Source organism: Streptomyces odontomachi (assembly GCF_024435355.1).
GTDB classification, from domain to species: Bacteria; Actinomycetota; Actinomycetes; order Streptomycetales; family Streptomycetaceae; genus Streptomyces; species Streptomyces odontomachi.
On record NZ_JAMJWG010000002.1, the window covers coordinates 742143 to 786372 of the forward strand.

The following is a 44230-nucleotide window of genomic DNA, read 5'->3' on the forward strand; positions in this document are numbered from 1 at the left end:
GATCTGGGCGTGGTTGTCGGTGGGGTTGCGGTCGAGCGTCATCCGACCGACCGGGATGAGCGGGTAGTCCCCGTGCGGCCACACCTTGGTGAGGTCGAACGGGTTGAAGCGGTATCCGGCGGCCTCCTCGTACGGCATGACCTGCACGTACAGGGTCCAGCTCGGGTGGTCGCCGTCCCGGATGTGCTCGAAGAGGTCCCGGGTGTGGTAGTCCGTGTCGGCCGCGGCCATCTGGTCGGCCTCGTGCTGGCTGAAGAACTCGATGCCCTGGTCGGTCTTGAAGTGGTATTTCACCCAGAACCGCGCACCGTCGGCGTTGATCCACATATAGGTGTGGGACGTGTAGCCGTTCATGTGGCGCCAGGTACGCGGGATGCCCCGGTCTCCCATGAGCCAGGTGACCTGGTGGGCGGACTCCGGCGAGAGCGTCCAGAAGTCCCACTGCATGTCGTGGTCGCGCAGGTTGTTGTCGGCGCGGCGCTTCTGGGACCGGATGAAGTGCTGGAACTTCATCGGGTCCTTCACGAAGAACACCGGCGTGTTGTTGCCGACCATGTCGTAGTTGCCTTCGCTGGTGTAGAACTTCACCGCGAAGCCGCGCGGGTCACGCCAGGTGTCCGGGCTGCCGCGCTCGCCGGCCACGGTGGAGAAGCGGGTGACGAGGTCGGTGCGGGCGCCGGGCTGGAACACGGCCGCCTTCGTGTACGCACTGACATCGTGCGTCACCTCGAAGTAGCCGAAGGCCCCGCTTCCCTTGGCGTGCGGCTGGCGCTCCGGGATCCGCTCCCGGTTGAACTGCGCCATCTGCTCGATGAGATAGGCGTCCTGGAGCAGGATCGGCCCCCCGGGTCCCACGGTGAGCGAGTGCTCGTCGCTCTCCACCGGGGCGCCGGAATCGGTTGTGGTGGCGGGCCGGATCTCCGTCATGATGCTGCCTTCCCGTGGTACGTCCCGCAGTGACGTCGCGTCTCCCCGAGACACGACGTCCAGGTCGGTGCGGCGCGGCAGAGACCGCCACGGCCGACACCTCGTTTCCCATGGATCGCGTGACCCGGAGGAGGCGGGCTAAACACACGCGCGGCGACCGACCTGCACCAGGCGGGATGGGCCCCGTCGACAAACACCTCGACATCGGTCACGGTCATCGGGGACGCTTCGTGCGATGACCAGAATCGATGACACGCCTCCCGCATGGGACGAGCGCACCCAGCTCACCACGTTTCTCGACTACGCACGTGACACCGCCCGCACCAAGTGCGACGGCGTCTCCGCGGAGAACGCCCGCAAGGCGCTCCTGCCGGGTTCGCCGCTGATGACCATGAGCGGAGTGATCAACCACCTCCGCTGGGTCGAGTACTACTGGTTCCAGGTGGTCTTCCTCGGCGAGGAGGACAGGGGCCCCTGGACCGAGGAGGACCCCGACCGCGAGATGCGTATCGCCGTCGACTTCCCCCTCACCCGGTTGCTCGACGAGTACGCCGAGCAGAGCGCCCGCTACCGCGACCTGGTCGCCGGTAGCGGCCTGGACATCCGGGCCAAGCGACCTGTCCGCGAGGACTTGCACGTCGACCTGCGCTGGATCCTGCTGCACCTCACCGAGGAGACCGCCCGCCACAACGGTCACCTGGACATCCTGCGCGAGATGCTCGACGGCACGACCGGCTCCTGAGCGCCGCCCCCGGCCCTGCCCATCGGCAGGGCCGGGGGCGGCGTCCGCCTCCGTCGCCGGGCCCTGAGGCCCGAGCCTCATCGGCTCGGACGACCCTTGCGGCACCCACGAGTGCACCATCGCCCTGACGCGTGAGCGAGGGGTTGACCACCGCCGAGTGCTGCCCTACGTTCCACCTCGGCGACAGAAACTCGAACGATGTTCGATATTTCGAATAAGCTGATGTGAAGCCAACTCACGAGTGAGGTCAGTAGCGTGATGACGATTCTCCGTTGGCGTCATGGCCGACGACACATGCACGTGTTAACCCGGATGCTGCTCCCCTTGACCCTGGCCCTGGCCCTGGCCGGTGCGGTGACGATGACCGGACACACCCCCTCACCTGCGGGCGCCGCGGACGCGGGCACCACGACGCAGGTCGCGCCGTTCGAGGCGACCGCATCGGCGACCACGGCTCCGATGGGGTGGGCTTCGTGGAACACCTTCGCCGCCAAGATCAACTACAACGTGATCAAGGCGCAGGCGGACGCCATGGCTTCCTCGGGGCTGAAGGACGCCGGATACCAGTACGTCAACATCGACGAGGGCTGGTGGCAGGGCACCCGGGACTCCTCCGGAAACATCACGGTCGACACCGGTGAGTGGCCCGGCGGGATGCAAGCCATCGCCGACTACATCCACAGCAAGGGCCTCAAGGCCGGCATCTACACCGACGCCGGCCGCGACGGCTGCGGCTACTACTACCCGACCGGCCGCCCCGCCGCCCCCGGTTCCGGCAGCGAGGGCCACTACGACCAGGACTTCCTGAAGTTCTCCCAGTGGGGCTTCGACTTCGTCAAGGTGGACTGGTGCGGCGGCAACGCCGAAGGCCTCGACGCCCGCAGCTCCTACCAGGCGATCAGTGACGCGATCACCCGCGCGAGCGCCCAGACCGGCCGCCCGATGGCGCTGTCGGTGTGCAACTGGGGCAACCAGAGCCCGTGGGACTGGGCACCGGGCATGTCCACCATGTGGCGCACCAGCCAGGACATCATCTACTACGGCGAGAGCCCCTCCATGGACCGCGTCCTGACCAACTTCGACAGCGCCCAGCACCCCGGCGCCCAGAGCCCCGGGCACTACAACGACCCGGACATGCTCATCGTCGGCATGCCCGGCTTCTCCGCCGCCCAGAACCGCACCCACCTGAGCCTGTGGGCCATTTCCGGCGCCCCGCTGCTGGCCGGCAACGACCTCACCACGATGAGCGCGGAAACCCGCACCATCCTGACCAACCGCGAGGTCATCGCCATCGACCAGGACCCCCTGGGCAAGCAGGGCACCAAGGTCGCCGAGGACCACTCCGGCCTCCAGGTCTACAGCAAGGTCCTGGACGGCACCGGCCGCCGTGCCGTCGTCCTGCTCAACCGCACCGGTTCTGCCGGCAACATCACGGCCCGTTGGTCGGACCTGGGCCTCAGCGGAACGGCAGCGGTGCGCAACGTCTGGGCCGGCGCCGACGCCGGCAGCTTCACCAGCAGCTACACCACCAACGTGCCCGCGCACGAAGCCGTACTGCTCACCGTCACCGCGTCCAGCAGCACGCAGGCCGGCTGAGGAGGTCGGTAGCCAGGACGTCGCCAACAGCTCGGCGTGCCCCGCAGGGTGAGCACTCATCCTGCGGGGCGCGTATCGAAGGTGCTCCCAGGTGCCCGAGCCGTCTGCGCGACGAACGAGCGCAGCTCAACTCGATGGCGTCCGGAGATGGCGTCCGGAGTGGATATCAGGAAGGCTCGCGCGCATGGTCTCGGTATTGCAGAACGTGGCGATTGACTGCGCGGACGCCTACGGGCTGGCCCGGTTCTGGAGCAGGGTGACCGGCCGTCCGCTGCATCCGGAGGACAGGCCGGGTGATCCGGAGGTTCAGGTGCTGCTGGCGGAGGGCCCGGTGTTGCACTTCAACCAGGTGCCCGAGGCCAAGACGACCAGGAACCGGATCCACCTGTGTCTGCGCCCGGAGACCGGGCGCGAGCAGGAGGTGGAACGACTGACGAGCTTCCGCAGAGCGTCTACTACGAGTGGCAGGCCTATGTGACCGGCCCGGCGATGGGGAACCTGACCATCGACGGGGTGCACCGGCCCGCGCCGCACCACCAACTGCACTGGTTCACCACCGGCGAGCTCGGCCCGAACTGGTGGGAAGCCCTGTACCTGCACGAGAACGAAGGCCTTCAGTGCCTCGGTGGCGGCGTGTGCCCGCTCCGCTCGATCACCCGCTGAGCAACAGCACATGATCAGCGGTGCGGGCGGCCTCCCAACCCGCGGTGTTCCTGGCGACGGGGACCGGCATCCGGGATGCTGGTCGCCATGGATGAGGTCGAGCTCGTCGTCGCCCATTCCGAGCGCGCGACCTTGCGCGTCGGCGACATGTTCCTGAAAGTGGACGCCGATCAGGCGCGTATCGACGTCGAGGTCGAGGCGATGGCCCTGGCGCCGGTCCCGACCCCGGAGATCCTGTGGCGCAAGCCGCACGTGCTCGCGGTCGCCGCGCTCCCGGGCACGGCGCTCGGTCGCCTCGGCGAGCCGAGGACCGCGCCGCCGGCGGCGTGGGCCAACACGGGTGCCGCCATCCGGAAGATGCACGACGCGCCGCTGCCGGCCTGGCTCGGCCAGGCCGGCCGCGGCCGCGACGAGTTGGCGGCGGAGCTCGACGGCGAGTGTGAGTGGCTGGTGGCGAACGGCGTCCTGCCCGCCGACCTGGTCTCCCGTAACCGTCAGATCGCCGAGGCCGCGCTGGCGCCGTGGACTCCGGTGTTCACGCACGGCGACCTACAGATCGCTCACGTGTTCGTCGACGGCGACGAGGTCACCGGCATCATCGACTGGTCCGAGGCGGGCCAGGGTGCTGCCCTGTTCGACCTCGCCACCTTGACGCTCGGACACGAGGAGCGCCTCGTCGACGTCGTCGCCGGCTATGGCGCCGACGTCGACCTCGACGCGATCCGCGCATGGTGGTCGTTGCGAAGCCTGCTGATAGTCCGCTGGCTGACCGAGCACGGCTTCGACCCCTTCGCGCCGGGCTGCGAGGTGGATGTGCTGAAAGCCGGGATGTGAGGCTGCTCGGGCCCAGCTGCTGCGCGCATGCGTTCTGACGCATCGAGCCAACCATCGCTCTGCACCCGCCCGTGTACCGATCGACGGGAGGCCCGGTGCCGGTGGGCAGTGCCGGTGGGCACCGGGCCTCCCGTTCGATCGCTGCGAACCCGCGTGGCAGGGGCGATTGCGACGGTCAGTGCCGCAGGGTCATCGCGTAGATCTCCAGGTCGCTGTTGCGTTGCCAGTCGAGTCCTCCGGACCCGGGTGCGACCCATGCCGGCACGGACGGTGTTGCCAGGGAGAGGGACCGGACCTGCTTCCCGGGCTCCAGCGGAACGGTCGTTTCGTAGAGCGATGCCTTGGTCGTGGTCTTCCCGCTTCCGGCCTTGAGCTGGTAGTCGGTCGTCAGCGCGACGGTGTTGCCGAAGTCCGGGGCCTTGTTCGCCCAGCCGGTGAGTTCGAGCGGAACCGTCGCGGTGCTGCCGTCGGTGTAGGTGACGACGGCGGTGGCCGACGCGGCACCGGTACTGCCGTTGTCGGACGCGCCCACGATGTGGAGACTGCTGTAGTCACCGGAGGGGAGGGCGATGGCCTGCCCGGTGGACTTGACGAAGTTCTCGCTGGTGCCGGAGGTCGGGGGTGCCTGGTAGGTGACCCCACCGAGGGTGACAGGACCCGGCGCGGGCAGCTGGTCGGCGGCGTAGCTCAGGCCCGTGCCGTCGAAGTCGCCCTGGTCCGGTGCAGCGAGGGTGGCGACGCCGTCGTTGTTGTACGCGGCGTTCAGATCGACGGCGCACGAGGTGCTCGTCCGGATCGCACACTTCCCGGCTTGCTGGACCACGACGGTGACCGTCTTCTTGACCGGAGCGGTTCCGGGAAGCTCCGCGGTGACCGACACCGTATAGGCGCCTGCCGCGGTTCCGGCCGGCGCGGTGATCTGCAACCGGTCGTTCACCTGGGCGGGGAGCCCGTTCGAGTCGGCCGTCGCCGTCGGACCGGACAGGGACACCGACCACCCCTTCGGCGCCGTCGCGCGCACGGCGACCCGCGCGGTGTGCGGCGCCGTCGCCAGCAGCGTCAGATCGACCTGCTGCTGCGACGCGCGATCCGCCGTGGGCTCCAGGACGACCTGGTCGGGCGCAACGTCGGCGCTGAGCCGGCGCCGCGGATCCGGCGTCGTGTCGATCGACGGCGGGACGTTCTTCGCGCTGGTCGCCCACGCGGTGGGCTTGCTGCTCAGGGCGAAGTCGATGCGCCCGCCGTGGGCGATGTCCGCCTGGCCGACCCACGCCCTGTCCCAGGCCCTGCCGTTCACCGTCATGGCGGCGGTGTAACGGTTCTCCATGCTGGTGCCCGGCGCGGAAATCGTCAGGGTCCCGCCCTGCGTGTTTCCGTAGTCACCGATCCGCACCTGGGCGTTCGGGAACTGCGGAGTGGTGACGACGTCGAAGTTGCCGCCGCTGGTCGTGGGGTAGAGCCCCAGCGATGACATCACGTACCAGGAGGACATCTCACCCATGTCGTCGTTGCCGGGGATACCGCCGGGGCTGTTCGTGAACAGGGTCTCCTGCGCCTTGACGACGGTCGCGGTGCTGCCGGGCCGCCCGGTCCACGCGTACAGGTACGGCGCGATGAGGTTCGGTTCGTTGTTCGGGTTGAACTTCGTGGAGTCGTAGTAGTCGTACGGGCCACTGACCCAGGCCGTGCGCGCGGTCCCCGCCGGGTCGGCGAGGAGGTCGTCATAAGCGAAGAACTCGTTCAAACGGCTGGTCGTGGCGTCCCTGCCACCCAGCATGCCGACAAGACCCGCCGGATCCTGGGGCACCAGCCACTGGTACTGGCTCGCGTTCTGCTCGTGGAACGCATGGTCGCTCGTGACCGGGTCGTACGGGGTCAGCCAGGTGCCGTCGGTCGCGGTGCGCGGTCGGAACTGGCGGGTCTGCCTGTCGAAGACGTTCCTGTACGACGCGCCGCGCCGAGCGAACATCGCGGCATCGGCCGCGTGGCCCAGGCCCTTCGCCATCAGCGCCAGCGAGGCGTCGGCCGCCGCGTACTCCAACGTGGCCGACGTGCCGTAATAGCAGTCGTTGTCGTTCGTCTTGGTCGGGCAGCAGTTGCCGCTCGTTCCGCCGCTACAGTCGGCGGTCGACTGGATGTTGAGGCCGTAGGGGACGTAACCGCGTGCCGCGTAGTACGCGACACCGGCACGCCCGTTCTCACGGACATCGGCGGGCGGCACCTCGGTCGCGTTCGCCCGGAGGTACTGGTACGCCTCCCGGGCGTCCGCTCCGGTGAGCAGTCCCTTCGACCAGCCCTCCACCAGGAACGGCGTGACCGGGTCGCCGGTCATGATGTTGCCCTCCTGGTCTTCCAGGTACCAGCGAGGCAGCGCGCCGCCCTCCCGAGCCAGCGCGAGGATCGACATGTCGACATCGTGTGCGACGGTGGGGACGAGCATCTCAAGGAGCTGGTTCTGCGTCCGGAACGTGTCCCACAACGAGAGATTGCTGTAGGGGGTGTAATCGCTCGCGGTGTGGATCTTCTTGTCGGCTCCGACGTAGCGGCCGTCGACGTCACCGATGATGTTCGGATCGAGCATGGCGTGGTAGAGCGCCGTGTAGTACGCAACCTGCCGGTCGTGCGAGCCGCCACCGATCGCGGCCTTGTGCAGCATCGCGTTCCACTGGTCGTTCAGTGCCTTGTGCGCGGCGTCGAAGTCGAATCCGAGCTTCCCCGTCTCCGTCGAGAGGTTTCGCTGCGCACCGGCGAGCCCGGTGAAGGAGAGCCCCACCTTCGCGACCACGGGAGCATCGTTCCTCGTCGTGTCGAACGACACCCATGCCCCGTTGGAGCCCTTGGCGGCCGACTCACGGGAACCCGGGCTCCGATCGGTGCCCTTCCAGGTGCCGTAGGACGCGAACGGCCGGCTGAGCTGCGCGACGAAGTAGGTCTTCTTGGAATCCTCGACCCATCCCTCGATCGTCCGGTCGCCGACGACGCGGATCTCGGAATCGGCCACGCCGGCGCCGGCGTTGAACAGCACGTTCGCCTGGCTGGTCCGCGGGAACGTGTACTGCTGCCACCCGGTCCGAGCGGTCGACGTCAGACCGACGGTCACGCCGTACTTGTCGAGCCTCGTCTGGTAGTAGTCAGGGCCCGTCGTCTCGTTCGCATGGCTGAAGGTCGACGCGTACTGCGCCGGATCGGTCGAGCTGACCGCGCCGGTCGTGGGCATCATCGGCAGGTAGTTGAACCGGCACCCGTTGATCGTGGTCTGGCTGAATCCGGTGACCGTGTCGGCGGACTCCCTGTCACACCCCGTGCCGCCGGCCGTCTTCATCAACGGGCTCTCCTGCACCAGACCGAACGGTGCGCCCGCGGCGGGGAAGGTCAGCCCCTCGTTCTCGGTCCCGATGAACGGATTGACCAGCTTCGTCAGATCCGTCCCCGCTCCCTGCGTCGCGTCGGACGCCGCCGCCGACTGCGTGGCGGCGTTCGCGCTCACCGCGGTCCCGGCGGCAGATCCCGTGGCGGCCAGACCGATGCAGAGCGCAGCCGCCCCCCATCGGTCTCTTATGCGCCGTGCCCTCGATCTTTTCCGGGTTGCCGGGTACTGCATTGATCGCATATCAACCCCACGGTGTTCCCGCTCGTGGACACTGCGGCCACGAGCCGCAGGTGACGCTAGATCGCTTGTTCTACCCCTGCAAGGGTTACTGCTCCGTACACGTGGCTTGTCCGGGTCAGCTGTCGGTGCACGAAGGCCAGGTGTGCACCGCCCACTCCCGCCAGCTCGGCCAACCTGCCGGTGGGGTGGGAATCTCGCCGCCGTCGAGTTCGGCGGCGTCGGGCACCTGGAACTGCTCCCGCCAGGCGTCCAGGTCGGCCTCGCTCATCGGGAACGTCTGGTGCGGTGTGGTTTCCTGGCGGTGGGAGATACGGGCGAGCTGGACGTCCTTGTCCACGGGCAGGTAGACCACCTGGCATGACGCCCCGACCGACCGGGCCAGCCAGCGCAGTGCCGACCGTTCGTCGCGGCTCCAGAGCCCGTAGTCGAGTACGACGCTGATCCCCAGCCGCAGCGCCTGGAGGGCGACCGAGATGAGCCGCCCTTCGAGCACCCAGCGCTTGCCGTCGGCCATCGAATCGCCGAACAGCGGGATCATCCAGTGATCCGGGGTCAGCCGCAGCGCCCGGTGGGTTGCGGCGAGCTCCTTGGCACGGGTGGTCTTCCCGGCCCCGGGGAGCCCGACCATCAGGAGCAGGGTGGCGGCACGCGGGTGCTGCGTGGTGCCGGGCCCGGCTGCATGCGGGTGCTGTGCATCGAAACGCTGCGAATGAGACATGACTCCCCTGATCAGGCAGGATGACCCGGCATCACGGGAACACGAGTGACTGCCGGCAGGACACTGATCCGGCGGTACGTCCTGGCACTGCCCCGCGGAGGAGGCAGGCACTGGCCGCGGTTACAGCAACCGCGGTACCGCCGCTATGCGGCGGTTGTGGTCATGGGAGCGCAGCAGCACATGCCTCGATCGTAGCGGACGGGGCGGCGAGGTCGCCCCAACGCCGCACCCGGGGCGGGCGGCGGCGGAAGGTCCGCCGGGCCATGGCCGCGGTCCGTCGTGGCAGCTCCGACCGGCGACCCGGTTCGGATGACACGGCCTCCGCCGCCCGCAGGCGCGAGGCGCGAGGGAATCGTGAAGGGTTCGCTCATGATCCTCGTAATTCGGTCACAGGAGAGGGAAAATTCGGAGCGCTCACTTGGCACTTTCGAACAGATTTGGCTCCGCCCCCCACCGATGGGAGACCGATCAACGATGTTCACTCTGGTACGGCGCAGAATACGGACGGCCGCGCTCGCGCTCTCGGCCATCGCTGTCGTCGCTTTCGGTACGACCGCCACGAGCGGCGCGGCAGCGGCCCCCGCCCTTGCGAAACAGGGACCGACCTCGGTGGCGTATGTCGAGGTGAACAACAACAGCATGCTGAACGTCGGCAAGTACACCCTCGCCGACGGCGGCGGCAATGTCTTCGACGTCGCCGTGATCTTCGCGGCGAACATCAACTACGACACCAGCACGCAGTCGGCGTATCTGTACTTCAACGACAACGTGCAGCGCGTTCTCGACAACGCCGCCACGGAGATACGGCCGTTGCAGCAGAAGGGAATAAAGGTCGTCCTTTCGATACTCGGCAACCACCAGGGCGCGGGCTTCGCCAACTTCCCGTCCCAGCAGGCGGCCTCGGCGTTCGCGCAGCAACTGTCGGACACGGTGACCAAGTACGGCCTCGACGGCATCGACTTCGACGACGAGTACGCCGAGTACGGCAACAACGGCACCGGCCAGCCCAACGACAGTTCGTTCGTGCAGCTGGTGACGGCGCTGCGCACCACCATGCCGGACAAGATCATCAGCCTCTACTACATCGGCCCGGCTGCCTCGCGCCTCTCCTACGGCGGCGTCGACATCACGTCCAAGTTCGACTACGCCTGGAACCCGTACTACGGCAGCTGGCAGGTGCCCGGTGTCGCGCTGCCCAAGTCGAAGCTGTCGCCGGCCGCCGTCGAGATCGGCGCGACCTCGCAGAGCACGGCCGCCGACTTCGCCAGCCGCACCGTCAACGAGGGATACGGTGTCTATCTGACATACAACCTCGACGGCGCCGATCGCAGCGCCGATGTCTCCGCGTTCAGCCGGGAGCTGTACGGCAGCGACGCCGTCTACACGCCGTAGGACGACCGCACGCCCCGGCGCGCGGTGCACGCCGGGGCGTTGTGCGGGCCGGCAGGTCCATGCACGCAGGTGAGAGCCTTACCTGGCACGGGCGGGTGGCGCAGCACTCTTGATCGTCTTCTGAGCGGCGCCTAGGCTCTCATGCCCATGGAGACGGGGGAACCAGACCACGGGCGGCGGGCATGGCACGACGGGCTGGTCGGACGTCGTGTGGCCGCAGGTCTGCTGGCCGGGGCGGGGCTGGTCATGCTGGGCACGGTGTTCGTCGTGCTGCCGGGGGTGGTGGTCGACCACGATCTCGCCGGGGCGAGCGTCACTGCGCAGGATCGGCTGGCGGCGGTGAACGATGTCCGTACGACGCTTCTGCAAGTGGTCGGCGGCCTGGTCGTGCTGTTCGGCGCCTACGCCACCTGGCGGCAACTGCGGGTGAGCCAGGACGGATTGCGCGCCACCCAGGAGGGTTACGTCACCGATCGATTCAGCCGGGCCGTCGACCAACTCGGCAGCGACAAGCTGGATGTGCGCATCGGCGGGTTGCACGCGCTGTGGCGGATCGCGGAGCAGTCCGCCCGCGACCGGGAGGCCATCATCTCCATCCAGGCCGCGTACCTGCGTACGCACCTGCCCTGGCCACCCGCCGGGCCGGAATCACCGGCGGCGGACGTGCCCATCAACGACATCGCGCCCTTGGAGACCCGCGCCGCCGACGCCCAGGTGGCGCTGACCGCGCTCGGCGTGCTGTGCCAGCACCGGGAGCAGTCCTGGGTCAATCTCAGCATCACCGACCTGCGCCGTGCCGACTGCGACGGACTGTGGTTCCCCGAAGTCAACCTCGATCGCGCCTGCATGGAGGCGGCGGGTCTGTACCACGCAAATCTGACCCAGGCGTCCCTGGTGTCGGTCAACCTCCGGCACGCCGACCTCACGACTGCGATTCTCCGCCGGGCCCGCTGCGTCCTGGCCGACCTGCGGGCCGCGAAGCTGGTCCAAACCGACCTGCGTGAGGCGGACTTCACCGAGACCGACCTGCGCGAGGCGAACCTGCGTAAGGCCGACGCGCACGGCGCGATCTTCCACCGCGCCGACCTCCGCATGGCCGACCTGCGCGGCACCGACCTGAGCACCGCCAACCTCGTCGAAGCACACCTGACCGGCGCCCTGGCCAGCGAGCGCACCCGCTGGCCCGCCGACTTCGACCACACGGCCGCCGGAGTCGTCGACACCGATGACCCCGGACCCGAGCCCTCACCCCTGCTCCAGCCGCCCGGGATGACGTGGCAGGCGCCGCCGCTGCGGTCCACTCCCTGACCAGGACGCGTGCGTGCTGTGGTCGCGGTGGGGGCCGAAACTCCATCCATAGCCCGTGACCCGCGTACTCTCATGCATGGTCGACGCTTTCCGGGAGCGTGTCAGGCTGCTGGGATCTCGCGGCTCCAGGGTGAGGCGAAGGCCACGTCGCAACGGCCCTCAGACGACGTCGAACTCGTTGCCCTCGGGGTCCTGCATGGCGGCGGCGTAGCGCCCCATGCCCGGCTCATCCTTGATCCGCAGCACGGTGGCACCTGCTTTGACCAGCCGTTCGACCGTAGCCTTGACCCGCTGTGCGCGGACGTCCAAAGGGACGTCACGGCCCCCACCGACCTTCAGGTCGAAGTGCCACCGGTTCTTGGCCGCCTTCGGCTCCGGAACCTGCTGGAACCACACCCTCGGTCCGCATCCCGCGGGATCGATGATCGACTCCGGGATGTCCCCGGCACCGGCTGGCAACTCCGCCTCGGGCACCCCCACCGCCACCCAGTAAGCACGCCACGTGGCGTGCCCTTCCGGCGGAGGCTCGGGCACGTAGCCCAGGGCTTCGGTCCAGAACGTCACCATTGCCTGCGGATCGGAGCAGTCGATCGTCAGCTGCACTGTCATCTCCATGCTCGGAGCATCTCAGGCAGGTCTGACAGACGACCAACTCTCGCAGTAGCCCCCTGGTGCGGAGGCGATGGCAGCCGCACGGTCCGATCCGACCCCGCACACACACCCACCTTCATCTCCATCGGCGGCGGCACTCCGCACACCCCGGAAGCCGCGCTCACACCACTGGCGCATGACCCCAGGCTCTCCCGATCCGGCCGTTTCCTAGCTGAACTGGGGTGCGGTCTCCTAAGATAGGGCTGATATCCCGGTCAATGTTCGGTATCACGAACATCAGCGACGTAGGCGGCTTCCACCCCCACGGTCCGCACACCACGACAAGCAAGCGAACGGGTCGCCGTGCCGTTCTGGCGAACCCCCGTCATTCGGCGTTGTTGCCGTGGGTCGGGGCCCGTAGGCCGTCGTCCGGGAGCCAGCCAAGCTAAGGAGACGTCCCCCACATGCACAGCATCGATCCTCTTGCCCGGCGGACAGCCGCGGCCCTCACCGCCCTGGTGCTGGCCGCTGCACCCGCGGTCCTGATCGGTTCGCCGTCCACGGCCGCCGCCGCAACCCCCACCGTCCAGTCAGCGCCACAGGCGCAGGATCCCCCCATGGTGGACAACGACTTCCCGGTCACCGTGGAGGGCGCGTACGGCGACAAGCGCTTCACGGTGTTCCGCCCCACGGACCCACAGGCAGTCGGCCACCCCATGCCCGTGGTGGCATTCGGCAACGGTGCGTGCCAGCACACCAGCATCAGCGAGGTCACACCGCTGTTGAAGCTCATCGCGTCCAAGGGAATCGTCGTGGTGGACACCGGATCCGTCGACGGTTCCGACAACGGCGTGCCCAGCGGCCAGCCCATCCCGTCCCTGCTGACCGATGCGATCACCTGGGCCGATCACGAGCAGGACCGCGCCGACTCACCGCTCTCGCAGGAGCTCGACCTGACGAAGGTGGCCACCGCGGGACACTCCTGCGGTGGCCTGGAGGCGCTCATCGCCGCCCAGGACGACCGGGTGTCCGGCGTGGTCTCGCTCGACAGCGGGCTCTTCGAGGACGGCTCCTTCGGCTTCCCCCGCTCCGAACTCACCAAGCTCCACACCCCGGTGATGTTCATGGACGGCGGCCCCTCCGACATCGCCTACACCAACTCCGGGGACAACTACGCGCTGGTCACCGTCCCCGCCGTGCGGGCCACGCACCCGGACGCCGGGCACGTCGGGTTCATCACCGGCGCCCAGATGGCCGACGGTGTGACGACGGCCGTCTCGTTCCTCGACATGGTGCTCAACGACAACCAGACAGCCCGGGACTACATCCTCGACCCCTCGGGGCTGGCCTCCCATGCCCCCTGGACAACGGCCAACAAGAACTTCTGAACCAGTCCGTCACCCTTCGGCCCCGGGTGGGGCCGGGGTTGCCCCGCTCCCGCACATCGACGTGCCGGCCAGGAGCGCGGTCGGCCGCGTGCACACCAGTGTGTGACGGCCGGTTGCCGGTGTGTGTGTCATGAGGCATCACCACGACACACACACCGGCAAGATCCGACACCCCGTTGAACCGCACCAGGAACTGACTACCCATCAGCAGGCGACGGAGTTGTAGGTGTCTCCCAACGCCTATACCGTGCGTGGCGGTTGGGCACACACACGGTGCGAGGCCGAGACAGGCTCCTGGTGGACGGGTGGGTGTCGAACCCAGCCGTCCAACAGGAGCGGCAACGAGGCCTGAGCCGGAGTCACACCTACACTCCCCGGCCGTCGAAGGCTCAGCTGAGCACGGCCTCCCACTTGGTGCCGTTGGTGGATGCGTCGCCGGAGAGTCGGTCGCGGGCGGTGGTGTCGCCGTACAGGCTCCAGCGCATCCAGTCCACGAAGGTGGCACGGGTCTGCGGGTAGGTCACACCGTTGTCCCACACGTAGGAGTCGTGGTTCTGCCCGAGGTGGGTCAGGAACGCCTTCGGCGCGGCCAACTCCGCGTAGGCCTGGCGGGCGGAGGTGTACGGGCAGGTGGGGTCCTGGTCGCCATGGATGAACAGGACGTTGGCCTGCACTTCGCCGGTCGGGTTGCCCATGTCCACGCACGCGAACGGGACCGCCGCCTTGATCCGGGCGTCCGGCCAGGCCGTGAGCAGGCCGTGGGTGGTCATACCGCCCAGCGAGTGACCGGCCACCCCCACACCCACCGCGGTGTCCAGGTGCCCGGCGAACGGGTCGCCGGAGGTGGTGTTCAACGCGAGCGTATTGGTGATGACCTGCGAGACGTCCTTGGACTGGTTGCCGTTGTAGACGTCCTGGATGTTGCCTTCCGTGCCGGTGGACGTGGTCGGAAAGACGGGAGCGGCGACGACGAAGCCGGCCGCGGCCAGCGGAAGGATCTCGGCGAGGTAGACCTCGGGGTTGCCGCCGAGTCCGTGGCTCCACTCGGCCACCGGGAACACACCGTCGGCGATTGGTGCATCGCGGACCGGAGTGCCACCGGGTGTGCCCGTGGCCGACGGGTACCAGATGCGGGTGGTCAGCCTGCGGTCGCCACGGCTCCAGGCGAACTCGCGCACACCGAGGGCGAACGTCTGGGTCGGCGCCCCCTGCGAAGAGCTGCTCCCCGCGGTGGCTCCGAGGGCCGAACCGGCACCGAGCACCATGGCGGCCCCGGCCGCACCGGCCACGGTCGAACTCAGGAACGTGCGCCTGCGCAAAGACATGGGTGACTCCTTGTGTGAGGGGTGGAAGTGAGCTTCCTGACGCATCGGGGGCCGGTTTCCCGGGCTCCGGTACGGCGCGCCGAGTCGCCCGGGTCCCGTGCGCTTATGTCGGGCCGGGCCGTCCTCCCGAACGGCCCGGCCCGTGCCCCCGGAAGGTGGTCAGCAGGTGGGGTTGGTCTGGGGGAGCAGATCCGAGTTCGCCGTGGCCCATGCCCCGGTCCAGGCGCCGGACGGGAAGGTGACGTCGTTGCCGCGGGCGAGGGGGTTGGATTCGCCGGTCGCCCGCGGCTGCCGCTGGCCGTTGGTGCCGTCGCCGGTGAAGGAACGGTGGTAGCGGGCTCCGTCGCCGCAGATGGCCTGCGTCATCAGCCCCTGGGGCGCACTTGTGCAGGACATGCTCCGGCCACCCTCAGCCGCGGCCAGGATGGCTGACGCACCGGCGACCGAAACGGCAGAAGCCTCGGCGGAAGCCGCGAACAGCACCATGGTCAGGCCGAGCAGGAGGAGCGCGGCGGCGCGAGCGCGGCGCCGACGTGCTCGATGTGCTCGACGTGCTGAGGAAAACATGTCAACTCCCGAGGTCGGCCGGACGGCCCGTCACACGCTCTCCGCCGGTGTCCCTGGTATGCGGCGATGGCAACGTGCGATCAAGGCTTGCAAGCACGAACGATGCGGGTGCTTCGAACGGCGACCTGTAAGGCACCGCCCTTGCACCCAAGCGTCGTTCGTAACTTCGAACAGCAGCCGGATATTCGGACAGCAAGCGATGATATGGGGTCACCAGAGGGCGTCAAGACCCTCTGCACGCCCCACTCCTCCCCTGGACCTTCGAAATCTTTCGGAACCCCACGTCAGATCGGTTGACATCGATGTCGCACTACAGCAGATATTTTTGACGCCGCATCCATGGGCCGGTCAAGAATGTGACCGCCTCACCCCCTGCGCAACGAAATAAATCGGAGCAAGAGTCCGGAATGTTTCGACGGGAGTTGCGGCGACTGCATGAAGCCGACGCAAGGGCGTCACGCGGCAGGGCACGCCGCAGGGCTCGGCCCCTGCGTGGCTCCAGCGGAGTGCGACCGGCCTCGACGCCGGCGGGGTGCTCCGGCGGCGAGGCGGCTGGCAGGAAGAGCTCAGTAGCCGTAGATCATCTTGTAGGCGACCTCAGGCAGGAACTGCCCCGCCGAGGAGCCCGATCCGACGCCGCAGTCACCGTCGGACTCACCCGGAGTCTTGATCCACAGCAGCATCTCGGCACCGTCGCCCCCCTCCTGGGTGGGGGTGCCGATCTTGCGACCCGCAGGGTTGCACCACTCGCCGTTGGAGCCGTTGCCGTTGCGGCTGGTGTCCACGACGAACGGCTTGCTGTAGCCGTGACGCTGGCTCAGGACCTGGTTGACGCTGCCGGCGTAGGACGCGTTCTGGGAGGTGGGGAAGTAGTTCGAGACGTTGAGGGCGAAGCCTCTCGCATTGCTGAGGCCGGCGGCGTTGAGGTGCTCGGCCATGGTCGAGGCATCGATCCAGCCGGGGTTGCCCGCGTCGAGGTAGACCCAGGCGTTCGGCGACTTCGACTTGAACTGCGAGAGGGCGTTGATGAGCATGTTCTGACGCTCGTTGATCTTGTCCTGGCTCATACAGCTGTAGTCGCCCAGGGAGTCGGGTTCGAGGATGACGACGGCCGGGCGGCTGCCGATGCCGCTGGCGAAGGCCCCGATCCAACTGGCGTACTCGGACGGTGAAGCGGCTCCGCCCGAGGACTGCCCGCCACAGGCGTCGCGGCCGTACATGTTGTAGGCGACGAGGATCGGCAGCTTGTTGGCGGACGCGGCCGCGCCCGTGAAGGAGCCCGTGGCGGAGCCGATGTCGCCGCTCCAGGAACCGAACCAGCGGGCCGCGGGAACGTTGGCGATGGAGTCCCGGATCGCGGAGGCCCGTCCGTCACCCGGATTGGCGGCCACCCATGCCGCGGGGCTGGAATTCGGGTCGGCATAGAAGCCGCTGGTCGCGGCGAGCGGGTCGGGTGCCGCCTGCGCGGACGGCGCCGAGGCCAGGAACAGGGGCAGAGCGAGGCACGCTGCCACTGCCCCGCGTACGAGTTTGCGCATGAATGCACCTCATTCATGGGGATGGAGCGCCGCGGCTTTCGTCCATTGCCCGCGACGCGGGGATGCGACGGCGCCGGCTGCGGCACTCGGGTACGAGGTGCACGTCAGCGGCTGCCGGGAGGTGATTTTTGGGAGCGCTCCCAGACGCGGGCGAGAGCCTGGGAACGCACCCTCGGTATGGTGTGTGCCCTGTTGAAAGCTGTCAAGGGGCACCACGGCGGCGGTCTTCACCTGAGCACGAAGAGCGGCTAAGGTCAGGGAAAACTGGAAGCGCTCCCAAATGTTCGAAGAGATACGTCCCGGCGAACAGCGAGGAAGAAGGGCCCGCAGCCCATGACAGACGTGCCGCGTCGACAGCCCACGCTCGAGGAGGTGGCCGCGCGTGCCGGCGTCTCCCGTTCGGCCGCCTCCCGGGTACTGAACGACGCTCCCCACGTCAGCCGCGCCAAGCGTGAGGCTGTCCAACGGGCCATCAGGGAACTCGACTACGTGCCGAACACGACGGCGCGGGCTCTGGCGACCCGGCAGAAGGGTGTGGCCGCGCTCGTCATCTCCGGGGAAACGCCGTCGATCTTCGCAGACCCGTTCTTCGCCAAGGTGATCGTCGGTGTGTCCGCCGCGCTGGAGGAAGCCGACCTGAACCTCATGCTGTGCCTCGCGGCCGCCGACCGCGGCCGACGGCGCCTGGAGAAGCTGCTGCGCGCCGGGGATGTCGACGGCGTCATGCTCATGGCAGTCCGGGAGAACGACCCCGTGCTCCACATCGCCCAGGAGACGGAGCTACCCGTGGTGTTCGGTGGGCGCCCGGTGGATTTCGACCCACCGTGGTTCGTGGATGTCGACAACGTCGGCGGCGCCCGCCAAGCCACGGAGCACCTCCTCGCCCTCGGGCGCAGGCGGGTGGCGATGATCTGCGGGACGATGGACACCCAGGTCAGCCGTGCGCGCCACCGCGGCTACCGCGAGGCGATGATGCTGGCCGGGCTGGAGCCGCTCACCCCCGAGAGCGGGGACTTCAACGAGCCCAGCGGTGCCCTCGCCATGGCCGAACTCCTGAAACGGCACCCGGATGTGGACGCGGTGTTCGCCGCCAACGACAACATGGCAGCCGGTGCCCTGCGCACGCTGCGCGGGGCGGGCCGGGCGGTCCCCCGCGACGTCGCGATCGCGGGCTTCGACGACCTGGACATCGCGCAGATCGTCGAACCGTCACTGACCACGGTCCACCAGCCCATACAGGCCCTGGGCCACGAGATGGCGCGCATGCTCGTCGGCCTCGTCGCCGGCGAGAAACCCAGCCCACTGATCCTGCCCACCCGCCTGGTCACCCGCTCCAGCACCTGACGGCATGGGTCGGCCGGGAGAACGGACACCGTGTCGAGGACCGGTGACGTGGGGCCTTCACGCTTCGACGGCCTCGCCGTGATGCAGATGCTCGCGCAGCCACTCAGCCGTCGTACCCACGTGCAGCAGCGCGCACTTCTCGGCCAACGGGGCGTTCCTGGCCGCCAACGCGGCGTAGATCGCCTCGTGTTCGGCGATGGCGCGTTCGCCGGCATCGTCCTCGACGAGGCCGTGCCAGACACGGGCGGGCATGGTGCGGTTGGAGATGCCTTGCAGCAGAGTGGCGAGCGTGGCGTTACCGGTGGCCGTAACCACTGCTTGGTGGAAGGCGACATCGTGCTTGGTGAACAGCTCGACGTCGTCGCCGGCGCCGCGCATCGCATCCAGGTGGCGTCGTACACCGACGAGGTCCTGGTCGCGGATCCGGTGGGCGGCCAGCGCAGTGGCGGCCGGTTCGAGCCCTCGGCGCACTTCGGTCAGCTCCACCAGGGTGTCGTCGCGCAGCAGTTCTGCCGCGGAGTGCAGGCCTGCGCGGAGCAGGGCCGGTTCCAGGCTCCTCACACGGGTTCCGTCGCTCTGCCCGACCTCCAGCACCTGGGTGACCACGAGGACCCTGACCGCCTCGTGCATCGCTTTCTCCGAGACTCCGGATTCCAGGGCCAGTCGCCTCTCAGGCGGCAACCTGGCCCCACGCGGGAGCTCACCGGACTGGATCAGTTTTCCGATGTGTGTGATGGCTCTACGGGTCAGCGACATGGGTTGATGCCCACTCTCCGTTGTCGGCGCCACACCCTACCAAGACATCCCATGTGCCGGTCCGCTGGGCGTAGGGCTCCGAAGAACGCAACGCACAGAGCTCCCCAAGGGGCTCAATGTGACCTGCTAATTCAACGTATCGCCGGCCGTACCCTGGACAGCCACCCACGCAAGGCGTATAAATACATCCCATGTCATGCGGCGGCTCGTTGCGATAGGCGCACTCGATGAGGATGGCCCCGCGACCCCGAGCCGAGGGCACCCACCCGCGGCGGAGGCGATCGTGGCCACCCGAGCGGTCGACGGCCGCCCACGCCCGTGGAGATCCAACGAGTCGGAAGCGGCAGATCATGAGCGCTCCCCCTCACCTGGATGCACACGCGACGACCCGTCACGGCACCATGGTGGGCTACGGCTTCACCTGGGGCTCGGCGTGCGGCAACGAGGGCTCAGGTCGTCACCGCCGTCGGAGCGTTCGACCGGTGGTCGTTCCACCGAACCGACCGACTGGTTGTCATGATCAGGACACGGCGGGGAGGTGGCCCGAGTCCCCGCCCAGCAGGTGTCACCCCACTTCGCCACTGCCACCCGCACGGACAACGGAAGGTCCTCCATGGCGATCGACAGGCGCGTCTTCCTGACGGGAGTCGCTACCGCCGCCGCCGCTACGGCGGCAGACCTCTCGCTCACCCGTGGGACGGCGTATGCCGATCCCACTCACTACGACCCGAGCTGGGACTCGGTCGACCAGCACACCGCTGCCCCGGAGTGGTTCCAGGACGCGAAGTTCGGCATCTACTTCCACTGGGGTGCCTTCAGCGTTCCGGCCTTCGGCAACGAGTGGTACCCGCGCAACATGTACATCGACGGCAGCGCCGAGAACAACCACCACAAGGCCACGTTCGGAGACCCCTCCGCATGGCCGTACCACGACTTCATCAACGGAGCCCGCGACAAGGCCGGCAACTTCGTCCAGTTCGCGCCCAAGCTCGTCTCCGCCGGCGGCAGGTTCGACCCGGACGACTGGGCCCAGCTCTTCGCGGACGCGGGAGCCCGGTTCGCCGGCCCGGTCGCCGAGCACCACGACGGCTTCTCCATGTGGGACAGCCAGGTCAACGAGTGGAACTCGGCACAGCACGGTCCCAGGCTGAACCTGCTCCAGATCTTCCGCGACGCCATCCGCGCCAAGGGCATGAAGCTGCTGCTGTCGATGCATCACGCCTACAACTTCAACGGTTACTACGATCACGTACCCGGACAGTCCGACCCCAGCCTGCGGAAGCTGTACGGGCAGTTGGACACGGCTGCGGAGAACCAGCTCTGGTACGACAAGCTCAAGGAAGTCGTGGACCTGGCCCAGCCGGACGTCATCTGGGAGGACTTCGACCTCACCCGTGTCGACGAGGCCAAACGCCTCGAGTTCCTGTCCTACTACTACAACCAGGCCCTCACCTGGGGCAGGGAGGTGGTGGCCACCTACAAGGACGGTTACAACAACAAGGGCGAGGTCTTCGACTACGAGCGCGGCGGTCCGGGCGACCTCTCCTCCCCGTACTGGCTCACCGACGACAGCATCAGCAGCTCCAGCTGGTGCTACACCCAGGGCATCGGCTACTACTCGACCCCGCAGATGCTGCACGCGCTGATCGACCGGATCAGCAAGAACGGCAACATGCTCCTGAACATCGCCCCCATGGCAGACGGCACCATCCCGCAAGGCCAGCGTGACGTGCTGCTCGGCATCGGCGACCATCTCCAACGCTTCGGGGAGTCGCTCTACGGCACCCGTGCCTGGACGGTGTACGGCGAGGGCCCGACCAAGATGGGCGGCGGCTCCTTCACCGAGCCGGTGGCCGGCACCGCCAAGGACTTCAGGTTCACGCGCGACAAGGCCGACCGGGTGCTGTACGCCACCGTCCTGGGCTGGCCGGGCTCCTCGACCACCATCGGCACCCTGGCCGCCGGGCACATCGACATGCGCTCGCTGACGTCGTTGCAGTTGCTGGGCTCCAGTGCGGGCACATACGTGGACCTGCCCGCGCCCACCCAGAGCAGCGACGGGTTGCACATCACCCTTCCGTCCGCCTCGGCACCGCACAGCGCACTGGCCTACGTGCTCAAGTTCACCTTCTCCGGCGCCATCCCGGTGCATACCCCCTAGGCCCTGTCGCTCCCGTGGCCAGCTCCAGGACCACATCATCCCCCACCCTGCCAGGAGACCGTATGAACAGCAGAGCGACCCACCTGCTTCGACTGGAACGCTCGGGCGTCGGTCGACACCCGGCCGTTCCGAGTGGCCCCGGACACAGACCTGGACCGGTGACGTCCGCCAGTCGCGTTCGCCGGATGCCGCGCCTGGCCGCCTGTCTGGCGGTCTTCGCCCTGACGCTCCTGGGGGTGGGCACGGGCGGCGCCGCGCAGGCCGTTCAACCGCCGCTGACGGCGGGGACGAGCCAGTTCCACGGTGTCAACTGGGCCGACCCGAACGACAACTTCATCACCGGCCCGAATGTCCCGGTCGGCCTGTCGACGTCGGACGATCACACGACCGTGTACGCGAAGTCGACAGCGATCCTCAAGGGCTTTCAGAGCCTGGGCGCCAACACCGTCCGCCTGGGCTTCAACGCCGCCACCACCTCCGGTTCCTGGTGGAACAGCTACACCGCAGCCCTGGACGCCGCCACCGACCTCGGCATGAACGTCGTCGTCGCACCGTGGCTACAGAACGGGAAGGTCAGCGACACCGCGTCGTTCAACCAGATGTGGGACACCGTCATCGACAAGTACGGCGACCACAGCAACTTCTACTTCGACATCATGAACGAGCCGTACGGCTACAGCGCCACCGACCTGACCAACTTCGAGGCGAACTGGCTGGCACGCTACCCCAGCCTGCCCCGCGGCCACGTGATCGTGCCGGGGCTGTACAGCGACGGGAACCTGTGCGCCGTGGGCTCCGACTCGCGGCTGTCCGGGACGCTGCTGTCGATCCACATCTACGGGATGTTCGGTGACTCGCACGCCACGGAGGCGGCCTGGAAGGACGACTTCACCAGCAACCTCTGCGGCCACGCCGACCGCGCCGTGCTCACCGAGTTCGGGGTGCCGATGAACACCGGTGTCGACTACAACGGCCCCAAGGACGGCTTGAACGACCTCTCCTACCTCTACGCGATCACCGATACCGTGCGCAGTCTCGGCATGGGCTCCATCCTCTGGACCGGCGTCAAGGAGACCAACCAGACGCAGGGCCCGGGGCCCTGCGAGAACGCTTCCTGCGCCATCACCTCCCTCAGCGGCAGCGGTACCAACCTCTCCCTGTCCGTCACCAACCGGTCAGGACTCGACCGCCTCCAGTGGGGATGGGGCACCGGCACCAATCCCGGTGGCGGCTCCGGCGACGGCTCCAGCGGGGTGCTGCGCAACACTGCCTCCAACCGCTGTCTGGACGTGACGAGCGCCAGCACCGCCAACAACGCCCCCACCGAGATCTGGGACTGCAACGGTGGAGGCAACCAGTCCTGGACCCTGACCTCGTCGAAGGAACTGGTGGTGTACGGCGCCAAGTGCCTGGACGCCTCCGGAGGCGGGACCACCGCCGGCACCGCGGTGGTGATCTACGAGTGCAACGGCGGAACCAACCAGCAGTGGAACCTCAACGGCGACGGCACCGTCACCAGCGTGAAGTCGGGCCTCTGCCTGGACGTCACCGGAGCCGCCACCGCCAACGGAACCCCGATCGAGCTGTGGAACTGCACCGGCGGCAGCAACCAGAAGTGGGCACGCCAGTGACGTGCCGGTAGCTGCTCGGGCCCCGGAACCGCTCGGCTCCGGGGCCCGGCACCGGAATCGTCGCCGTCAGGTTCCGGCCGCGCCCTGGTCGTCGCGCGGACCGGCCTCGGTGGCCTTGCTGGAGCGCAGGTGCTGGCGCAGCCACTGCTCCGTGGTGCTGACATGGATCAGGGACGCGGCCTCGGCCAACGGCGAGTCACGCGCGAGCAGGGCCGCATAGATCGCCTCGTGTTCGGCGACCGTGCGGTCGCCCGCGTTGTCGTCGACCAGGCCGCGCCAGACCCGGGCGCGAACGGTTCGGCTGGAGATGCCGTCCAGCAGAGTGGCCAGGGTGGCGTTTCCGGCGGCCGCGATGACCGCCCTGTGGAAGGCGACGTCGTGCTCGTTCAGCAGCTCGACGTCATCGCGGGCTCGTCTCATGGCGTCGAGATGGCCTCTGACGTCGGCCAGAGCATCCTCGGAGATCCGGCTGGCGGCCAACCCGGTGGCGATGGGCTCGAACAGCCTGCGCACTTCGGTCAGTTCCAGCAGCGTGTCCCCCTGGAGCAGCTCCACCGCCGAACTCAGGCCTTCCAGCAGGAGCGCCGGCTCCAGACTCGTCACATAGGTCCCGTCGCCTCGCCTGATCTCCAGGACCCGTGCGACCACGAGGGCCTTGACCGCTTCACGCATCAGGTTGCGCGACAGACCGAGATCGGAGGCCAGTTGCTGTTCGGGCGGCAGCTTGGCGCCGGGTGGCAGCTCGCCGGACTGGATCATCTCCCGGATACGCGTGATCGCCTTGTCGGTCAATGACATCGCTGGGTTTCGCACCTTTCGCAGGTGCCTGCCAACCTAGCAGCACATCCCATGTCTGGAAAGAAATGCAGGGATCTGCTCGGCACCCGAACGATCACCGCGAATGGCTGCTCGCGCCGTCAGTCTGCGGAATCTCCGCCTCGTTTCGTACGGTTTCGCGATGCGCGTTCGGTTGTGGCTGGATGAGCACATCCCATGTCCTGGGGACAGGGCGGCATCCGGCGCGGCGCAGAGGTCATCCGACCTCCGTGACCCCCTCCGCAGGCGCACGGGTGGGCTCGTTCTCCGCTGCCTCGGTCAGGTCGTTCCGGCTGGTCTCGCCGAGTGCGCTGATGCAGACGACGGTCACCAGGCAGAACGCGGCGATGACGCAGGAGATGATCAGCGTGGCCCGGTCACCGGCGGCGGCCCGGATCGCGGTGAAGATCACCGGCGCGAACCCCGCTCCGAGCCCGGCGAGTTGGTAGCCGAGGGACGCACCGGTGTACCGGTGACGGGTGGCGAACAGTTCCGTGTACAGCGCGGCGAGCGGACCGTACATCAGCGGGTGCAGCAGCGACTGTCCGACCACCAGGGCGAGTACGAGCAGCGCGGTGCTGCCCGAGTCGAGCATCGGGAAGAGGGTGAAGGAGTACGCCGCCAGGGCCAGGGCTCCCGCGGTCACCAAGGGGCGGCGGCCGAGCCGGTCGGAGAGGGCCGACCAGCCCACGATGCCGGCGACCGCGAGGGTCGACGACAGGGTGAGCCCGTTGAGCACGGTCTGCCGCTCGAAGCCGCCCTGCACGGCGTAGGCGACGAGATAGGTGGTGAGCGTGCCCTGCACGACGAAGGCGGACAGGCCGACACCGACGCCCAGGAGAAGCACCCGCGGGCGGTGGCGCAGGACGTCCCAGAGCGGGAGGGGACGGCGCCCGTTCGCCCCCTGGTCCTGCTCGGCCGCGAACACCGGGCTCTCGGCCACCCTCAGCCGGACGAACAGGCCGATCGCGAGCAGCACCAGGCTCAGCAGGAAGGGGATGCGCCAACCCCAGCGGAGGAAGGCGTCCTCACCGACGGCCGCGGAGGTCCCGGTGAGGACGAGGGTGGAGACGGCCATGCCGCACGGTGCGCCGGCATTGGTGAAGCTGGCCCACAGCCCCCTCCTCACGGTGGCGTGTTCGGCGCTGATGAGCACCGCGCCGCCCCACTCGCCGCCTACCGCGACACCCTGGACGATCCGCAGGAAGAGGAGCGCCAGCGGGGCGAAGGCGCCGGCCTGGCCGTAGGTGGGCAGGACGCCGATGAGGAAGCTGGCGACGCCCATCAGGGACATCGACAGCACGAGCATCCGCTTGCGCCCGATCCGGTCCCCGAAGTGACCGAAGATGATCCCGCCCACCGGCCTGGCCAGGTAACCCGTGGCGAACGTGGTGAAGCTGGCGAGCGTGCCGACCAGCGGGCTGAGATCGGAGAAGAAGACCTGGGCGAACACCACGGCGGACGCGGTGGAGTACAGCAGGAAGTCGTAGTACTCGATGACGCTGCCCAGGAAGCTGGAGGTCACCGCCCGGCGCAGCAGCACGCGGTCGTGCCCTGCTCGGCGGGGAGGAACGGCCTGCATGTCGTGAGCTCCCTTGCTCTGGCGGAGGGGGATCGAAGCGAACGGGAGGGCGTCACCGGCGACGAGGTACGCCGGGGGTTCCACCAGGTGCGCCGGCCGGACTGGCACGGCGGGGTGGATGGCCGGAGGGCGGAACGCTTGCCCGACCCCGCCCGGCGTTCACCCGGACCGTCGCGGCGTCGGATCGACGAGCCTCGCAAAGTAAGGCACTTTTTAACCTTGCGTCGAGATTCTGACTAACATCGAGTTGCTCGTCTACCCTTCAGACGTGACATTCGAGAACGGGGACGAGGCGGTCGCGACGGCAGCAGCACGCCCGCAGTCGCTGATGTTCAGCTTTCTGGGCATCTACGTGCTGGGCCGTGGCGTTGCGGTGTACTCCGGCAGCATCATCGACGTCTTCGCCCGGCTCGGCGTATCGGAGGAGGCCGTACGCTCGACGCTGGCCCGCATGACCAAGCGCGACCTGCTGACCAGGCAGCGCCGGGGCCGCAAGGCGTACTTCGGGCTCACTCCCCGTGCGGCCCGGGTGCTGGAGGACGGGCGCCACCGGGTCCACGAGACGGGTGCCGTCAACCGGGACTGGGACGGAACCTGGACGGTGGTCGCCTTCTCGCTGCCCAACGACCACGGACGGACGCGTCACGATCTGCGTTCCCGGCTGGCCTGGGCCGGCTTCGCGCCCCTTCAGGGCGGGCTGTGGATCGCGCCCGGCACCAGAGACGTCTCCGAGGCGCTGGCGACGCTCGACCTCGGCGACGGCGTCACCACCCTGCAAGCGAGGCCGACCGGGCTGTCGGACTCCGCCGACCTCGTCCGCCGGGCCTTCGACATCGATGCCATCGCCGCCCGCTACCGGGCGTTCCTCGACCAGTGGGACAGCAGCTCGCCACCGGCTACGGCACGCGACGACCTGGCCTGCCAGGTCCAGTTGCACACGGACTGGCTACAGGTCATCCGGCAGGATCCCCATCTGCCGGCCGAGCACCTGCCCGAGGAGTGGCCGGCCATCCGGGCGGAGGAGGTCTTCCGGCTGCTCGACCGCAAGATCGCCCCGGGCGCGGCGAAGCTGGCGGCGACCCTGCTGGACGAGATCGAGCTGTGAGCCCCGCACCGCCGGCGCCCGGCGTGCGCCCGGAGCGGCCGGCCTCCGCCGTGAAGGCGGGTCCCGTCCTGCCGTCCGCCCTCGCGGCTGACCGGCGACGGGCCCGGCGGGCAGGCGTGTCGGTGCCGTGACACCGGCTGGCGGCGACCGGTGAAAGGCCGGACGACCTCTCGTTCTCCCTCGTCAACGCATACTTTGGGCACTGGCCTTGCATTCGGTTTCCAGACAGGGGTGGTGTGCATGCCGCGCGTGGCGGGGGTGCCGCAGGGGGGCGCCGGGCAGGCTCCGCGGCCCGAGACGTTCCTGCTCGTCCTCTTCGGCGATCAGGTCCTCGGCCGTGGTGTCGCCGTGTCTACGGGGAGCGTCATCGCGGTCCTGGACCGGCTCGGCGTCGGTGAACACGCGACGCGGGCCGCCGTCGCCCGCATGATCCGCCGTGGGTTCCTGCGCTCGCTGCGGCGGGGCAGGCAGGCGTTCCTGGGGCTGACCCCCCACGCGGTGAACGTGCTGAGCGACGGCCTGCACAAGCTCGAAGCCGATGTCGTCGACCGGAACTGGGACGGGCAGTGGACCCTGCTGACCTTCTCGGTGCCGGAGACCCGGCGTGCGGACCGGCACGCCCTGCGTACCCGGCTGGACTGGCAGGGATTCGCACCGCTGCGCAGCGGCCTGTGGGTGTCGACCCGGGCGACGGACGTCTCCCGCACGCTCTCCGAGCTGGACCTCCTGGACCGGGCCCAGGTGTTCCGCGCCCGGGCGAGCCAGTGGACCGATCCCGGCGCCATCGTGCGGGAGGCGTGGGACCTGCCGGCGATCGGGGACGCGTACCAGCGCTTCGACGACGACTGGACCGGCGAGCGGGGCACCGGGCTCGATGAGTTGTCGTTGCGCACCCGGCTTTCCGCGGCGTGGCTGCTGGCCATCCGCCGTGACCCCCGGCTGCCGTGGACCCTGCTGCCGCATGACTGGCCCGGTGTCCGAGCGCAGGAGCTCTACCGTGCCTCGCTGAACCGGCTGACCGAGCCCGCCGATGCGCTGGCCGCCGACGTGCTCCACACCGTCCCGGACGAAGAAGCCGCCCTCGCCACGCCGGACATGGGCCTGGAGCGCTGATCCGGCCCTGTCCGTGACCCGCCGCGGCCCAGGTGGAGCAGACGGACCAGTCGACCGATCTCCGAGGACGGCCCGCCCGGCGTCGCCACGGCCGCGTTTCTGACACTCAGTCATTTCTTGACGACCGTCATGCACATGCCTAATCTATCGACTGGGGCGGACAATCCGACAGGGAGCGTCTATGACCAGACTCAAGGCCCTATCAGCGGCCCTCATCAGCACCCTCCTGCTCCTCATCACCGGTCTCTTCACCGCGCCTGCGGCATCGGCCGCTTCGCTTCAGGAGGTGACCGACTTCGGGAGCAACCCAGGTGGTCTGCGCATGCACGTGTACGTGCCCGACTCCCGGCCGACCCAGCCGGCGATCGTGGTGGCGATGCACGGCTGCGGCGGTTCGGGCCCCGGCTTCTACCAGGGCAGCGAGTTCGCCTCGCTGGCCGATCAGAAGGGATTCATCCTCATCTACCCGACCGCCACGAAGCAGACCGCCATGAGCAACTGCTTCGACGTGTGGTCCGACGCCTCCAAGCACCACAACGGCGGCAGCGACCCGGACTCGATCGTCTCGATGGTCAACTACGTGGAGCAGCACTACAACGGCGACCCGCAGCGCGTCTTCGCCACCGGCACCTCGTCCGGCGGCATGGAGACCACCGCGCTCATGGCCGACTACCCGGACGTCTTCAAGGCCGGTGCCGCCTTCATGGGGGTGCCGTTCGGCTGCTTCGCCAACGAGGCCGACTTCCCGCCCCAGACCAGCCAGTGCGTGAGCGGGAACATGCACAAGAGCGCACAGGAGTGGGGCGACCTCGTCCGGCAGGCCTACCCGGGCTTCTCCGGCACCCGTCCGCGGGTGCAGCTGTGGCACGGCACCGCCGATCCGCTCGTGCCGTACCAGCTGATGGGGGAAGAGTCCACGCAGTGGGCGGACGTCTTCGGGCTCAGCCAGACCCCGACCTCGACTGACCAGCCGCAAGCCACCTGGACACGGCAACGCTACGCCGACTCGGGCGGCACCGTGCACCTGGAGGCCATCAGCGTCTCCGGAGCCGGTCACCAACTGCCGATGAGCGGCATGGCCGCCGCCGCGCTCCAGTTCTTCGGGCTGTAAAGAACAGTGCCCCGCGGCGCAACGCATGCCGCCCGGGCCAACGGAGTGTGCCGGCCCGTGTGGTCTCCTTGCCACCACACGGGCCGGTCCTCGGCGTGCTCCGTACGATTCTCGCCATGGCACCATCAACACCTGCAAGAGCGGCAAACGCTGGCATTCCGAAGGGATCACGCCCTGTGCGTACGTACGACAACCCGGTGATCAGTGGGTTCCACCCCGACCCCAGCGTGTGCCGGGTCGGCGACGACTACTACCTGGTGTGCTCCAGCTTCGAGTACTTCCCCGGACTGCCGATCTTCCACAGCAGGGACCTGGTGCACTGGGAGCAGATCGGCAACGTGCTCGACCGCCCCGCGCAGTTGCCGCTGCCCATCCCCGGCAGCATGGCCTCCCGAGGCCTCTACGCCCCCACGATCCGCCACCACGACGGCCGCTTCTGGGTGATCAACACCAACGTCAGCGGCGGCAGCCACTTCATCGTGACCGCAGACCGGCCCGAGGGCCCCTGGTCGGACCCGGTCTGGATCGACCTGCCGGGGATCGACCCGGACCTGGCGTGGGAGGAGGACGGCACCTGCTGGTGTGCCTTCACCGTTCCCGGCATCCACCTGGCCCGGATCGACCCGGTCAAGGGCGAGGTGCTGGAGGGACCCTTCCCCATCTGGTCCGGCACCGGCCTGAAGTACCCCGAGGCTCCGCACCTGTACCGCATCGGCGACTGGTGGTACCTCCTGATCGCCGAGGGCGGCACCGAGCGCGGCCACGCCGTGTCCGTCGCCCGCGCACGCTCGCCGCGCGGTCCCTGGGAGGGAGGACCCGGCAACCCCGTGCTGTCGCACAGCGGCACCGACCGTCCCATCCAGAGCACCGGCCACGCCGACCTGGTCACGGCGCCCGACGGCACCTGGTGGATGGTGCTGCTCGGCACCCGGCCGCGCGGCTACACCCCCAACTTCCAGGTACTCGGCCGGGAAACCTTCCTCACCCCCGTGGAATGGGACGAGCACGGTTGGCCCGTCGTCGCACCGGTGCCCGAGCAACACCCCGCGCCCAGCGGAGCCTGGCACCCGTTCCCCGCGCTGCCTGCTCGCGACGACTTCGACGCGCCCACGCTCGCGCCGCACTGGATCTCGCCCTACGCCCGCCCCGACGACTCCTGGTCACTGACCGAGCGCGCGGGCTGGCTCACCCTCACCGCCACCGGCACCACCCTCGACCGGCCTCCCTACACCTTCGTCGGCCGCCGTCAGCAGCACCACGACTGCCGTGTCACGGCCCTGCTCGACCCGGGGTACGGGCGGGGCGGCCTGAGCGTGCGCATGGACGACGCCCACCACTACGACCTGGCGGCCGGAGCGGGAGAGGTCAGTGTCAGCGCACGGATCGGCCCGCTGCGGCAGACCGTGGCCCGCCGTCCGGTGCCGCCCGGCCCGCTCACCCTCACCGTGACCGTCCGCACCACCGACATCGTCTCCCCCTCCCCCGAATTCGCCGGCATCGAGCCCACCGGCCCCGACACCCTCGCCTTCTGGCTCGGCGACCCCGACGCCCCCGGCGCGGAACCGCTCGCCGAACTGGAGGGACGTTACCTTTCCACCGAGGTCGCCACCGGCTTCACCGGACGCGTCATCGGGATGTACGCGACCGACGGCACCGTCGCGTTCGACTGGTTCCGCTACGAGCCGGCGCCCTCCGCCTGACCCACCCGAGCCGCCCGGCTCAGGCGACCGCCGCACAGCTCAGCGGGTCTCGCCGGCACAGGTGGTGACGCTCTCCAGCGCGTAGACCCGCGCCGCGTTGCGTCTGAGGACCGCGTCGGCGGCGGAGTCGCCGAACGGTACGAGGGCGGTGCGGACCAGGTCGAGCCAGGTGCCGTACCGGGTGGCCAGGGTCATCACCGGCCAGTCGCTTCCGTACAGGCACCGGTCGGGGCCGAAGGTCTCCAGCGCCTCGCGCAGCACGGTGACCATGGACTCGGGCGGGGCGCCGGGCTCCGTCTCGGTGGCCAGGCCGGAGAGCTTGCAGACGACGTTGCCGTGTTCCGCCAGCCTGCGCAGCGCCCTTCGCCAGGCCGCGGTGGGGTGGTCGGCGGACGGCTTGCCGAGGTGGTCCAGGACGATGACGGTCTCCGGGCAGGCCGCGGCCAGCTCGATCAGCTCCGGAAGTTGGTGCTCGCGCACGCAGGCGTCGAAGGGGAGCCCGGCCTCGCCGAGGAGCCCGACCCCGGCGCGGAACGCGGCGTGGCGGGTGAAGCCCGCCGGTTCGTCCTGGATGTTGCGCCGCACCCCGACGACGAAGGGGTCGCCGGCATGGCGGGCGATCGTGGCCTGCGCCGCGGAGGTGTCCTCCAACGGGACGTGGGCGACGACACCGCGGATCCACGACCGTTGCCTCGCCTCGCTCCGGACCCACGCGATCTCGTCGACGGCCTGACGCTCGGCACACCCCGCCTCGACGAAGATCACGTCGGTCGGCTCGGGCGCGGAGTCGGCCAGGTTCCGGGGGGTGAAGGGCCGGTTGAGCGGTGGAAGCTCCGCCAGCCACGGGTAGTCGAGCCGATCCGGGTCCCAGAAGTGGACGTGGGAGTCGATCAGCGGTGGCGCGTCCGCACCCTCGGGTCCGGGCTGTGGGTCAGGCGTGCTCATGGCCGTCCTTCGGGGCTGTCTTCACGGCGTCTCCTGGCTGTCGTGCCCGTCGAACGGTGTGTCGTAGGACGGGGGCCTGCTGTGCAGGTCGAGCCGGAGGGAGAGGCGGATCCGGGTGGAACGGGGCAGGTCCACCCGCAGCCAGGGCCCGTCGACCTGGACCGTGGCGGAGGCGACGGACGGCTGGCCGTGGCCGTAGTCGTAGAGGTCGCCGATCCAGGTGGGGTCGTCGCAGACGGTGTGGCGCACGGTGGTGATGGCGTGTTCGGCGAACGCCCCCGCCTGCACGATCACCGACCGCGGTGCGTCGGGGTCGAGGTTGACCAGGTCGACGACGGTGGCCTCCGGGTCGATGCGGGAGACCAGGGCCGCCACCGAGGAGGGCAGGCCCGGGCGCCGGGCGCCCGCGTCGTAGTAGCGCACGCGTGCCTGCTGGAGGCCGCCGTTGTAGATGACCTGCGGCCCGCCCCAGGTCAGCTGGACCAGCGCCTCGGTGACCACGGGGTTCGACTGCTGCCACAGGTGGATGTCGGCCTCGGGTACGTCCGTGCCGCGGTAACGGTCCATCCGGGCCAGCCGGTGGCGCACCTGGGCCTGGGCGGCGGCCAGGATCCGCTCCGGGTAGCCGGGGTCGTCGCCGCTGAGGAAGGCGAACCACGGTTCCTCGTGCCCGGCTTCCTCCTTGCTGCGGAAGGGGCGCACCGTGCGCCAGTCGTAGCCGCTGGCCGAGCGGAGCCGTTCGAGGCGCTCCCGGTCCGCGTGCGACGCGGAGTGGTGCCACAGGGCGATCGGGACCGCCATCAGCATCGGGTTGTAGTCGAACCATCCGCGGTCCGCGTGCCGGAAGGGCACGAGCAGTGTGGGAGTGGCCATGTCCTCGCGGAGTTGGACCGTCCACTTGGACCGGATGCTGGAGTCCGCCTCCTTGAAGGTCATGATCTTGCCGTGGGAGATGATCTCGTCCAGCGCGGGACGTACCAGGTCCAGGTAGGAGTCGTCGCCCGTGGCGGCGGCGCCGGCCAGGGCGGCGATCATCGCGGCGTGCCCGATGCTGTACCACCCGTGGGGCCATGACCAGCCGTAGTGGCCGCCGTACCAGCGGCCGTCCAGGAGGCCGCCGACGGTGCCGTCCGGGGCGACGTTGTCGGGGAGGGTGCCTCCGCGGGTCGTGGCGCGCTCCCGCCAGGCGCCCACGTACTCGGCGATCCAGTCGCGGTAGCGCGGGTCTCCGGTGAGGATCAGCGCGTTGAGGACGAGACCCGAGGCGGCCAGGTTGACCGCGGTGTCTCCGGAACCCATTCTCCGGCGCATCTCGTCGCCCAGCCGCGGGTCACGGTCGAGCGGCGGCACGGCGGTGCCGGGTGGCAGTGTCCACTCCAGGGGGAAGCCGTACATCCGGGCCTCCTGGGGAAGCCAGGGGTAGGCATCGCCGTCGAAGAGGCCCTCGCGTGCCGGGTCGCTGCCGTTGTGCGGCCGGCGGATGATGCGGTGTTCCGGGTCGTAGTTGCCGTGCCGCGGATCCGCGTAGAGATCCGCGAAGCGCCGTGCACGCTCGGACCAGCGGGCCGGTGCCGCCATGCACAGGAAGTAGAAGAGCAGCAGGCTCTCGCCCTGGTGGAACCAGTCGTAACCGCGTTCGTACTCGTCGTGGAGCATGCCCAGTTCGGTCAGCTGCCGGGTGACTCCCTCCCAGTGCCGTTCCGACTGGCCCAGCAGGTCGTCGTGTCCTCCGAGCAGGTAGAGCTGGGGCCAGTTGAAGAAGACCTCGTAGAAGTCGTCGGCGCCGTCGCGTGAACTGAGCTCGCCGCCGTATCTCAGTCGTCCGTCGGGTTCGGTGAAGTCGTCGGCGAACCGGCGCCAGGCGTAGTCGAGCAGGTCGAAAAGATCACGCTGTGCCGTCGCCCAGCCCGGTGGTTCCAGTAGCGGCACCGAGGCCGTGATGACGGGGTGCATCGGTTCTCCAATCAGGCAGGGCGGTGCCCGGCACCGTCGCCGAGGGCTTGGTGCGGTGCGCGCTTTTCGCGGGCCTCGTGGCGGGTCGTTCAGTTCTTGGTGGCGCCGGCGAGCATTCCGGCGACCAGGAAGCGTTGGGAGAAGAGGAAGACGACCAGCACGGGGGTGATCGCCAGGAGGGTGGCCAGCGCCAGTTCGGGACGCTGGACGGCGAGGGAACCGACGGTCGGGTTGAACTGCGGGACGTCGTTGAGCAGCGTTCCCAGGCCCACCTGCACGGGGAACTGGTGGCTCTCGGGCAGCATGACGTAGGGGAGGTAGTAGTTCGTCCAGTTGGCGACGAAGCTGAAGAAGCCCACCAGGGCGACGACCGGGGCGGCCAGCGGGAGCGCGACCCGGCGGAACACGCCGAACTCCGAGCAGCCGTCGAGCCGCGCGGCGTCCAGGAGCTCTCGTGGCAGGGCCGTGCTGAAGTAGATGTAGGTCAGGTAGACGCCGAAGGGGTAGAAGGCGTAAGGCAGGATGATCGACCACATCGAGCCGATCAGCCGGAAGGCGTTGACCTCCAGGAACAGCGGGACCACCAAGGTGGCGTTGGGCATGAGCATCACCACGAGGGTGGCGATCAGCATCAGGTGCCGCCCGCGGAACTCGGTCATGGCGAGCCCGTAACCGGCGGGGACCGCCACGCACAGGGTGAGGACGAGGGCGAGGAACGAATACAGCGCCGAGTTGCGCAGCCACAGGAGGACGGCGTTGTCCTGGTATGCCGTCAGCGCGTGCCAGTTCGCCCGCAACGCGTGCCAGGAGCCGAAGGACAGCGGGTTGTCGTGCACCAGCTGACTGTCGGTCTTCGTGGCGGCCAGCAGGAGCCACAGCGCGGGGAGCACGAAGAAGGCCAGGAACACCGCGAGTACGACGGCCGGCAGGGGGTTCACCCGACGCCGGGCGCGGGCCGTGCGGTGCGGACCGGCGCCTTCGTGTGACACCGCCGCGGAGAGTGGGAGGGAGGCCGCGGGCCGGGTGTCAGTCCGCATCGAAGAACCCCGATCGTGCGACGAAGACTCCGGCGACGACGATCCCGACCACCAGCAGCTCGACCGAGATGGCAGCCGCCGTGTTGACGTCGTTGTTCTGGAAGGCGAAATCGTACGACAGCTGGTTGAGCGAGTAGTCCCGGCCGGCGACCCCGACGCTGGCCTGGGACAGCAGCTGGGGCTCGACGAACAGCTGGGTGCCGCCGGCAAAGGCGAGGATCACCATGTAGACGATCCACTTGCGCAGCAGGGGTATCTGGATCCGCCGCGCGGTCTGCCAAGGGCCCGCACCGTCGATGCGGGCCGCCTCCAGGATGTCCGGCGAGATGGTGTTGAGCGCCCCGTACATGACGACGATCCATCCACCAGCGCCGGTCCAGAACGCGATCAGGGTGAACAGGACGGGCAGATGAGAGGGCGCGATGACCTGGCTGAAGGTGTCGAACCCGAGGGCGCGCAGCAGGACGGCGATCGGGCTGACCGCCGGATCGAGCACGAACAGCCAGACCATGACGCTCGCCGCGCCGGCCAGGGCGCCGGGCACGTAGTAGAGGAAGCGCAGGGCCCTGCTCACCCCCTGTGCCGCCAGCCGGTGCAGCAACAGCGCCAGGGCGACGACGAACACCACCAGGGCGGCGAGCCAGAACACCAGGTACAGCGCCACGTGCTCGACGGCGGAGAGGAACCGGAAGTCCCTGGCCGCGGTGGCGAAGTTCGACAGGCCCGCGAAGGTGCCACCGCCGTCGGTGAAGGCGAAGTAGACCGCGTAGCAGGTCGGGACCACGCCGAAGGCGACCAGCAGTACCAGGTAGGCGGCGACGAAGCCGTGGCCGGCCCGGACGGACCGCAGCACCCTGCGCGCCGGCGGCGTGCGGACGCCGACGGTTCCGGGGGGCGGCGCGCTCACCGGGTCACCTTGTACCCGTCGGAGCGTGCGTAGTTCACGATGGCGTCCTCCCAGGACGGCAACATCGAGCGGACGCTCTTGCCCGCGGTCAGCCCCGGAGTGACCGTGGCCGCCCAGATGGCCTCCTGGCTGAACTGCCCGTACCCCCAGCCGGGCCACACCTGGTTGGCGGCGGTCTGTAGGGGCCGGGTGATGTCGCCCGCGTAGTAGCCGGAAGACGCCTGGTGAGCCAGCCAGGTCTTGGCCGCGGGTGCGTACGCCGGATAGCCGGGGGCCACCTTGCCCTGGTAGTCGTTCGAGGTGGTCACCCAGGTGAGGAAGGCGGTCGCGGCTTTGAGGTGCGCGCTGTGCGCGGACATCAGCCAGGTGCCTCCGCCGACGTTGCCGACCGACGGCCGGGCATCGCCCGACCACTGGGGCATCGGCGCGACCCCGATCTGGTGAGCGGGGGTCTTGAAGGACCCGTGGAACAGCGAACCGCCGTACCAGGACGGGCCGGGCATCAGGAGGATCCGGTCCGCGGCGTTCTTGTCGAAGTCCGAGCTGAACACACTGCTCAGGGAGAGTGTCTTGTTCTTGACCAGGGTGTCCAGGAGCGCGGCCATGCGCGTGCAGTTCGGGCCGGTGGCGTCGACCGTGACCGCTTTCGGGCCGGTGATGTGGTTGGCTCCGCACTTGCCCGCCCACAGGTAGATCTCGGGTGCGAAGGCGTCACCCGCGGAGCCGACCAGGTAGCCGGGGTGCTCGCGGGCGACCTTCCTGCCCAGCGCCTCGTACTGCTCCCATGTCGTGGGCACCCGGTAGCCCCACTTCTTCATGAGGCTCGCGTTGTACCAGAGGACGGTCTGGGCCAGGTCGTTGCGCAGGCAGTAGAGCGTTCCGTCCACCGTGCACGGGTCGTTCGCGCCCTTCGCCCAGTTCGCGAGGGTCGACTTGGGAATCATGCCCTTGTTCAGCGGCGCCGTGAAGCCTGCCTGAACGGCCCAGGACGTCTCGTTGTTCTGCGAGCTGAAGACCACGTCCGGCCAGCCGTGCCGGGTGCGGTCGAACAGGCTCACCTTGGTGCGCAGGTAGTTCGAGCCGTTGGCGTCCCCGTCGTAGCTGACGATGTCCATCTTCACCGAGGGGTGTTCCTTCTGGTACAGCTTGGCGGCCGCCAGGCGCGAGGAGTCGACCCACACCGTCAACGTGCCGTCGGTCTGCTTCACCGGCCGGAAGCCGTCCTGAGCACCGGTCGATCCGCCGCCGCAGGCGGCCACGGCCATCAGGGCGAGCGTGCCTGCCACGGCCGGAAACCCGGCGCGTCCGCGGCCCCTCCTTGATCTCTTCGCGCCCACCGCGCGGCCCTTCGCTGTCATGAACGACTCCACTCGATGTCGTGTCCCGCCGGCGACGAAGCCCGGCCGGCGGCGGCGTGTTCCTCCCTCGCCCCGGCTCGTTCCACGGGCCGGTCGGAATGGAGCGACAACAGGCCCGCCCAGGGGACGCTGCGGACAGAGCGCTCACCTCGGTCACACATAAGAGCGGCCCGAACGGCATGCCGTCAACGGGATGAGCAGGCTTATGTGCAAGATTTTTTAACGAGCGTGCCCCAAATATGACACTAATGCCACCTTACAAGGCATTTCCATGTGCCCCCTCGCCCCAAATGAGTCAGACACATTCTTGATTACGGAAGCAGGTATATCCTTTTCCGGAAGGAAGGTTCGGTCGAGCATGAGGCGATCAGCCTCGGCGTCGAAGGAGGCAAGCCGTTGGACGGAAAGCCCGTACCTGCGGCCGGCGACACGACTCCCCCTCGACCGGGCAACGCCGATCCGACGGGCCCCTATCGCCCCGGATATGAGCTGGTGGCCGAGCAGATCCTCCAGCTCATCGCCGAGTTGCAGCTACAGCCCGGCGACCGGATGCCGACGGAGATCGAGCTGGCCTCCCGCCTGGGCACCAGCCGCACGGTGGTACGGGAGGCGGTGAAGATCCTCTCCGCGATCGGGCGGGTGCGCGCCCAGAAGGGCCGCGGCCTGTACGTGACGGACGACGAAGGCCTGCTGGGCTCCTCGCGCTGGGGAAGCTTCTTCCTGCCGACCAACCTGGAGCACGTCTACCAGCTCTTCGAGTTCCGACGGGTACAGGAGGCCGCGGCGAGCAGGCTGGCCGCCACCCGGGCGACTCCCGCCGAGTTGCGCGCCATCGAAGCAGCAGCGGAGCTGTGCAGGGAGGGGCATGTGACGAGGCAGCGGGCGCTGTTCGACCGCGGCGACGACGACTTCCACCTCGGCATCGCCACCGCCTCGCACAACCCGTTCCTCGTCGCGGCGGTACGCGAGGCGCGCCGGTTGCAGCGCCAGTCCAGCACGATCGGGCTGCACGGCACGGTGGGCGGCCACGCGGCAGAAGCGGTGGAGGAACATGCCGCGATCTGCCGCGCCATCAGGGACGGCGATCCGGAGGCGGCGGCCCAGGCCGCCACGGCCCACCTCGACAACACGCTCGAAGACTACCGGCGCGAGATCCAGCGCCGGGTCTTCGGCTGACCTGCACGACCGGCAGCGGCCGGCGGGCGAGTGCCCGTTCCCGTCGCCGAGAGGGTTGACAGGCTTCGGGGGGCCTCTGCCATCCTGACCGTCCGAGAGTCCGACCAATGTTCGAAATCTCGACCGCTTGCATGGACTCCGCGCGCACAGGTCCCCGGACTGACCCCTGGAGACCCGGGCACTTCGTCTCTGTATGTCATGGACATGATCGTGCGCGGTATCCGGGCGGGCCGTTCGCCAGCCCGCCGTCGCCCATCCTCCAGAAGGAACAGCCGTGCAGCCTTCGTTCGCCTCCTCGCCGGCCCGTGCGTCCCGCGGGCGACGAGGGCGCCGTCGTCTCGGGCTACCCCTCGGACCAGACGGAGAACGCCGTTCAGGCCGACGTGGTCGCCGCCGGCCATCGCTGATCCGGCCAGCTCACTTTCGGCTCGAAGCCGACGGCCGCCGGGGTCTCGACGGCCGCCGCTGTCCCGATCGCGGTGGTGTCCACCCTCGCGGCTGTCGACCGCCCTGTGTCAACCAGCGCCCTGGGAGGCGATGATGACCCCGACCCGACCACTTTCGACGGCTCCACCGCGCTCGATCGGCGCGAGACTCAGACGAGCCGTCGCCTGGGTGGTGGGCCTCATGCTGGCCTTCGCCGTCCCCGCCGTCGTACACCCCGCGACGGCCAGGGCGGACAACCCGATCGTGCAGACCATCTACACCGCCGACCCCGCACCGCTGGTCTACGACGGCCGGGTGTACCTCTACACCGGCCACGACGAGGACAGCTCCACCACCTACACCATGAAAGAGTGGCGGGTGTGGTCCTCCGACGACATGGTCAACTGGACCGACCACGGTTCCCCGCTCGACCTGTCCTCCTTCAGCTGGGCGTCCAACAACGCCTGGGCAGGTCAGACCGTCTACCGCAACGGCAAGTTCTACTGGTACGTGCCGATGACGGACAAGTCGACCGGGCGGATGGCCATCGGTGTGGCGGTGTCGGACAGCCCCACCGGGCCGTTCCATGACGCCCTCGGCCACCCGCTGGTGGAGAACGGCCAGATCGACCCGACGGTCTTCATCGACGACGACGGCCAGGCCTACCTGTACTGGGGCAACCCCGACCTGTGGTACGTCAAGCTGAACGCGGACATGACCTCGTACTCGGGCAGCCCGAGCAAGATCCAGCTCACCACCGCCGGATTCGGCACCCGCACCGGCGACGCCAACCGGCCGACCCTCTTCGAGGAGGGTCCCTGGGTCTACAAGCGCAACGGCCTGTACTACATCGTCTTCGCGGCCAAGTGCTGCTCGGAGTTCATCGCCTACTCCACGGCACCCGGCCCGACCGGGCCATGGACCTACCGGGGGACGGTCATGCCCACGCAGGGCGGCAGCTTCACCAACCACCCCGGCATCACCGACTTCAAGGGGAATTCGTACTTCTTCTACCACAACGGCGCCCTGCCCGGCGGGAGCGGCTACACCCGCTCGGTCGCCGTGGAGAAGTTCTCCTACAACTCCGACGGCACGATCCCGACGATCAACATGACGTCCACGGGCGCGCCCCAGGTCGGCACGCTCAACCCGTACACACGCCAGGAAGCCGAGACGATCGCCTGGGAGTCCGGCGTCGAGACCGAGCCGTCCAGCGAGGGCGGAATGGACGTCGGATTCATCGAGAACGGCGACTACATCAAGGTCAAGGGCGTGGCGTTCGGTTCGGGCGCGTCGTCGTTCACCGCCCGGGTGGCCTCGACGGTCGGCGGCGGCACCGTGGAGCTGCACCTGGGCAGCGCCAGCGGGACGACGGTGGGCCGGTGCAGCGTGCCGAACACGGGTGACTGGCAGACCTGGACCAGCGTGTCCTGCCCGGTCAGCGGTGCGACGGGGACCCAGGACCTGTACCTGAAGTTCACCGGCGGCAGCGGCTACCTGCTCAACATGAACTGGTGGCAGTTCACCGCCGCCTCCACCGCCACGGCACACGCCAGGTAGTCCGACGGTACGGCGGCGGCGCACCTGCCGGGTGACCGCCGCCGGCACCGGCCCGGCACGGTGCCCAGCCGGCGCGTGTCGGGCCGCCGTCTCCCCCATCACCACCCCCGTCCACTCAGGACAAGGAGACCACCATGTCCATGCGAAGGCGCACCTTCGTCGGCCTCGGCGCGGCCGTTGCGGCCGGCGCCGGTCTGCCCCTGCTCGGCACCACGGCAAGCGCCAGCACCTCGACGCCCCGGACGTCTCTGCGGGGGCAGGCGCCCACGCAGAAGTTCGCCATCGGCGTCCGCCAGTTCAACTGGTCGCGCAGCGGCCGTCAGATCCTCACGAAGGTCTTCTACCCGACCTCCGGCACCCCGGGTGGCAACCCCGTCCCGGACGCCCCGATCGCCGACGGCGTCTTCCCCATCGCCGAATGGAGCCACGGCATGGGGTGCAACTCCGACTGCTACTCGTCGCAGACCCACGACCTGGCTTCCGCGGGCTTCATCTGCCCCGCTCCCTCGTTCTCCGACAACACCAACATCGGCAGTGTCTACAACGGCAACTGGTCGAAGGACGTCTCCGAGGTCCTCACCCAGACCCTGGCGCTGAACAACTCGGGAAGCCCGTTCGCCGGGCACATCGACACCGCGGCGGGCGTCGGCGTGTCCGGGCACTCGATGGGCGGCATGACCACCCACGGCCTGCTCACCGCCTGGCCGGACAACCGCATCGTCGCCGCGGTCCCGGTCGCCTGCGTGGACATGGGCAACCCGGCAGGTCTTGCGGCCAAGGTGCTGTTCATCCACGGCAGCAACGACCCGACCTGCGACATCAACTCGGCGCGCGCCGCGTACAACGAACTGCCCGCGCCCAAGGCCTTCCTCACCCAGAACGGGGCGGACCACGGCTCGTTCCTCACTCCGCAGTACCCGTACTACGCCCAGACGGAGAACACCTTCCTCGACTGGTTCCGCTGGGGCCTGTACGGCGACACCACGGCTCGTGACCGCCTCCAGGGCGACGCCACCAGCAACGGCACCTCCTGGGTGACGGTCATGCAGTGATCCAGGCCGGCGACTCGCCCCGGGGCTGACCACCCGGAACGGGGCGGACGTCGGAGCCGGCAGGTCACCCCTGCCTTTCTCCGCAACCCAAGCAACTCCCTGAGGGGGAACCATGCATCGCAAGAAATTCGCCCCACGGCGCCCCACCGTGGCATTGGGCATGTTCACCGCCGCCTCCCTGGCCGTCATCATGGCCGCTGAGCCCAGTGCTGCGGCGAGCACGCTGGGTGCGCAGGCGGCCCAGTCCGGACGGTACTTCGGTACCGCCGTACCCGCCGGGAAGCTCGGCGACGGGACGTACGTGGGGATTCTCGACCGGGAGTTCAACATGATCACCCCGGAGAACGAGATGAAGTGGGACACCACGGAGCCCTCCCGCGGCTCGTTCAACTTCGGCCCCGGTGACTCGATCGTCAGCCACGCCCAGGCGCACGGCCAGCGGATGCGCGGCCACACCCTCGTCTGGCACTCCCAGCTCCCCGGCTGGGTCAGCAGCATCGGCGACGCCAACACCCTGCGCAGCGTGATGGACAACCACATCACCCAGGAGATGTCCCACTACAAGGGCAAGATCTACGCCTGGGACGTGGTCAACGAGGCGTTCGCCGACGACGGCAGCGGCAGGCACCGCAGCTCGGTGTTCCAGAACCTGCTCGGTGACGGCTTCATCGAGGAGGCCTTCAAGACCGCGCGCTCGGTCGACTCGTCGGCGAAGCTCTGCTACAACGACTACAGCATCGAGGACTGGAACTCGCCCAAGACGCAGGGCGTCTACAACATGGTCAAGGACTTCAAGTCCCGCGGTGTGCCCATCGACTGCGTCGGCTTCCAGTCCCACTTCGGCACCGGTGGCCCGCCGTCCAGCTTCCAGACCACGCTGTCCAACTTCGCCGCCCTCGGCGTGGACGTGCAGATCACCGAGCTGGACATCGCCCAGGCGTCGTCCACCGCGTACGGGAACACCGTCAAGGCGTGCATGAACGTGTCGCGCTGCACCGGCATCACCGTCTGGGGCATCCGCGACAGCGACTCCTGGCGCACCGGCGAGAACCCGCTGCTGTTCGACAACAACGGCAACAAGAAGGCCGCGTACAGCGCCGTCCTGACCGCACTCGGCGGCTGACGCCCCATGCGGCCAGGTCGACGGTGGCGCAACGGCCCGGTTCGGGCGCTCCTGCTCCAGCGGGCCGGCCACTCCAGCGGCTGAGCGACCCATCCCTACGTCGGGGCGCCGGTGACCGGCGCCCCGACCCGCCTGGACCTTCCACTCCGACCGATAAGAGGACAAGCAGTGAACGTTCCCGCGACCTTGTTCCGATCAGCGAGACGGTGGCTGCGGAGCGGCACACTCGCGCTGGCCGCGACCCTGACCATCGCCGCCTCGGCCGCGACCCTGACCGCGGCACCCTCCGCAGCGGCCCTGGGCAACGGTCTCGCCCTGACACCGCAGATGGGCTTCAACGACTGGAACGCCTACGGGTGCAACGTCTCCGAGTCGCTGATCAAATCCACCGCCCAGGCCATGCACACCAACGGCATGCAGGATGCCGGCTACGAGTACGTCAACATCGACGACTGCTGGATGACACACTCCCGCGACGGCTCCGGGCGGCTGGTACCGGACTCCGGCAAGTTCCCCGACGGCATCAAGGGCACCGCCGACTACGTCCACTCGCTGGGCCTGAAACTGGGCATCTACGAGGACGCCGGCCTACAGACCTGCGCCGGCTACCCGGGCAGCCTGGGCCACGAGACCACCGACGCCCAGACGTTCGCCTCCTGGGGCGTGGACTACCTGAAGTACGACAACTGCTACGCGGGACCGGGGTGCGCCCTGAACAGCTGCCCCAACGGCACCAAGACGCCCGCGAAGTCCCGTTACACCACCATGCGCGACGCCCTGGCCGCGACCGGCCGGCCGATCCTGCTCAGCCTGTGCAACTGGGGCGAGGAGAACGTGTGGACCTGGGGCACCGACATCGGCAACAGCTGGCGCACCACCGGCGACATCAACGCCAGCTTCGGCAGCATGCTGTCCATCTTCCACAGCAACGTGGGCCTCGCCCCCTACGCCGGGCCCGGACACTGGAACGACCCGGACATGCTCGAGGTCGGCAACGGTTCCCTGACCGCCACCGAGAGTCGCTCGGAGTTCAGTCTCTGGTCGCAGATGGCAGCGCCCCTGATCGCCGGCACCAACATCGCCTCGGCCAACTCCACCACCCTGTCCATCCTCACCAACACCCGGGTGATCGCCGTCGACCAGGACCCGCTCGGCAAGCAGGGCACCCTGGTGTCCTCCGCCGGTGGCCTCGACGTGCTGGCCAAGCCGCTGGCGAACGGCGATGTCTCCGTGGCGCTGTTCAACGAGACCGGTTCGACCGCGACCATCACCACCACCGTCGGCGCCGTGGGCAAGACCGGAGCCTCCTCGTACACGTTGACCGACCTCTGGTCGGGAGCGACGTCCACCACGTCGGGCACCATCAGCGCCTCCGTTCCTGCGCACGGCACCGTGATGTACCGCCTTGCGGGAGGTACCAGCGGTGGGACCGGCGACACCACGGGTGCGGTACGTGCGGTGGGTGCCGGCAAGTGCCTGGACGTGCCGAACTCCACCACCACGGCCGGCACCACGGTGCAGATCTGGGACTGCAACGGCGCCTCGAACCAGCAGTGGACGCACAACTCGGGCAACCAGCTCACGGTCTACTCCGGCAGCTCCCAGATGTGCCTGGACGCCTACGACAACCAGACGGCACCCGGCACCAAGGTGGACATCTGGCCCTGCAACGGCCAGGCCAACCAGCAGTGGACGGTCAACTCCGACGGGACCATCAGCGGCGTCCAGTCCGGGCTGTGCCTCGACGTGAACGACGCCGCCACCGCAAACGGCAGCTCCGTCGTCCTGTGGACCTGCAACGGCCAGTCCAACCAGCAGTGGACGGTGGGCTCGTAGCCCGTCCCGCCGGACACGCTCCGCCCCTTCCCCGGGCGCACCGCATCGACAGTCCGGACGGCCTCTGACGAGGCCGCGCCGGAACCGCTCACTCGAGAATCAAGAGGTCCTCATGCGCACAGGAAGTTTCAGCCGCACACGTCTGTCTGTGACGCTCGCCGCCGGGGGTGCGGCCCTGGTCGCGTTGGCGGCGACGCTCGTCGCCAACCCGGCTCAGGCGGCCACCACCACCCCGTCGGCAGCCGCCGCGTGTTCCCTTCCGTCGACCTACAAGTGGTCGTCGACGGGTGTGCTGGCGCAGCCCGCGAACGGGTGGGTCTCGCTGAAGGACTTCAGCAG

The 44230-nt window shown here is 68.8% G+C and carries 34 protein-coding genes and 3 pseudogenes (1 of these 37 running past the window's edge); 22 read left to right on the forward strand and 15 right to left on the reverse strand.

Translation table 11 applies throughout. The annotated features are described in order from the left end of the window. Window positions 1-927: the 5' portion of a catalase gene (locus NQO67_RS07720; RefSeq protein WP_255948349.1), read on the reverse strand. 594 nt of this gene lie to the left of the window's left edge; only the first 927 of its 1521 coding nucleotides appear in the window; its start codon is at window positions 925-927; the stop codon falls past the left edge of the window. 235 nt (window positions 928-1162) lie between these two features. Here NQO67_RS07720 and NQO67_RS07725 point away from each other — a divergent pair, with 235 nt between their 5' ends. The 5 genes and pseudogenes from NQO67_RS07725 to NQO67_RS07745 all read left to right on the forward strand — a co-directional run bounded on the left by NQO67_RS07725 (window position 1163) and on the right by NQO67_RS07745 (window position 4762). Continuing rightward, window positions 1163-1669 carry a DinB family protein gene (locus NQO67_RS07725; protein WP_255948350.1) on the forward strand — a complete coding sequence of 169 codons (507 nt, stop codon included), beginning with the start codon at window positions 1163-1165 and terminating at the stop codon, window positions 1667-1669. Between the two features lie 312 nt (window positions 1670-1981). Further along, window positions 1982-3259, forward strand: a pseudogene (locus NQO67_RS07730) (glycoside hydrolase family 27 protein); the annotation flags it as partial. 190 nt (window positions 3260-3449) lie between these two features. Next, window positions 3450-3698 (forward strand): annotated as a pseudogene (locus tag NQO67_RS07735) (VOC family protein); the annotation flags it as partial. Between the two features lie 56 nt (window positions 3699-3754). Then, window positions 3755-3928: a hypothetical protein gene (locus NQO67_RS07740; RefSeq protein WP_255948351.1), complete on the forward strand. Its 174-nt coding sequence runs from the start codon at window positions 3755-3757 to the stop codon at window positions 3926-3928. A gap of 87 nt (window positions 3929-4015) precedes the next feature. Next, a complete protein-coding gene (locus NQO67_RS07745) occupies window positions 4016-4762 on the forward strand; it encodes a phosphotransferase family protein (RefSeq protein ID WP_255948488.1) in 747 nt (248 codons plus the stop codon). Window positions 4763-4937: 175 nt separating this feature from the next. Here NQO67_RS07745 and NQO67_RS07750 read toward each other — a convergent pair whose 3' ends face one another. Both NQO67_RS07750 and NQO67_RS07755 read right to left on the reverse strand, forming a co-directional pair. Next, the gene (locus tag NQO67_RS07750) at window positions 4938-8249 is read right to left on the reverse strand and encodes a GH92 family glycosyl hydrolase (RefSeq protein ID WP_255948352.1); all 3312 of its coding nucleotides are present in this window, start codon (window positions 8247-8249) and stop codon (window positions 4938-4940) included. A 238-nt stretch (window positions 8250-8487) separates the two neighbouring features. Continuing rightward, entirely contained in the window at window positions 8488-9090 is a 603-nt protein-coding gene (locus NQO67_RS07755; RefSeq protein ID WP_255948354.1) for a P-loop nucleotide/nucleoside kinase family protein, read from the reverse strand. Window positions 9091-9564: 474 nt separating this feature from the next. Here NQO67_RS07755 and NQO67_RS07760 point away from each other — a divergent pair, with 474 nt between their 5' ends. Both NQO67_RS07760 and NQO67_RS07765 read left to right on the forward strand, forming a co-directional pair. Continuing rightward, window positions 9565-10482: an endo-beta-N-acetylglucosaminidase H gene (locus NQO67_RS07760; RefSeq protein ID WP_255948356.1), complete on the forward strand. Its 918-nt coding sequence runs from the start codon at window positions 9565-9567 to the stop codon at window positions 10480-10482. 210 nt (window positions 10483-10692) lie between these two features. After that, entirely contained in the window at window positions 10693-11790 is a 1098-nt protein-coding gene (locus NQO67_RS07765; RefSeq protein ID WP_255948358.1) for a pentapeptide repeat-containing protein, read from the forward strand. Window positions 11791-11949: 159 nt separating this feature from the next. Here NQO67_RS07765 and NQO67_RS07770 read toward each other — a convergent pair whose 3' ends face one another. Beyond that, on the reverse strand, window positions 11950-12405 hold the full coding sequence (locus NQO67_RS07770) for a VOC family protein (RefSeq protein ID WP_255948360.1): 456 nt from the start codon (window positions 12403-12405) through the stop codon (window positions 11950-11952). Between the two features lie 440 nt (window positions 12406-12845). On the opposite strand from NQO67_RS07770, the gene NQO67_RS07775 reads away from it, so the two are divergent. Beyond that, window positions 12846-13769 (forward strand): hypothetical protein, encoded by a 924-nt coding sequence (locus NQO67_RS07775; protein ID WP_255948362.1) that lies wholly within the window; start codon window positions 12846-12848, stop codon window positions 13767-13769. Between the two features lie 389 nt (window positions 13770-14158). Here the strand turns inward: NQO67_RS07775 and NQO67_RS07780 are convergent, their stop codons facing one another. The 3 genes from NQO67_RS07780 to NQO67_RS07790 all read right to left on the reverse strand — a co-directional run bounded on the left by NQO67_RS07780 (window position 14159) and on the right by NQO67_RS07790 (window position 17199). Then, entirely contained in the window at window positions 14159-15094 is a 936-nt protein-coding gene (locus tag NQO67_RS07780; RefSeq protein ID WP_255948364.1) for an alpha/beta hydrolase family protein, read from the reverse strand. Between the two features lie 159 nt (window positions 15095-15253). Continuing rightward, on the reverse strand, window positions 15254-15490 hold the full coding sequence (locus NQO67_RS07785) for a non-reducing end alpha-L-arabinofuranosidase family hydrolase (RefSeq protein ID WP_255948366.1): 237 nt from the start codon (window positions 15488-15490) through the stop codon (window positions 15254-15256). Between the two features lie 737 nt (window positions 15491-16227). Next, complete coding sequence (locus NQO67_RS07790; RefSeq protein ID WP_255948368.1) at window positions 16228-17199, reverse strand: glycoside hydrolase family 6 protein; 972 nt, start codon at window positions 17197-17199, stop codon at window positions 16228-16230. Between the two features lie 333 nt (window positions 17200-17532). Between NQO67_RS07790 and NQO67_RS07795 the strand changes: the two genes are divergently transcribed. Beyond that, entirely contained in the window at window positions 17533-18543 is a 1011-nt protein-coding gene (locus NQO67_RS07795; RefSeq protein WP_255948370.1) for a LacI family DNA-binding transcriptional regulator, read from the forward strand. Window positions 18544-18600: 57 nt separating this feature from the next. On the opposite strand, the gene NQO67_RS07800 is transcribed toward NQO67_RS07795, so the two are convergent. Further along, window positions 18601-19299, reverse strand: a complete 699-nt coding sequence (locus NQO67_RS07800; RefSeq protein ID WP_255948372.1) for a FadR/GntR family transcriptional regulator — start codon at window positions 19297-19299, stop codon at window positions 18601-18603. A 613-nt stretch (window positions 19300-19912) separates the two neighbouring features. On the opposite strand from NQO67_RS07800, the gene NQO67_RS07805 reads away from it, so the two are divergent. Both NQO67_RS07805 and NQO67_RS07810 read left to right on the forward strand, forming a co-directional pair. Continuing rightward, window positions 19913-21460, forward strand: coding sequence for an alpha-L-fucosidase (locus NQO67_RS07805; RefSeq protein ID WP_374118920.1), 1548 nt, complete (start codon window positions 19913-19915; stop codon window positions 21458-21460). 185 nt (window positions 21461-21645) lie between these two features. Then, window positions 21646-23091, forward strand: a complete 1446-nt coding sequence (locus NQO67_RS07810) for an RICIN domain-containing protein (RefSeq protein WP_255948374.1) — start codon at window positions 21646-21648, stop codon at window positions 23089-23091. 66 nt (window positions 23092-23157) lie between these two features. Here the strand turns inward: NQO67_RS07810 and NQO67_RS07815 are convergent, their stop codons facing one another. Both NQO67_RS07815 and NQO67_RS07820 read right to left on the reverse strand, forming a co-directional pair. Then, entirely contained in the window at window positions 23158-23889 is a 732-nt protein-coding gene (locus NQO67_RS07815; protein WP_255948375.1) for a FadR/GntR family transcriptional regulator, read from the reverse strand. A gap of 235 nt (window positions 23890-24124) precedes the next feature. After that, on the reverse strand, window positions 24125-25489 hold the full coding sequence (locus tag NQO67_RS07820; protein ID WP_255948376.1) for an MFS transporter: 1365 nt from the start codon (window positions 25487-25489) through the stop codon (window positions 24125-24127). A gap of 268 nt (window positions 25490-25757) precedes the next feature. On the opposite strand from NQO67_RS07820, the gene NQO67_RS07825 reads away from it, so the two are divergent. From NQO67_RS07825 to NQO67_RS07840, 4 genes are all read left to right on the forward strand, one after another. Next, window positions 25758-26594 (forward strand): PaaX family transcriptional regulator, encoded by an 837-nt coding sequence (locus NQO67_RS07825; RefSeq protein WP_255948377.1) that lies wholly within the window; start codon window positions 25758-25760, stop codon window positions 26592-26594. Window positions 26595-26834: 240 nt separating this feature from the next. Continuing rightward, window positions 26835-27707 carry a PaaX family transcriptional regulator gene (locus NQO67_RS07830; RefSeq protein WP_255948380.1) on the forward strand — a complete coding sequence of 291 codons (873 nt, stop codon included), beginning with the start codon at window positions 26835-26837 and terminating at the stop codon, window positions 27705-27707. 181 nt (window positions 27708-27888) lie between these two features. Beyond that, window positions 27889-28818, forward strand: a complete 930-nt coding sequence (locus tag NQO67_RS07835; RefSeq protein WP_255948382.1) for an extracellular catalytic domain type 1 short-chain-length polyhydroxyalkanoate depolymerase — start codon at window positions 27889-27891, stop codon at window positions 28816-28818. Between the two features lie 176 nt (window positions 28819-28994). After that, a complete protein-coding gene (locus NQO67_RS07840) occupies window positions 28995-30518 on the forward strand; it encodes a glycoside hydrolase family 43 protein (protein WP_255948384.1) in 1524 nt (507 codons plus the stop codon). 39 nt (window positions 30519-30557) lie between these two features. Here NQO67_RS07840 and NQO67_RS07845 read toward each other — a convergent pair whose 3' ends face one another. The 5 genes from NQO67_RS07845 to NQO67_RS07865 all read right to left on the reverse strand — a co-directional run bounded on the left by NQO67_RS07845 (window position 30558) and on the right by NQO67_RS07865 (window position 36625). Then, window positions 30558-31463 carry an amidohydrolase family protein gene (locus NQO67_RS07845; RefSeq protein WP_255948386.1) on the reverse strand — a complete coding sequence of 302 codons (906 nt, stop codon included), beginning with the start codon at window positions 31461-31463 and terminating at the stop codon, window positions 30558-30560. A gap of 21 nt (window positions 31464-31484) precedes the next feature. Continuing rightward, window positions 31485-33416, reverse strand: a complete 1932-nt coding sequence (locus NQO67_RS07850) for a DUF8034 domain-containing protein (RefSeq protein ID WP_255948388.1) — start codon at window positions 33414-33416, stop codon at window positions 31485-31487. Window positions 33417-33505: 89 nt separating this feature from the next. Then, the gene (locus NQO67_RS07855) at window positions 33506-34405 is read right to left on the reverse strand and encodes a carbohydrate ABC transporter permease (RefSeq protein ID WP_255948390.1); all 900 of its coding nucleotides are present in this window, start codon (window positions 34403-34405) and stop codon (window positions 33506-33508) included. Window positions 34406-34442: 37 nt separating this feature from the next. After that, window positions 34443-35360 carry a carbohydrate ABC transporter permease gene (locus NQO67_RS07860; RefSeq protein WP_374118921.1) on the reverse strand — a complete coding sequence of 306 codons (918 nt, stop codon included), beginning with the start codon at window positions 35358-35360 and terminating at the stop codon, window positions 34443-34445. Then, entirely contained in the window at window positions 35357-36625 is a 1269-nt protein-coding gene (locus NQO67_RS07865; RefSeq protein WP_255948492.1) for an ABC transporter substrate-binding protein, read from the reverse strand. The genes NQO67_RS07860 and NQO67_RS07865 overlap by 4 nt, the downstream gene beginning before the upstream one ends. A gap of 489 nt (window positions 36626-37114) precedes the next feature. Between NQO67_RS07865 and NQO67_RS07870 the strand changes: the two genes are divergently transcribed. The 7 genes and pseudogenes from NQO67_RS07870 to NQO67_RS07900 all read left to right on the forward strand — a co-directional run. Further along, the gene (locus tag NQO67_RS07870; RefSeq protein ID WP_374118922.1) at window positions 37115-37894 is read left to right on the forward strand and encodes a FadR/GntR family transcriptional regulator; all 780 of its coding nucleotides are present in this window, start codon (window positions 37115-37117) and stop codon (window positions 37892-37894) included. A 131-nt stretch (window positions 37895-38025) separates the two neighbouring features. Beyond that, window positions 38026-38301 carry an arabinofuranosidase catalytic domain-containing protein gene (locus tag NQO67_RS07875; RefSeq protein WP_255948496.1) on the forward strand — a complete coding sequence of 92 codons (276 nt, stop codon included), beginning with the start codon at window positions 38026-38028 and terminating at the stop codon, window positions 38299-38301. 211 nt (window positions 38302-38512) lie between these two features. Beyond that, window positions 38513-39880: a glycoside hydrolase family 43 protein gene (locus tag NQO67_RS07880; RefSeq protein ID WP_255948498.1), complete on the forward strand. Its 1368-nt coding sequence runs from the start codon at window positions 38513-38515 to the stop codon at window positions 39878-39880. A gap of 134 nt (window positions 39881-40014) precedes the next feature. Next, entirely contained in the window at window positions 40015-40932 is a 918-nt protein-coding gene (locus NQO67_RS07885) for an alpha/beta hydrolase family protein (protein WP_255948392.1), read from the forward strand. Window positions 40933-41044: 112 nt separating this feature from the next. After that, complete coding sequence (locus NQO67_RS07890) at window positions 41045-42055, forward strand: glycoside hydrolase family 10 protein (protein WP_374118923.1); 1011 nt, start codon at window positions 41045-41047, stop codon at window positions 42053-42055. A 168-nt stretch (window positions 42056-42223) separates the two neighbouring features. Continuing rightward, window positions 42224-43891, forward strand: coding sequence for a glycoside hydrolase family 27 protein (locus tag NQO67_RS07895; RefSeq protein WP_374118924.1), 1668 nt, complete (start codon window positions 42224-42226; stop codon window positions 43889-43891). 112 nt (window positions 43892-44003) lie between these two features. Then, window positions 44004-44230: pseudogene (locus tag NQO67_RS07900) on the forward strand (non-reducing end alpha-L-arabinofuranosidase family hydrolase); the annotation flags it as partial.

Bases quoted from the DNA above. Each gene is read 5' to 3' on its own strand.
- NQO67_RS07885 (WP_255948392.1), top strand. From the start codon at position 40,015: ATGTCCATGCGAAGGCGCACCTTCGTCGGCCTCGGCGCGGCCGTTGCG.
- NQO67_RS07875 (WP_255948496.1), top strand. From the start codon at position 38,026: ATGGACTCCGCGCGCACAGGTCCCCGGACTGACCCCTGGAGACCCGGG.
- NQO67_RS07805 (WP_374118920.1), top strand. From the start codon at position 19,913: ATGGCGATCGACAGGCGCGTCTTCCTGACGGGAGTCGCTACCGCCGCC.
- NQO67_RS07725 (WP_255948350.1), top strand. From the start codon at position 1,163: ATGACCAGAATCGATGACACGCCTCCCGCATGGGACGAGCGCACCCAG.
- NQO67_RS07800 (WP_255948372.1), bottom strand. From the start codon at position 19,299: ATGTCGCTGACCCGTAGAGCCATCACACACATCGGAAAACTGATCCAG.
- NQO67_RS07760 (WP_255948356.1), top strand. From the start codon at position 9,565: ATGTTCACTCTGGTACGGCGCAGAATACGGACGGCCGCGCTCGCGCTC.
- NQO67_RS07790 (WP_255948368.1), bottom strand. From the start codon at position 17,199: ATGCGCAAACTCGTACGCGGGGCAGTGGCAGCGTGCCTCGCTCTGCCC.
- NQO67_RS07820 (WP_255948376.1), bottom strand. From the start codon at position 25,489: ATGCAGGCCGTTCCTCCCCGCCGAGCAGGGCACGACCGCGTGCTGCTG.
- NQO67_RS07835 (WP_255948382.1), top strand. From the start codon at position 27,889: ATGACCAGACTCAAGGCCCTATCAGCGGCCCTCATCAGCACCCTCCTG.
- NQO67_RS07780 (WP_255948364.1), bottom strand. From the start codon at position 15,094: ATGTCTTTGCGCAGGCGCACGTTCCTGAGTTCGACCGTGGCCGGTGCG.
- NQO67_RS07890 (WP_374118923.1), top strand. From the start codon at position 41,045: ATGCATCGCAAGAAATTCGCCCCACGGCGCCCCACCGTGGCATTGGGC.
- NQO67_RS07830 (WP_255948380.1), top strand. From the start codon at position 26,835: ATGCCGCGCGTGGCGGGGGTGCCGCAGGGGGGCGCCGGGCAGGCTCCG.
- NQO67_RS07795 (WP_255948370.1), top strand. From the start codon at position 17,533: ATGACAGACGTGCCGCGTCGACAGCCCACGCTCGAGGAGGTGGCCGCG.
- NQO67_RS07770 (WP_255948360.1), bottom strand. From the start codon at position 12,405: ATGGAGATGACAGTGCAGCTGACGATCGACTGCTCCGATCCGCAGGCA.
- NQO67_RS07810 (WP_255948374.1), top strand. From the start codon at position 21,646: ATGCCGCGCCTGGCCGCCTGTCTGGCGGTCTTCGCCCTGACGCTCCTG.
- NQO67_RS07845 (WP_255948386.1), bottom strand. From the start codon at position 31,463: ATGAGCACGCCTGACCCACAGCCCGGACCCGAGGGTGCGGACGCGCCA.
- NQO67_RS07865 (WP_255948492.1), bottom strand. From the start codon at position 36,625: ATGGCCGTGGCCGCCTGCGGCGGCGGATCGACCGGTGCTCAGGACGGC.
- NQO67_RS07850 (WP_255948388.1), bottom strand. From the start codon at position 33,416: ATGCACCCCGTCATCACGGCCTCGGTGCCGCTACTGGAACCACCGGGC.
- NQO67_RS07755 (WP_255948354.1), bottom strand. From the start codon at position 9,090: ATGTCTCATTCGCAGCGTTTCGATGCACAGCACCCGCATGCAGCCGGG.
- NQO67_RS07785 (WP_255948366.1), bottom strand. From the start codon at position 15,490: ATGTCCTGCACAAGTGCGCCCCAGGGGCTGATGACGCAGGCCATCTGC.
- NQO67_RS07740 (WP_255948351.1), top strand. From the start codon at position 3,755: ATGGGGAACCTGACCATCGACGGGGTGCACCGGCCCGCGCCGCACCAC.
- NQO67_RS07745 (WP_255948488.1), top strand. From the start codon at position 4,016: ATGGATGAGGTCGAGCTCGTCGTCGCCCATTCCGAGCGCGCGACCTTG.
- NQO67_RS07815 (WP_255948375.1), bottom strand. From the start codon at position 23,889: ATGTCATTGACCGACAAGGCGATCACGCGTATCCGGGAGATGATCCAG.
- NQO67_RS07775 (WP_255948362.1), top strand. From the start codon at position 12,846: ATGCACAGCATCGATCCTCTTGCCCGGCGGACAGCCGCGGCCCTCACC.